This window comes from Janthinobacterium sp. CG_23.3 (assembly GCF_046115965.1).
Taxonomy (GTDB): Bacteria; Pseudomonadota; Gammaproteobacteria; order Burkholderiales; family Burkholderiaceae_D; genus Janthinobacterium.
On the sequence record NZ_JBJXIB010000044.1, the window covers coordinates 1 to 40,605 of the forward strand.

General features: G+C 66.7%; 37 protein-coding genes and 1 pseudogene. 28 read left to right on the forward strand and 10 right to left on the reverse strand.

From position 1 onward, the window contains the following. Positions 1-1,153: cation:proton antiporter (locus ACFDR9_RS12365; RefSeq protein ID WP_409031181.1), on the reverse strand; the 1,153-nt coding region annotated here is incomplete at its 3' end. A gap of 193 nt (positions 1,154-1,346) precedes the next feature. Between ACFDR9_RS12365 and ACFDR9_RS12370 the strand changes: the two genes are divergently transcribed. Together ACFDR9_RS12370 and ACFDR9_RS12375 are read left to right on the forward strand one after the other, a co-directional pair. Beyond that, positions 1,347-1,808: a phosphoribosyltransferase family protein gene (locus ACFDR9_RS12370; RefSeq protein WP_409031182.1), complete on the forward strand. Its 462-nt coding sequence runs from the start codon at positions 1,347-1,349 to the stop codon at positions 1,806-1,808. A gap of 260 nt (positions 1,809-2,068) precedes the next feature. Next, entirely contained in the window at positions 2,069-2,713 is a 645-nt protein-coding gene (locus ACFDR9_RS12375; RefSeq protein ID WP_409031183.1) for a dienelactone hydrolase family protein, read from the forward strand. 118 nt (positions 2,714-2,831) lie between these two features. Here ACFDR9_RS12375 and ACFDR9_RS12380 read toward each other — a convergent pair whose 3' ends face one another. From ACFDR9_RS12380 to ACFDR9_RS12390, 3 genes are all read right to left on the reverse strand, one after another. Continuing rightward, positions 2,832-4,907: a TonB-dependent receptor family protein gene (locus ACFDR9_RS12380; protein WP_409031184.1), complete on the reverse strand. Its 2,076-nt coding sequence runs from the start codon at positions 4,905-4,907 to the stop codon at positions 2,832-2,834. 226 nt (positions 4,908-5,133) lie between these two features. Next, positions 5,134-5,982 carry an S-formylglutathione hydrolase gene (fghA, locus tag ACFDR9_RS12385; protein WP_409031185.1) on the reverse strand — a complete coding sequence of 283 codons (849 nt, stop codon included), beginning with the start codon at positions 5,980-5,982 and terminating at the stop codon, positions 5,134-5,136. A 133-nt stretch (positions 5,983-6,115) separates the two neighbouring features. Further along, positions 6,116-6,973, reverse strand: a complete 858-nt coding sequence (locus ACFDR9_RS12390; protein ID WP_026132788.1) for an NAD-dependent protein deacetylase — start codon at positions 6,971-6,973, stop codon at positions 6,116-6,118. Positions 6,974-7,286: 313 nt separating this feature from the next. Between ACFDR9_RS12390 and ACFDR9_RS12395 the strand changes: the two genes are divergently transcribed. From ACFDR9_RS12395 to ACFDR9_RS12410, 4 genes are all read left to right on the forward strand, one after another. After that, positions 7,287-8,312 (forward strand): choice-of-anchor J domain-containing protein, encoded by a 1,026-nt coding sequence (locus tag ACFDR9_RS12395; protein WP_409031186.1) that lies wholly within the window; start codon positions 7,287-7,289, stop codon positions 8,310-8,312. Further along, positions 8,299-9,735 (forward strand): PA domain-containing protein, encoded by a 1,437-nt coding sequence (locus ACFDR9_RS12400; RefSeq protein WP_409031187.1) that lies wholly within the window; start codon positions 8,299-8,301, stop codon positions 9,733-9,735. The genes ACFDR9_RS12395 and ACFDR9_RS12400 overlap by 14 nt, the downstream gene beginning before the upstream one ends. Positions 9,736-9,967: 232 nt before the next feature. Continuing rightward, positions 9,968-12,007 (forward strand): methyl-accepting chemotaxis protein, encoded by a 2,040-nt coding sequence (locus tag ACFDR9_RS12405; RefSeq protein WP_409031188.1) that lies wholly within the window; start codon positions 9,968-9,970, stop codon positions 12,005-12,007. Positions 12,008-12,074: 67 nt separating this feature from the next. After that, positions 12,075-12,527: a cache domain-containing protein gene (locus ACFDR9_RS12410; RefSeq protein ID WP_409031189.1), complete on the forward strand. Its 453-nt coding sequence runs from the start codon at positions 12,075-12,077 to the stop codon at positions 12,525-12,527. Positions 12,528-12,592: 65 nt separating this feature from the next. On the opposite strand, the gene ACFDR9_RS12415 is transcribed toward ACFDR9_RS12410, so the two are convergent. After that, on the reverse strand, positions 12,593-12,997 hold the full coding sequence (locus ACFDR9_RS12415) for a tautomerase family protein (RefSeq protein ID WP_409031190.1): 405 nt from the start codon (positions 12,995-12,997) through the stop codon (positions 12,593-12,595). A 129-nt stretch (positions 12,998-13,126) separates the two neighbouring features. Here ACFDR9_RS12415 and ACFDR9_RS12420 point away from each other — a divergent pair. After that, a pseudogene (locus ACFDR9_RS12420) lies at positions 13,127-14,037 on the forward strand (LysR substrate-binding domain-containing protein). Between the two features lie 15 nt (positions 14,038-14,052). Here ACFDR9_RS12420 and ACFDR9_RS12425 read toward each other — a convergent pair. Together ACFDR9_RS12425 and ACFDR9_RS12430 are read right to left on the reverse strand one after the other, a co-directional pair. Further along, positions 14,053-15,627, reverse strand: coding sequence for an oleate hydratase (locus ACFDR9_RS12425; RefSeq protein WP_017876294.1), 1,575 nt, complete (start codon positions 15,625-15,627; stop codon positions 14,053-14,055). 268 nt (positions 15,628-15,895) lie between these two features. Then, positions 15,896-16,324, reverse strand: coding sequence for a thioredoxin family protein (locus tag ACFDR9_RS12430; protein WP_017876293.1), 429 nt, complete (start codon positions 16,322-16,324; stop codon positions 15,896-15,898). A 185-nt stretch (positions 16,325-16,509) separates the two neighbouring features. Here ACFDR9_RS12430 and ACFDR9_RS12435 point away from each other — a divergent pair, with 185 nt between their 5' ends. The 6 genes from ACFDR9_RS12435 (at position 16,510) to ACFDR9_RS12460 (ending at position 21,128) form a co-directional block, all read left to right on the forward strand. Then, positions 16,510-17,529 (forward strand): alpha/beta fold hydrolase, encoded by a 1,020-nt coding sequence (locus tag ACFDR9_RS12435; protein ID WP_409031191.1) that lies wholly within the window; start codon positions 16,510-16,512, stop codon positions 17,527-17,529. Positions 17,530-17,660: 131 nt separating this feature from the next. Then, the gene (locus ACFDR9_RS12440; protein ID WP_017876291.1) at positions 17,661-18,002 is read left to right on the forward strand and encodes a hypothetical protein; all 342 of its coding nucleotides are present in this window, start codon (positions 17,661-17,663) and stop codon (positions 18,000-18,002) included. Between the two features lie 115 nt (positions 18,003-18,117). Continuing rightward, positions 18,118-18,840, forward strand: a complete 723-nt coding sequence (gene tsaB / locus ACFDR9_RS12445) for a tRNA (adenosine(37)-N6)-threonylcarbamoyltransferase complex dimerization subunit type 1 TsaB (RefSeq protein ID WP_026132786.1) — start codon at positions 18,118-18,120, stop codon at positions 18,838-18,840. Next, positions 18,837-19,307: a ribosomal protein S18-alanine N-acetyltransferase gene (gene rimI, locus ACFDR9_RS12450; RefSeq protein ID WP_409031192.1), complete on the forward strand. Its 471-nt coding sequence runs from the start codon at positions 18,837-18,839 to the stop codon at positions 19,305-19,307. Before tsaB ends, rimI begins: the two co-directional genes overlap by 4 nt. Next, entirely contained in the window at positions 19,304-20,173 is an 870-nt protein-coding gene (locus ACFDR9_RS12455; RefSeq protein ID WP_409031193.1) for a uracil-DNA glycosylase family protein, read from the forward strand. Before rimI ends, ACFDR9_RS12455 begins: the two co-directional genes overlap by 4 nt. Then, entirely contained in the window at positions 20,157-21,128 is a 972-nt protein-coding gene (locus ACFDR9_RS12460; protein ID WP_409031194.1) for a DUF1853 family protein, read from the forward strand. Before ACFDR9_RS12455 ends, ACFDR9_RS12460 begins: the two co-directional genes overlap by 17 nt. A gap of 80 nt (positions 21,129-21,208) precedes the next feature. Here ACFDR9_RS12460 and lplT read toward each other — a convergent pair whose 3' ends face one another. Continuing rightward, on the reverse strand, positions 21,209-22,471 hold the full coding sequence (gene lplT, locus ACFDR9_RS12465; RefSeq protein ID WP_409031195.1) for a lysophospholipid transporter LplT: 1,263 nt from the start codon (positions 22,469-22,471) through the stop codon (positions 21,209-21,211). A 131-nt stretch (positions 22,472-22,602) separates the two neighbouring features. Between lplT and alr the strand changes: the two genes are divergently transcribed. The 6 genes from alr (at position 22,603) to ACFDR9_RS12495 (ending at position 28,974) form a co-directional block, all read left to right on the forward strand. Further along, positions 22,603-23,700 carry an alanine racemase gene (gene alr / locus ACFDR9_RS12470; RefSeq protein WP_409031196.1) on the forward strand — a complete coding sequence of 366 codons (1,098 nt, stop codon included), beginning with the start codon at positions 22,603-22,605 and terminating at the stop codon, positions 23,698-23,700. Positions 23,701-23,794: 94 nt separating this feature from the next. Further along, complete coding sequence (gene radA, locus ACFDR9_RS12475; protein ID WP_017876283.1) at positions 23,795-25,174, forward strand: DNA repair protein RadA; 1,380 nt, start codon at positions 23,795-23,797, stop codon at positions 25,172-25,174. 149 nt (positions 25,175-25,323) lie between these two features. Then, complete coding sequence (locus tag ACFDR9_RS12480) at positions 25,324-25,770, forward strand: PilZ domain-containing protein (protein ID WP_157406551.1); 447 nt, start codon at positions 25,324-25,326, stop codon at positions 25,768-25,770. A 24-nt stretch (positions 25,771-25,794) separates the two neighbouring features. Continuing rightward, positions 25,795-26,115, forward strand: coding sequence for a PilZ domain-containing protein (locus tag ACFDR9_RS12485; protein WP_157406550.1), 321 nt, complete (start codon positions 25,795-25,797; stop codon positions 26,113-26,115). 192 nt (positions 26,116-26,307) lie between these two features. Further along, positions 26,308-27,687: a flagellar filament capping protein FliD gene (gene fliD, locus ACFDR9_RS12490; protein WP_409031197.1), complete on the forward strand. Its 1,380-nt coding sequence runs from the start codon at positions 26,308-26,310 to the stop codon at positions 27,685-27,687. Between the two features lie 156 nt (positions 27,688-27,843). Beyond that, a complete protein-coding gene (locus tag ACFDR9_RS12495; RefSeq protein ID WP_409031198.1) occupies positions 27,844-28,974 on the forward strand; it encodes a polyamine ABC transporter substrate-binding protein in 1,131 nt (376 codons plus the stop codon). Between the two features lie 337 nt (positions 28,975-29,311). Here ACFDR9_RS12495 and sixA read toward each other — a convergent pair whose 3' ends face one another. Next, entirely contained in the window at positions 29,312-29,770 is a 459-nt protein-coding gene (gene sixA / locus ACFDR9_RS12500; RefSeq protein ID WP_017876278.1) for a phosphohistidine phosphatase SixA, read from the reverse strand. Between the two features lie 18 nt (positions 29,771-29,788). Then, positions 29,789-31,885 carry a polyphosphate kinase 1 gene (ppk1, locus tag ACFDR9_RS12505; protein WP_017876277.1) on the reverse strand — a complete coding sequence of 699 codons (2,097 nt, stop codon included), beginning with the start codon at positions 31,883-31,885 and terminating at the stop codon, positions 29,789-29,791. Between the two features lie 290 nt (positions 31,886-32,175). Here ppk1 and pstS point away from each other — a divergent pair, with 290 nt between their 5' ends. From pstS to ACFDR9_RS12550, 9 genes are all read left to right on the forward strand, one after another. Beyond that, positions 32,176-33,210 carry a phosphate ABC transporter substrate-binding protein PstS gene (gene pstS / locus ACFDR9_RS12510; protein ID WP_409031202.1) on the forward strand — a complete coding sequence of 345 codons (1,035 nt, stop codon included), beginning with the start codon at positions 32,176-32,178 and terminating at the stop codon, positions 33,208-33,210. A gap of 230 nt (positions 33,211-33,440) precedes the next feature. Next, positions 33,441-34,424 carry a phosphate ABC transporter permease subunit PstC gene (gene pstC, locus ACFDR9_RS12515; RefSeq protein WP_017876275.1) on the forward strand — a complete coding sequence of 328 codons (984 nt, stop codon included), beginning with the start codon at positions 33,441-33,443 and terminating at the stop codon, positions 34,422-34,424. Further along, the gene (gene pstA, locus ACFDR9_RS12520) at positions 34,421-35,284 is read left to right on the forward strand and encodes a phosphate ABC transporter permease PstA (RefSeq protein WP_409031199.1); all 864 of its coding nucleotides are present in this window, start codon (positions 34,421-34,423) and stop codon (positions 35,282-35,284) included. The genes pstC and pstA overlap by 4 nt, the downstream gene beginning before the upstream one ends. Positions 35,285-35,320: 36 nt before the next feature. Beyond that, positions 35,321-36,121, forward strand: a complete 801-nt coding sequence (pstB, locus tag ACFDR9_RS12525) for a phosphate ABC transporter ATP-binding protein PstB (protein ID WP_017876273.1) — start codon at positions 35,321-35,323, stop codon at positions 36,119-36,121. Between the two features lie 43 nt (positions 36,122-36,164). Continuing rightward, positions 36,165-36,869, forward strand: a complete 705-nt coding sequence (gene phoU, locus ACFDR9_RS12530) for a phosphate signaling complex protein PhoU (protein ID WP_017876272.1) — start codon at positions 36,165-36,167, stop codon at positions 36,867-36,869. Between the two features lie 3 nt (positions 36,870-36,872). Continuing rightward, positions 36,873-37,562, forward strand: coding sequence for a response regulator (locus tag ACFDR9_RS12535; protein ID WP_026132782.1), 690 nt, complete (start codon positions 36,873-36,875; stop codon positions 37,560-37,562). Positions 37,563-37,568: 6 nt separating this feature from the next. Further along, positions 37,569-38,885, forward strand: a complete 1,317-nt coding sequence (gene phoR, locus ACFDR9_RS12540) for a phosphate regulon sensor histidine kinase PhoR (RefSeq protein ID WP_409031200.1) — start codon at positions 37,569-37,571, stop codon at positions 38,883-38,885. Between the two features lie 199 nt (positions 38,886-39,084). Continuing rightward, a complete protein-coding gene (locus tag ACFDR9_RS12545; protein ID WP_409031201.1) occupies positions 39,085-39,984 on the forward strand; it encodes a patatin-like phospholipase family protein in 900 nt (299 codons plus the stop codon). Positions 39,985-40,057: 73 nt separating this feature from the next. Next, the gene (locus ACFDR9_RS12550) at positions 40,058-40,462 is read left to right on the forward strand and encodes a heme-binding protein (protein WP_026132781.1); all 405 of its coding nucleotides are present in this window, start codon (positions 40,058-40,060) and stop codon (positions 40,460-40,462) included. Positions 40,463-40,605 lie beyond the last annotated feature (143 nt).

Sequence of the window (40,605 nt, forward strand, 5' to 3'; positions counted from 1 at the left end):
GCCTCAGCAGCGGCAGCGTAGGAGGTCCTACCAGCGTCATCCCTTCGCGCACGCCGCCCAGCGACACCACCGCCGGGAGGCGCGGGTGGGGCGGGCGGCCCGCGCCGGCGGCGCCGCCGTGGGTGCGGAACAGCGTGAGCTTCATCGACACGCCGACCCAGAAGAAGCGCAGGAAGGTCAGCGCGACGGTCAGCACGACGACGTACAGCGGCAGCTTCCAGGCGCTGCCGACGCCGACGTCGGCGGCCGCCGCCGGCAGGCTGGCGATGGTGGCCGGCAATTGCGCGCCGAGCATGACGAAGATCACGCCGTTGAGCACCAGTTGCACGGTGTCCCAGACGGCGCCGCGCTGCATGCGCGTGGCCGCCAGCGGCCGGCCGATCAAGTCGGCGTAGTGCATCGACACGCCGGCCGCGGCGGCGGCCAGGATGCCGGAGCCGTGGATGGCCTCGGCGCCCAGGTAAGCGGCGAAGGGGATCAGCAGGCTGATGAGGATTTGCAGGCCCGGCTCCTCGCCGACCTTGCTGACCAGCCAGCGGTTGACAAAGCCGACGCCCCAGGCGATCGCCAGGCCGACCAGGACGCCGCCGCCGGCGGCCTGGACGAAGCTGAGCGCCGCCGTCTGCACCGAGAAGGTGCCGGTCAGCGCAGCGCCGACGGCGAAGCTGAAGCAGACCAGGCCGGAGGCGTCGTTGAGCAGCGATTCGCCCTCGAGGATGTGCATCAGGCGCGGCGGCACCGGGTTGCCGCGGGCGATGGCCGAGACCGCCACCGGGTCGGTCGGCGACAGGATCGCGCCGAGCGCGAAGCCGACCGCCAACGGCACCGCCGGTATCAGCCAGTCGATCAGCACGCCCATGCCGAGCACGGTAAACAGCACCAGGCCGATGGCCAGCAACAGGATCGGCCCGGCGTCGCTGAAGAAGGCGCCCTTGGGAATACGCCAGCCGTCCAGGAACAGCAGCGGTGGAATGAACAGCAGGAAAAAGATCTGCGGGTCGAGCGGCAACTGCATGCCGAACAGCGCGGCCAGGCCGGTGCCGGCGGCGATCTGGATCAGCGGCAGCGGCACGCTGACCCAGCGCAGGCGCGCCGTGAAGCCGCACAGCACGACGGTCAGCACCAGGATCAGGATGATTGTGACGGTATGCATGGGTGGCGGGTCGAAGCGGCTGCCTCTTAACTTTAGGGAAACAAATTATACGGCGCGGCGTGCCCGCCGCGCCAGTGCGGCGCGGCGTTTGCGCTGGCGCAGTGGCGGCGCGCCCGCCGGCGCAACCCGCGCGCCGGCGGGCGGTCAAACCCGTGATGGCGACGGCAAGCGACAAGGAGGGGGGGGCGGCGGCATGGCCAGGGCAAGATTGAAGCGCTTCAAGGACCGCGAGCAGGCCGGTGCCTTGCTGGCGAAGCGGCTGGCGCGCTACGCGGGGCGGGCCGACGCCATCGTGCTGGCGCTGCCGCGCGGCGGCGTGCCGGTGGGCGCGGCGGTGGCCGCCGCGCTGGGCGTCGAAGTCGACATCCTGGTGGTGCGCAAGCTCGGCTTGCCCTTGCGCGAGGAACTGGCGATGGGGGCGGTCGCCAGCGGCGGCCTGCGCGTGCTGCAGGACGACGTGCTGCGCGCCTTCCCCGTGCCGGACGCGCTGATCGAGGCGGCCACGCGGCACGCGCTGCGCGAGATCGTCCGGCGCGAGCTGCGCTACCGGCGCGGCCGGCCGGCGCCGGCCTTGGCCGGGCGTATCGTCATCGTCGTCGACGACGGCGTGGCGACGGGCGCGACCATGCGCGCTGCGGTACAATTGGTACGCTAGGCGCATCCGGCACGGCTGGTCGTTGCGGTGCCGGTGTGCGCGCGGGAGGCGCGGGAGCAATTGGGGGCGCTGGTTGATGAATGCATCTGCCTGAGCGTGCCGCAGCCATTCGGGGCCGTCGGTGCATGGTATGGCAACTTCGAGCAAATCAGCGACGCGGAGGTGGAAACCATGCTGCGGGATTGCTGGCGCGACGCGCCGGCCGACTCCGCGGCGCCGGGGCGGCGCAAGCGCGGCCCTGGGAACTGACGGGGGCGGCGATGGAAGAGCAATTGGTCAGTATCGAGGTGGACGGGGTGCGCTTGGCGGGCGTGCTGGGACTGCCGGTCAAGGCGATGGGCGTGGTGTTGTTCGCGCACGGCACCGGCAGCGGCCGCCTGAGTCCGCGCAACAACGAGGTCGCCTGCGCGCTGCAGCAGGCGGGCATGGCGACGCTGCTGCTCGACCTGCTCAATCCGCAAGAGGAAAAGGACTTCTACACCCGCTTCGACGTCACGCTGCTGACGCAACGGCTGGGCAAGGCGGCCGACTGGCTGGCCGGGCACGACGACGCGCGCGGTTTGCAGCTGGGCCTGTTCGGCGCCAGCACCGGCGCGGCGGCGGCGCTGCAACTGGCGGCCTGGCGCGGCGCCGACATCGCCGCCGTGGTGTCGCGCGGCGGCCGTCCCGACCTGGCCGGGCGGCCGGCGCTGGAGGCGGTGAAGGCGCCGACGCTGCTCATCGTCGGCGGCCTCGACAACGACGTCATCAGCCTGAACCGCATGGCCTTCGGCGCGCTGCACTGCGACAAACAACTCGAAGTGATCAACGGCGCCACCCACCTGTTCGAGGAGCCGGGCGCGCTGCGCGAGGTCGCCGCGCTGGCCACAAGCTGGTTCACGCGGCAATTCGCCGGCAAGGCCTAGGCGCGCCGGCGACGCGTGCAAAACCAGCGACAAAGAGCCGGGTCCGACCCCGGGGCGGGGGGCGGCGGTGGTTTGATTGCGCCGAGCGGCCCGCCCGCGCTCGGCAACCGTCCCCCCCTTAAAACTTGCTCAGCAACTGCACGTACACCATGCGCGGCGCGCCCACCATCTGGCCCTTGTTGGTATCGGTGGTGCGGGTGAAATAACGCTTGTCGTTCACATTGTTCACGCCCAGTTGCCATTCCAGCGCCGGCGTGCCGGCGAACTTGCGGCTGATCTGGGTCTGCCACAGCCGGTAGCCGGGAATGACACCGGTCGAGCCGTCGGCGCTGGCGGCAACGGTGTTCAGCTCGTCGCCGAACTGCCGCGACTGGTGCGTCGTCGACAGCTTGACGGTCCAGCCGCCCAGCGCGTAGCGCAGGCCCAGCGTGTCGGTGTTGCGCGAATAGTAGGGCAGGTCGTTGCCGGCGTTGGCGCCGGCCTCGATGGTGGCCTTGGTGTAGGCGTAGGTGGCGTAGGCGTTCAAGCCGGCCAGCGCGCCGGCCCGGCCGAAGGTGTAGTCGACGCTGGTCTCCAGGCCGCGGTGGTGGGTCTTGCCCAGGTTCAGGTAATACTTCTCGGTGGCCTGGTACTGGAACTGGTTGTCAAAGCGCATGTCGAACACGGTTGCCTCGGCCTTCCAGTCCTTGCGGTTCAGGCGCGCGCCCAGTTCGACGGTCTTGGCCAGCTCCGGGCGCAGCGATTTGCCCGACGGGCTCAGGTTCAGGTGCGCATGCTGGATGCTGCCGAACGAGGTGTTGTAATTGCCGAACAGCGTCACCTGCTTGCTGAGCAGATAGGCCACGTTCAGCACCGGCAGGGCCTTGCTGGCGCCGACTTCCTCGCTGGCGCCGGTCAGCAGATCGACCCGGCCCATCTTGATGTCCTCGACGCGCAGGCCCGGCGTGACGCGCCATTTGCCCAGGTGAATCTGGTCGTCGACATAGGCGGCGTGCGCGTCGGTGCTGTTGTCGGAGCGCCGCGTCACGGTCTCGATATTGGTTTTCAGCACGCGCGTGCTGCTGCTTTCGTCGGCGCGCTCGCGCAGGTAGCGGTAGCCCAGCGTGACGTCGTGGCGCATGCCGCCCAGTTGCAGGCTGTGCGTATAGCGCGGCTCGATGCCGTTAACGTCGTAGTTGCGCGGCTGGGTGGCGACGCTCTTGGCGTCGGCGTCGGCCTTGTCGGCCAGCACGCTGGCGCGCAAGCTCTGGTGGTAGAAGGCGCGCACCTCGAACTCCTGCGTGGCCGACAGGGCGTTGACGTAGCCGACGTCGACGCCGTTGCGGCGCCCGCTCCAGGCGTCGTGGCTGCGCACCGACTGGAACGGATCGGCGGCGTATTGCGCCGTCGTCAGGCCGCCGGGGATGGCCGATGCCGCCTCGTAGTGGCTCAACTTGCCGTAGACCTCGGCGCTGGGGCTCAGTTGGTAGCGCCATTTCAGCGCCAGGTCGTCGACCTGCTCGTCGCTGTGCGGGCGCCAGGCGCTGCCCCGGGTGGCCGAATACAGCAGGGCCAGGCCGAGGCCGGCCTCGTTGCGTCCGCCGACGAAGGCGCTGTACTGGCGGCTGCCGCCGCCTTCGGCGTAGCTGTTGTAGCGTACGCTGGCGTCGGCCGCCAGGGCCTGGTCGGGGATGGCGCGGGTCTTGAAATTGATGACGCCGCCGACGTTTTGCGGGCCGTAGCGCACCGCCGCGCCGCCGCGCACGACGTCGACCGACTCGACGTTGTTCAGGCTGACCGGCGCGAACGACAGGTGCGGCTGGCCGTACGGCGCCACGGCCATCGGCAAGCCGTCGAGCAGCACGGTCGAGCGCGGCGAATAGCGCCCCTCCAGGCCGCGCACGCCGATATTCAGGGAAATCGAGCTGCCGCCACTGGACGAGTTATCAGTTACCTGCACGCCCGGCACGCGCCGCATGACGTCGCCGATATTGCTGGCGCCGGAGTCGGAGATCGCTTCGCGCTCGACCAGGGTACGCGCGCCGGCGAAATTCTTGACCTTGTTTTGCAGGCCGGAACCCAGCCAGTTGCCGTTGATCTGGACCGTTTCCATCGCCGCGTCGGGCGTCGGCGCGGCGCCCTGGGCGGACGCGTTCATCGCGGCCAGCATGGCGCAGGCGGTGGCGGTCAAGGTGTGGCGGGGAAGCTGTTTCATGGGTGGCTCTTTCGGTTGCTGTCGATGCGCTCAATGCGAATCAAATGATAATCATTCTCATTTTAACATTGGGCGTATCTCCAGGGCAAGGCGCGGCCGTGCCGTGGCGGTAACAGCAAGAGTGGAGGGCGTGCTGGCGCAAAGCGACGGTGCCGCGAACGTGAATCAAAACCAGCGGCGCACGCGCGGGCTTGATTTCGGTGTTGGCGGCACGCCAGCTCGGCGTTTAGTTGGCGCCGTTCAAGGACTTGGCGTGGAAGCGCAGGTGCTCGTCGACAAAGGTCGAGATGAAGTAGTAGCCGTGGTCGTAGCCGGCGTGGCGGCGCAGTTGCAGCGGCTGGCCGGCGGCGCGGCAGGCCGCTTCGAAGACGTCCGGGTACAACTGCTCGGCCAGGAATTTGTCGCCCAGCCCCTGGTCGATCAAGATGCCGCCGGGGAAGGGCGCGCGCAAGCCCGCCATCAGCGCGCTGGCGTCGTATTGCGCCCAGTTGGCCTGGTCGGCGCCGAGGTAGCCGTTAAAGGCCTTCTTGCCCCACGGGCACAAGGTCGGCGCGGCAATCGGGGCGAACGCCGACACCGAGCGGAACAGCGTCGGATTGCGCAGCGCCAGCGTTAGCGCGCCGTGACCGCCCATCGAGTGGCCGAAAATGCCGACCTTGCCGGGATCGACCGGCAGTTCGCGCAGCACCAGTTCGCGCAATTCGAGGATGTAGCTGTACATCTTGTAGTGCCGGTCCCACGGCGCCTCGGTGGCGTCGACGTAGAAGCCGGCGCCGACGCCGAAGTCCCAGCTGTCGGCCTCGCCGGGCACGGCCGCGCCGCGCGGGCTGGTGTCGGGCGTGATCAAGATCATGCCCTCGCTGGCGGCGGCCCGTTGCGCGCCGCCCTTGGCCATAAAGGTTTCTTCCGTACAGGTCAGACCGGCCAGGTAGAACAGCGCCGGCAAGCTGGCGCCGGCGGGCGCGCCCGGCAGGTAGACCGAAAAGCGCATCGGCAAGCCGACCGCGCTGGAATCGTGGCGGTAAAAACGCTGCACGCCGCCAAAACAGGCGTGTTCACTGAGCAATTCGAGCATGCTTTCTCCTATCGAATCCGACAGTATAGCCAGAGTGGCGCTGCGGTGGCCGGCGCTGAATTGCGCTTAAGACCCGCGCCCGGCTCGACGCGACGCTGAGCGCGGCGCCTTGCCGCCGGCCAGATAGGCCGGCCTAGGCCGGGGCGAGGCGCTGGACCAGCGCGGGCAGCACCTGCTCGGCCGGCGCCTCGGTCTTGAAAGACAGCAAATGGTCGGCGCGCGTCATGCCCAGATTGATGGCGGCGACGGGCCTCCCGGCGGCGGCCGCCATCCTGCACAGGCGAAAGCTCGAAAACACCATCACCGACGAACCGACCACCAGCAGCGCGTCGGCGCGCGCCAGCGCCTGCTCGGCGGCGGCGCTGCACGCCGGCGCCACGCCGTCGCCGAAAAACACCACGTCCGGCTTCAGCGTGCCGCCGCAACGGGCGCACCGCGGCGCCCGGAAATCGGCCAGGCAGGCCGGCTCCAGATGGGCGTCGCCGTCGGGCGCCGGCAGCGCCACCGCGCCGGCCATGGACGGATTGTCGTTCTCCAGCTGCGCCTGCACCAGGCGGCGCGTGAAGCGCGCGCCGCAATCGAGGCAGAGCACGGCGTGGATACTGCCGTGCAGTTCGACGAGGTCGGCGCTGCCGGCGCGCTGGTGCAAACCGTCGACGTTTTGCGTCACCAGGCCTGCCAGGCGGCCGTCCGCCTGCAGCGCGGCGATGGCGCGATGGCCGGCGTTCGGCGCGGCCGCCGCCAGCGTCGGCCAGCCCGCCATGCTACGCGCCCAATAGCGCCGCCGCACCGCCTCGTCGCGGCGGAATTCCGGCCCCTGCACCGGCGCGTTGCCGCGCCGCGCGCCGCTGCGGTCGCGGTAATCGGGAATGCCGGAAGCCGTGCTGAGACCGGCGCCGGTGAGCACCAGCACCTTTGGATAGCGGGCGAACAAGTCGACCAGTTCGCCGGCGCAAGCTGCCGCCATCTGCGGCGTCATGGCGGCACTCATGGGGCGCCTCCTTCGGGCGCTGGCGCGGCCAGCACGCCGGATGTGGCGGCCAGTGCGCGCATGCCCGGTCCCGGGGCAAGGTCTAAAGTCAGGGGCTGCATAGTGAAGCCATACTACCACCGCGCGGCGCCCGGGGTGGCAGCAAGCAAAGCGCCGCCGCCGCGGCCAAAAAATGAATTCTTTGCTGAATCCTAAATTATCTTAAATACAATTATTAATCATATATCAATATTGAAACCCGCCGACGCCATATTCTGGAATGGCAGTGTGCGCTATGCCCGCTGTTTCCCCACAACCATTTCAAGGCGGACCCATGAAAACGTCCCGTATTCTCTATCCACTTGTTGCGCTGGTCTGCGCGATTTGCGCCCACGCCGCCTCGGCGGCGGTCGTGCTGGCGCAAGGTTTCGACGACGTCGACGCGCTCGACGGCTGGCTGCTGGTGAACCGCAGCGAACCTCCCGGCATGTCCTGGTTCCAGGGCAATCCGGGCGTATTCGCCGCCCAGTCCGGCCCTGCCGATTCCTATATCGGCGCCAATTTCGAGAGCGCGCAAGGCGACAGCGGCGGCGTCGACAACTGGCTGATCACGCCGCTGCTGGCGCTGGCGGGGCCGACGCAACTCTTGTTCTACACGCGCGGCGCGGCAACGCCCGGCTTTCACGACATGCTCGAGGTGCGCTTCGGCCAGGGCGACACGGCGGACCCGGCCACCTTCGCGCAAATCCTCGTCAGCGTGGGGGCGGGCGGCTATCCGGACAGCTGGCAGCGCTTCGTCGTCGGCGTCAACGTCGTCGGCGGCGGCCGGTTCGCCTTCCGCTACACCGGCCCGGCCGCCGCCGCCGACTACATCGGCATCGACAGCGTGGTCATCACCAGCGTGCCGGAACCGGGCGCCTACGCCTTGTTCGGCGCCGGTCTGGCGCTGTTGCTGTGGCGCCGCCAGGGCCGCCGCCGCGCCGCCGCGGCCGCCCTGGCGCTGGCCGCCTTGGGTATAGCGCCGGCGGCCGGCGCCGGCGAGCCGCAGAGCATGGTGGTGGTGCGCGACGCCGCCAGCGGCCGCTTGCGCGCGCCCACCGCCGCCGAGTTCAAGGTCTTGCAGGAGAGCGCGCCGTCGGGTGCGGCGACGCGCAGCCGGACGGACGCGCCGGCGCAGATCGAGTTACGCGCCGACGGCACCCGCCGCGTCCACCTGGGCGACCGCGCCACCGTCTATACCACCAGCGGCCGCGACGCCGCCGACGCCAGCCACCAGCAATGCGCGGCCGCGCCCGAGGCCGGCGCCGCGCTGGACCACGCCACCACCCACGCCGAGGAGCACCGCCATGAAGCCGACTAAACGCGCCGTATTGCAACACGCCATCGCGGCGCTGTCGCTGTGTTGCCTGGCACTGGGCGGCGCCCGGGCCGACGTCGTCATTACCATCGTCAACGCCAACCTGGCGGGGGAGGGCTTCAACGACCCGACCCCGGCCGATCCGGTCGGCGGCAACGCCGGCACCACCCTGGGCGCGCAGCGCCTGATCGCCTTCCGCCACGCCCTCGACATCTGGGGCGCCAAGCTCGACAGCGCCGTGCCGATCCGCGTCATGGGCTCGTTCCAGCCGCTGCCGTGCAACGCCTCGAGCGGCGTGATCGGCAGCGCCGGCGCGTGGGACGTCTACGCCGACTTCCCGGCCGCGCCGAAGAGCAACACCTGGTATCCGGCGGCGCTGGCGAACAAGCTGGCCGGCGTCGACCTGTCGGCCGCGGCCGATCCGCACATCGTGGCGTATTTCAATTCGCGCCTGGGGCTGGCGCCGGATTGCCTGCCGGGCCTGCCGTTCTACCTGGGACTGGACAACCAGCACGCCGACGCGATCGATTTCGTCACCGTGTTGCTGCACGAAATGGGGCACGGCCTCGGCTTCCAGACCTTCACCGACGAGCGGAGCGGGCAGTTCCTCGCTGGCCTGCCGTCGGTGTGGGACCACTACCTGCTGGACAACCGGCTCAACCAGGTGTGGGTGAACATGACGGCGCCGCAGCGCGCCGCGTCCTCCGTCAGCGGGCGCGGCCTGTCGTGGAGCGGCCCGCGTGTCACATCGGCGGCGCCCTCGGTGCTCGGGCCGAAATCGCGCCTGACCATTGGCGGCGTGGCGGCCGGCGCGGCGGCCGGGCAGTACGAGGTCGGCGACGCCTCGTTCGGTGCGCCGCTGGGCGCCACCCCCGTCACCGGCCAGGTGATGCCGGTGCTCGACCAGCGCGACGGCCGCGGCCTGGCCTGCGCGCCGCTTAGTCCGGCAAACGGGGCGGCGCTCAGGCAGAGCGTGGCGCTGGTCGACCGCGGCGGTTGCGCCTTCGTCGACAAGGCGAAGAACCTGCAGGAGGCCGGCGCCGTCGCCATGATCGTGGTCAACAACGTGCCGGGCGATGCGGCCGGGCTGGGTGGTGACGACGACGGCGTGACGATTCCCGCCGTGATGGTGAGCCAGGCCGACGGCAACGCCATCCGCGCCGCGCTGCATCGCCGCTCGCGCAGCGCGTCGGGCGTGCTCGCCAGCCTCGACGTCGACCCGTCCAGGTTGGCCGGCACCGATCTACGCAACCGCATCCTGATGTACACCCCGCCGCTGTTCCAGCCGGGGTCGTCGGTGTCGCACTACACCACGGCGGCCAAGCCGAACCAGTTGATGGAGCCGTTTATCAACGACGACCTGACGCACCAGGTCGAGCCGCCGCGCGACCTGACGCTGCCCTTGCTGCAGGATATAGGCTGGTAGCACGCGGGTAGCGGCGTAACCGGACGGCGGCGCTACCCGCCGCCCGCATTTCCCTTCCGCACTCCGGCCGGCCGCCGGGCCTGATCTGTCGCATAAATCTCAACGCGGTGAATTAGCGCTTTCAAGTTTTTCAGCATAGTAATATAGTGAAAGCATGACGTAGCTCAATGCCCGCGAGCAAGAAACGTCGTGTGCCGCCGCCCGCGGCAGGCTTTCAGAAGGAGTATCCAGAATGTCTCACTCTTCCGTGCTCGATCGCCTGCTGCTATGGCAAAAGTTCGTCATCGTCAGCTTGATCGCCTTGGTGCTGACCGCCATCCCCACCTATATGTACACGCGCGAGGCGGCCAAAACGCTGGACGCCGCCTTGATGGAGAGGGACGGCCTGGCGCCGGTTGCCGCCGTCCTGAAAGTGATACAGCAGACGCAACAGCACCGCGGCCTGTCGGCGCTGGTGCTCGGCGGCGTCGACAGCGCCAAGGAACAGCGCGACGCCAAACAGCAGGCGGCCGACCTGTCCTACGGCGAGGTGGCGCACATCGTCAAGAACTTGAACGACAAGGCCATCAACGCCGCCTGGGAGCCCGCCGCCAGGGATTGGGAAACCCTGCGCGACAACGTCAGCAAGCGCAGCATCACGGTGCCGGCCAGCTACGCCGCGCACACCGCGCTGGTGCCGAAGTTATTGATGGTAAACGACCTGATCGCCGATTACTATGCCTTGAGCCTGGACCCCGACCTGGACAGCTACCAATTGATCCAGTCGATGTATTACCAGTTGCCGTATCTGACCGAGGAACTCGGCAAGATGCGCGCGAAGGGCGCCGGCCTGCTGGCAAAGAAGTCCGCGACGCCGGCCGACAAGTTCGTTCTTTCGGGCATTATCGCCCGCGTACAGGACCGCCTGAGCCAGACCCTCGTGTCGTTCAATAAGGCGGCGGCGGCCAATCCGGCGCTGGGCCACCGGCTCGCCCCCGCCATGCAGGACCTGGTCAACCAGGCCCACGGCGCGATGCAGTTGGCGAGAGAAAAAATCGTCACGCCGGACACGCTCGATTTTTCCGGTTCGGACTATGTGAAGGCGACGACCGACGCCATCAACGCGCAGTTCAGCGCCAACGAGATGGCGAGCAAGGAGTTGAAAGGCTTGCTGGAGGCGAAGATCGCCGATCTGCGCAGCAGCCGTTGGATGATGGCGGCGGCCATGCTGGGGCTGATCGGCCTGGCCGGGCTGATCCAGTATCTGGTCTCGGTGTCGGTTAGCGCGCCGCTGTCGAAGGCGATCGCGGTCGCGCAACTGGTGGCGAAAGGCGACCTGACGTCGCGCTTCGATGTGGTCGGCAGCAACGAGACCGGCCAGTTGCTGCGGGCCTTGAAGGACATGAACGAGAGTTTGCAGAAGCTGGTCGGCGACGTGCGCAAGAATATCGACAACATCGGCGGCGCCTCCCAGGACATCGCCTCCGGCAACGCCGACTTGTCGGCGCGCACCGAGTCGCAGGCCTCCAGCCTGGAGGAAACCGCCTCGTCGATGGAGCAGCTGACCTCGACCGTCAAGCAGAACGCCGACAGCGCCAAGCAGGTCAACTTGCAGGTCATGACCGCTTCGGGCGTGGCCGTCAAGGGCGGCGAAGTGGTGGCGCAGGTGGTGCAGACGATGGCCGACATCAACGGCAGCTCGCGCAAAATCGTCGACATCATCGGCGTCATCGACGCCATCGCCTTCCAGACCAATATCCTGGCCCTGAACGCCGCTGTCGAGGCGGCGCGGGCCGGCGAGCAGGGCCGCGGCTTTGCCGTGGTCGCCTCCGAGGTGCGCAACCTGGCGCAGCGCTCGGCCGTCGCCGCCAAGGAAATCAAGCAATTGATCAACGACAGCGTCGAAAAGGTCGACCTCGGCAACAAGCTTGCCGACCAGGCCGGCAAATCGATGGGCGAGATCGTCGCCAGCATCAGCGGCGTGACCACCATCATGGCCGATATCCTCAGCGCGTCGCAGGAGCAGTCGCTGGGCATTGAGCAGGTCAACGAGGCGGTGATCCAGATGGACCATATGACGCAGCAGAATTCGGCCCTGGTCGAGCAGGCGGCGGCGGCGTCCGAGAGCCTCAACGAGCAGGCGCAGTTGCTGGTGCAGGCGATGAGCATCTTCCGGCTGGGCGAACCCGCGCCGGCGGCCGCCCGGCCGGCGCGCACGCCGCGGCCGCCGCCGGCGCCTGCGCGCGCGGCGCTCGGCCACGCGGCCGCGAAGAAACGCCCGCTGCCCACCTGATCCCGCCGGTTTTGCCGTGTGCTGTTGACCTCTCAACGCCGCTTGTACCATCCAAGGAGACGATGCAATGAATAAATTGATCGCAGGGCTGCTGGCCGCTAGCGTGCTGGCCTTTTCCCCCGCCTTTGCCACCGACGACGCCGCCGCCGCCATCGCGATGGTCGAGAAGGGCGCCGGCTATATGAAAAAAAGCGGCAAGGACGCGCTGATCAAGGCGGTGAACGCGAAAAGCCCCGAGTTCGTCAGCGAACGCTTGTACCTGACAGTGCGCGCGCTGGACGGCACGCAACTGGCCCACCCGGTCAATCCCAAGCTGGTGGGCAAAAACCTGGTGGTGCTGCCCGACGCCGACGGCAAGCTGTTCCGCAAAGAAATCATCGACCAGGCCCAGGCCAAGGGCAGCGGCTGGGTGGATTACCGCTACAACAATCCGACCTCCGGCGAAGTGGAAAAGAAATCCACGTACTTCCTCAAAAGCGGCGACGTGATCCTGGAAGCGGGCATCTACAAGGGCAAATAGCGGCGGGAATGGTCGCGCCGCACGCCGGCGCTACACGCCAACAGGAGCGGCGCCGGGTCCCGGCGTTAGTCCGTTCCCGCCTGCTGCACCAGGCCCATCGCAAAACGGCCTTCGCCGACCGACCAGTCCGAGTAATCGTTCTCGTGCATGAAAATCAGCACGTCCTTGGGCGAGACCTTGGCGCCGCTCTTCAGGTTGCGGGCGATGGCGGCGTACAACTCGCGCTTCATGGCGTCGCTGCGGCCGCGGCGCAGCGTGATCTCGACCACCACCACGCGCTCCGAGCGGGCGATGCCGTTGAAGGTGCGGCTGCACCAGAACTGGTGCGACTGGTACTCGGACAGCATATTGAACAGCTCGTCCTCCGGCATGCCGATGCTCTCGACCAGGGCCCGGTGGATGCCGTCGACGATGGCTTGGCGCTGTTCCTGGCTGGTGTCTTGGTGAACGTTGGTACGAATGAACGGCATGGGCGTTTTCCTCACAATTAAATGAAATCCGGTAACATGGCCGCGGCCACGCCGGAGATGTATTGTGGCAAACCGGAAAGCCCGCCGAAAAGCGATATTTACTCACCACATAAGTGCCGAAAACTCACAATGAAACGCCGCCTGCCACCGTTGAACTCCCTGCGCGCCTTCGAGGCCGCGGCCCGGCTGGGGCGCATGACGGCCGCCGCCGAGGAACTTGCCGTCACGCCCGGCGCCATCAGCCGCCAGGTGCGCCAGCTTGAGCAGGTGCTGGGCGTGAGCCTGTTCGAAGGCTCGAAGAACCAGCCGCTGCTGACGGCCGCCGCCAAGACCCTCCTGCCCGAACTGACGGCGGCGCTGGACCGGATCGAGGCGGCGGTGCGCGCCGTCAGCGACGACGCGGCCGGCACGCTGGACGTGTCGTGTTTCAGCACCTTCACCGTGAAATGGTTGATACCGCGCCTGTACCGTTTCAACGCGCTGCACCCCGACATCGAGATCCGCCTGAGCGCGGCCGAGCGGGCCGGCGACGTCGACCGCGAGCGATACGACCTCGTCATCACCGCCGCCGACGCCGCCAACGGCGACGGTGACGGCGTGCTGGCGCTGTTCGACGAACGCCTCGGCCCGGTGCTGGCGCCGTCGCTGGCGGCCCGGATCGCCTTGCTGGCGCCGGCCGACATCCTCGGCCAGCCGCTGCTGCACACCCGCACGCGCCTGAACGCCTGGCAAATGTGGGGTGAATCGCTGGGCTGCGCGGTGCCCGTCCAGGCCGGCCCGGAATTCGAACACTATTACTTCACGTTGGAGGCGGCCATCGGCGGCCTGGGGATCTGCGTGGCGCCGTGGCACCTCTGGTGATAGACGACATCCGCGCCGGCCGCCTGGTGGCGCCGCTCGGCTTTCAAGCCAGCGGCTACCGTTACGTGGCGAAACGCCGGGCGCAGCCGAACCGCCGGCTGGACCGGTTTTGCGCCTGGCTCGGGGCGCAGGCGCGGGAAACGCCGGCGCCCGGCGACTGCTTGACGCGGTCGCCGTAGCGGGCGCGCCGCGGTTTACTTGAACGCCTTGATGACGGCGTCGAATTTCACCTTCAGCGAGTGGTCGTGCGGGTGGATCGGCGGTACTTCGCGATCGATCTTCAGCAATTCGTACACCGCCATTTGCGCGGCGCGCACCGAGTACTCGACCGTGAAGACGACGTCGTCGGCGATTTCGACGAACTGGCTGACGAAGGCCAGGTTGGTCGAATTGGCCGGCACCGGCAAGGGGCGGTCGCTTTTGGCGCGCGGCATGAACATGCTGGTAATGTAGGGCATGCGGCAAGGGATGCAGTTGGCCTTCGTCATGGTGGTGTCGAAGTCGAAGTTCAGATGGCCGCACAGCTCGCGCAGGATCTCCTCGCCGTTGCACTCGGACATGGGCTTGGCAACGAAGTCGCCGACGCGGTCGGGGTGCAGCGCGTAACCCCAGAACACTTGCACGCCGTCCGGCTGGCCGGCGAAGTGCGGCTGGTGCGCCAACACCACCGACATGAACCAGTTCGAGTCCTTGAACGTCACCAGGCCGCCGGTGCCGGCGCGGTTGCCGGTGAATTTCTCCATCTGGTCGAAGAAGGACGTGTCCTTCAGCGTGACGGTAAACGAGGCCCAGTACGATTCCGGGATGCTGGAGTTGAACGCGGCCGGGTTGCCGAATTCGGGGCGGCCCGCCGCCAGTTTCTCCCACAGGGTCCAGCCGCCGCTGTCGTGCTTGGTGTGGCGCGCCGGCGCGTCGCGCATGCTGCCGTAGGTCGAGGCGTCGGTCATGGAACCGTTCTGGAAGAACACCAGGTCGCCGTCGGCCACGCCGACCACGTCGGTGCCGCCGTGGCGCCGGCAGTGGATGCCGGTGACGCTGACCTTGCCGTCCTCGGTTTTCAGGTCGAAGTCGGTGACGGTGCAGTCCATCACGACCTTGACGCCCTGCGCCTGCAGCCAGCTGATCAGTGGCCGCACCAGCGAGTCGTATTGGTTGTAGACGGTGCGCTTGACGCCGGCCAGGGTTTCGATGCGCGAGAATTCCATCATGAAGCGATGCAGGTAGCGCTTGAATTCAACCGCGCTGTGCCATGGCTGGAAGGCGAACGTGGTGGCCCACATGTACCAGAATTCGGTGGTGAAAAAGGCCGGCGAAAGCCAGTCTGTAATGCAACTGGCGCCCAGCGTGGCCTCGTCGGCGTCGCTCAGCTTGAGTAGCTCAAGCCGGTCCTGCATGCTGAAACCCATGCTGCTGACGTCAACCTTGAAGCGGTTCCTGTCGACCAGCCGGGCCATCGAATGGGGGATGTGTTCCTCGTTGAAGGCGATGGTTTCGTCGAACACGGTGCGGCCGGGATGGCTCAGCGACGGGATCGACTTGAACAGGTCCCAGGTGCACTCGTAGTTGTCGGTGGTGAGCATGCGGCCGCCGCGCAGCGTGTAGCCGTCGTCGGCGTTGCCGTTGCCGTCCAGGCTGCCGCCGGCGGAGGGCGCCGCCTCGAAAATGGTGATGTTGGCGCCGGCGACGCCGCCGTCGCGGATCATGAAGGCCGCCGCAGACAGCGAGCCGATGCCGCCGCCGACCAGATAAGCTTGAATAGGATGCTTCATATTTTTCCAATTCCTTGAAAACGCAATGTCGATGTCGTGCTTATGCGTTACTGAATACTTGCAATTCAGAATGAATTAAAGCTCAGGTTGTATTTCATTCTAGCAAGCGGGGATCGGTGAAAATTGAAGGGATATTCTAATGAACGGGCAAAATCGGCTAATTGCCCCTGTTATGTCGGTAAATTTTGATATGGATCAAAATCGGCCCCGGCGAATTGGATGTCGGCAGGCGAGGCCGGGTGCCGACAACCGCGCCGACATCCGGCCCTCAGGCTTGGGCGGCCCGTAGCAGCGCGCGTAGATTGCATTCGCGCTGCCACTGCCGGCGCTCGGCGCTGGCGCCGGACAACGCGGCCAGCTCGTCGGCGCTGTGCGCAGCCTGCGCCTGTACCAGGCGGTGCGCCAGGCCCGGGTCGGGCAGGACGGTGCCGAAAAACGCCACCTGCTCCTCGCATTGGATCAGCAAGGTCGGGAAGTTTTCGATGTCGAGCTCGCCGACCACCTCGGCCTGGTCTTCGATGTCTATCCACAGGAAAAACTTGTCGGGGTGGCGCGCCGCCAGCTCCTCGAACACCTTGCGGTAGCCGGCGCAGGTGCCGCACCAGGCGGCGCACAGGCAGGCGACAATCCAGCGCTCGCCGGCCAGCGTTGCCAGCACGTCGTCGCGGTTTTCATTATTCAGGGTCAGACTGTGCATGGTATCTATGCCAAATGGCGCCACTGGCGCCGGATGCGCGTATTTTACCTTGCCGCGGTACGTGCGGCCGCGGCGGCGGCGGCCGCGCCGCTATTGTCGGCGCCGGATCAAGTCGCCGTTGCGTCCGGCGGAACTTGCGCCGCCGTCTGGCTGTCCGATGGAAGTGGCGATGAAAAGGAGACGAGATGGACAAATTCATACTGGGTGGCGGGGCGCCGTCGGGCGCCGGCTGGATCGCGCTGGCGGTGATGGGGCTGGCCTATATGGTGGTGCGCGGAAAGACTCGCCAGGTTGAACGGCGCCATCCGGCCGGCGGGAAATTCCTGCTCGTCGACGGCGTCCGCCTGCACTACGTCGAGCAGGGGCAGGGGCCGACCTTGCTGCTGTTACACGGCAACGCGACGATGGCCGAGGATTTCAGCTTGTGCGGCCTGGTCGGACAACTGGCGCGGAATTTCCGCGTGGTGGCGATCGACCGGCCCGGCTACGGCTACAGCGAACGCCCGCGCGGCCGGCTGTGGACCCCGCAGGCGCAGGCGCGGCTGCTGCGCGGCGCCCTGTTGCAACTGGGCGCGGAACCGGCCATTGTGCTAGGGCACTCCTGGGGTACGATGGTGGCGCTGGCGATGGCGCTGGAATTTCCCGCCAGCGTACGCGGCCTGGTGCTGCTGTCGGGCTACTACTACCCCAGCTTGCGGCTCGACGTGCCGTACGCCGCCATCCCGGCGATTCCGCTGCTGGGCGACCTGATGCGCTTTACGCTGTCGCCGTTGCTGGGCCGGCTGCTGTGGCCGGTTTCGATGCGCTTCGCGTTCAGCCCGCGCAAAATCGCCGGCAGCTTCCGCCTGCCGCCCTGGATGTCCTTGCGCCCGCTGTCGATGCGCGCCAGCGCCGAGGAGGCGGCGTTGATGATCCCGGCCGCCGCGGCCTTGCGCAAACGCTATGGCGAGCTGCGCATGCCGGTGACGATCATGGCCGGGGCCAACGACCGCGTCGTCAGCGCGCAAGGCCAGTCGGCGCGCCTGCACGCGCAGCTGCCGCACAGCGAACTGCTACTGTTCCCGGCCGTCGGCCACATGATGCAGCATCTGGTGCAGGACGACATCGCGGCGCAGGTCGGGCAACTGGCCGGCGCGGCCGAGCCCGCGCCGCGCCCGCCGGCGGCCGGCCGCGCGCACGACCGCGCCGGCGCGCCGCTGCACTAAGCGCAACACCGACGCCGCAACGCCGGGGGGGGGGGGACTCCTACAGCGCCACGGCTTGCCGTCCTATGCCGAATCGGCTCCCGCTTGACTAGCATGCGGTGTCAACCGCACACTCAATCTGGAGGCATCCAATGACCGCACCGCAACCCACCACGCAGCAAGGCCGCAACAGCGCGATGGACAAAACCGACGCCGAACGCGAGCGCGGCGATCCCTACGCCAACCAGGGCGGGGGCAAGCTCGGCAGCGGCAACGTCAACAGCGGCCACCCGGCCAACGACGTCATCACCCGCGCCGACTCGGCCAAGACGCGCGCCGACACCGCCCGCAGCACCGAGGTCGTCGGCGCCAACGTCAAAGGCTCCGGCATGCCGACGCGCAGCGGCGCCGGCAAGCTGGCCGACGACCGCCCCGGCCGCAACGATCCGAAAAGCGAGCACGCCTCGTCGTCGCGCAACACGCACGAGGAGTAGGCGCGGTCAGGCCAGCCGGGGCCGCCGTCGCGACCGTCGTGGCGGCGGCCGGGATCGCGTCCCGCCACCGTTGGCGGAAAGCCCCGGCAGGGGATGCGGCGGGTTAAAATACCGCATGTCTACCATTCTTGCCATTGAAACCTCGTCCGAACTCGCCTCTTGCGCATTGCTGCGCGGCGACGTCGTCAGCAGCCGCGATTCCTCCGGCGTGCGTACCCATTCCCAATCGATCCTGCCCATGGTGCAAAGCCTGCTCGAAGAAGCCGGCATCGCGCTGCGCGACTGCGACGCGATCGCCTACGGCTCCGGCCCCGGTTCCTTCACCGGCGTGCGCACCGCCTGCGGCATCGCCCAGGGCCTGGCGTTCGGTGCCGGCTTGCCGGTGGTGCCGGTGGTCACGCTCGACGCCATGGCGCTGGCTTGCCACCAGCAACACCAGGCCGACGCCATCCTGACCGTGCTCGACGCCCGCATGGGCGAGGTCTACTGGGCCGAGTACGCCTACGCCGGCGCCGACGGCTTGCGGGCGGTGGTCGCGCCGACCCTGTCGGCGCCGGCCGAGGTGCAGCCGCAAGGCGAAGCCGTCAGCGCCTGTGGCAACGGCTTGGCCGCGTACGCGCCGGCGTTCCAGGGCCGCGCCTTCGCCGCCGCCGCGCACCGCGACATCATGCCGCACGCGGTGCAGATCGGCCAGTTGGCGCGCGTCGCCTTCGCCGCCGGCGCCTTCGTCGCGCCCGCCGAGGCGCAGCCGCTGTACCTGCGCAATAAAATCGCCTTCACCAGCGCCGAGCGGCTCGACATCAAAAACGCGAAGGCCGCCGCGGAGGCCGCCTTATGACGCCGCAGTGGGACCTGGCCCGGCTCAACTACGAGCCGATGAGCGAGCGCGACATCGACGAGGTGCTGGGGTTGGAGGAATGCGTCTACCCGCACCCCTGGAGCCGTGGCAACTTCGTCGACTCGCTCGCCAGCGGCTACCAGGCCTGGGTGCTGCGCGACCAGCACGGCTACCTGCTGGGCTACTTCCTGCTGATGGCCATCGTCGACGAGGCGCACCTGCTCAACGTCGCCGTCAGCGCCGAGATTCAGGGCCAGGGACTCGGCCGTTTCCTGCTGAACCAGGCGGTCGCCTGCGCGCGCGGCCTGGGCATGGAATCGGTGCTGCTGGAAGTGCGGCCATCCAACACCCGCGCACTGGAGATTTACCGGCGCTACGGCTTTTCCCAAATCGGACGGCGCAAGGCTTACTACCCTGGCGCCAACCAGCAACGCGAGGACGCCATTGTGATGCGGCTCGACATATGAACCAGAGCACGGGCCGCAGCGCGGTTTTCCTCGAAGAGATGGGCGTGGGCGCCTTGTGGCGCCTGCGCCAGCCGGTGGCGGGCTTGCCCGACGCCGAGTTGGCGGCGCCAGCCGGGTCCGAGTCCGACGCCGCGGACGTGGCGGCACCGGCCGTCGCCGCCGTGGCGGCGGCAGCCGCGGTTCCGGCGGCAACGCCGGCGCCGGCCCGGCCCGTCGCCGCCGCGCCGCCGGACGGCTCGACCGCGTGGTTCGACGACGCGCCGGCACCGCCGCCGCCGGTTCCGGTGTCGGACCAGGCTATCGCCGCGATGGACTGGAACGAATTGAAGACGGCCATCGCCAAATGCACGCGCTGCCAGCTAGGCAGCAGCCGCAAGGGCGTGGTGTTCGGCCGCGGCGACCGCAACGCCGACTGGCTGGTCGTCGGCAGCGGCCCGAACCGCGCCGACGAGCGCGACGCGCAAGCGCTCAGCGGCGCCGCCGGCAAACTGCTCGACAACATGCTGCTGGCGATCGGCTTGCAGGCCGACAACAACGTCTACGTCACCAACCTGGTCAAATGCCGTCCGGGCGCCGCCGACGGCGCCGAGCGCGCGCCGACGGCCGAGGAAAACGCCGCCTGCCGGCCCTTCCTCGAGCGCGAACTGGCGTTGACCGGCGGGCGCATCATCCTGACCATCGGCCAGGCCGCGGCCGGCGGCCTGATACGCAGCCCGGCCGCCGCGCGCGGTACCGTGCGCCGGCTCGGCGGTATCCCGGTCGTCGCCACCTACCACCCCGAGGACATGCTGCGCCAGAGCGACACCAAAGCCAAGGCATGGGGCGACCTGTGCCTGGCCAAGCGCACGCATGCCGCCGCCGACTGAGGCGGCGGGCGACGCCTTCCAGGCGCGCTTCGAGCGCCGCTGGGGCCATCTGACGCGGCCGCACGTGCGCGCGCTGGCCTGGCTGCTGGACGCGCCCGACCTGCTCGACCCGGCCAGCGCCCACTGGGGCGGGCGCATCGCCACCCTGGGCGCCACCAGCGCCGCCGACGCCGCCTGGCTGGCGGCGCTGGAGCGCGACCCGGCGACGCTCGACGCCGCGCTCGGCGCCCGCTACTACTCCCGCCTCGGCCTGTACGCCGAAAAACTGCTGGCCTTTTACTTCGCGCAGCGCGGCGTGCTGGTGGCCCACGGCCTGCAAGTGCGCGCCAATAAAAACGACACGGTGGGCGAGTTCGACTTCCTGCTGCGCCTGGACGGCGCGTTGGCGCACTGGGAGTTCGCCACCAAGTTCTACCTGCTCGACGGCGAACCGGATGGCGGCCGCTTCCACCGCCTGATCGGCCCCAACCTGGCCGACAGCCTGGGCCTCAAAATGCGCAAGATCATCGACAAGCAGCTTTCGCTGGCGCAGCATCCGGCGGCCCAAAGCCTGCTGCCGGGGGCGCCCGACAGCGCCCAGGCGCTGGTCAAGGGTTGGTTGTTCTATGCGGGCGGGACGGTGCGGCCGATGGCCGGCATCTCGCCGGCGCACAACCATGGTTTTTGGAGCACGCTGTCGGGTATCGACGGGCTGGCCGGCGAGCGCTTTGTCGTGATGCCGCGGCTGCAATGGCTGGCGCCGTTGAAAGTGGCGGCCGGCGTCGCCGTGCTGGGCCGGGACGCGCTGCGGCAACTGCTGGCGGCGCAATTCGCCGCCACGCCGGGCGCCGTCATGGTGGCGGCGGTGCGAGAGGAAAACGGCTGGGAGGTGGAGTGGCGGCGTGGCTTCATCGTGGCCGACGACTGGGCCCGCCAAGCCGCCGAACGGCGCGACACCGGCAAGCTGCCGCGGTAACAGCCAGCGCGCCGCTTAAACGAGATACACCAAAGGCGACCAGCCGGGGTCGGACCCTTGCTGTAAACGAGGCCGCCAACTTAATGCTTATGCTCGCCGATCAAGGCCAGCGAGTCGTGCTCGCGCTGGCTGGCGGCGTGCTTGCGCATGATCATGTACATGGTGCCGGCGACGAACAGGCCAAACGCGACGATGATAATGTCGAGGTCCAGATGCAGGCGGATCATCACCGAATACACGGCCAGCATCGTCAAGATCGACAGGTTCTCGTTGAAATTTTGCACCGCGATGGAATGGCCGGCGCTCATCAGCACATGGCCGCGGTGCTGCAGCAGCGCGTTCATCGGCACCACGAAAAAGCCCGACAGCGCGCCGATCAGGATCAGCAGCGGGTAGGCCAGGTACACCGAATGCACCTGGGTCATCAGCATGACGATGACGCCCATCGCGATACCCAGCGGTATCACGGTCAACGACTTGCGCAAGGGAATGAAGCGCGCCGACAGCGCGGCGCCCAGCGCGACGCCGATGGCGACCACGCCGACCAGGCTGGTGGCCTTGTCGAAGGGCATGTGCAGCGATTTCTTGGCCCATTCCAGCACGATCAACTGCAAGGTGGCGCCGGCGCCCCAGAACAGCGTCGTCACCGCCAGCGTGATCTGGCCCAGCTTGTCTTTCCACAGGATCGAGTAGCAATTGGCGAAGTCGGTGATCAGCTTGATCGGATTGCGTTCCTGGTGCGGGTACACGCAGCCGGTGTCGGGGATTTTCAAATTGAAGATGGCCGCCAGCACATAGGTGCCGCCGACGATGCACAAAGCCGCCTCGGTCGGCGTGTCGATGCCGGTGTCCAGGCCGGGGAAGTCGAAGCCTAGCAGGGTCGGCGCGACGCGGCTGCTGACCAGCGCGCCGCCCATGACGGTGCCAAGGATGATCGAGGTGACGGTCAGGCCCTCGATCCAGCCGTTGGCGGCGACCAGCTTTTCCGGCGGCAGCAGTTCGGTCAGGATGCCGTACTTGGCCGGCGAATAGATCGCCGCGCCGAAGCCGACCACGGCGTAGGCCAGCAGCGGGTGGATCTGGGCGAAGATCAGGGCGCAGCCGAAAATTTTCACCAGGTTGGCGATGAACATCACGCGGCCCTTGGGCAGCGCGTCGGCGAAGGCGCCGACGAAGGCGGCCAGCAAGACGTAGAACAGCACGAAGGAGAGTTTGAGCAGCGGCGTGATCCACGCGGGCGACTGCGTCGAAATCAGCAAGTCAATGGCGACGAAGAGCAGCGCGTTATCAGCCAGCGAGGAAAAAAACTGCGCCGCCATGATAGTGTAGAAACCACGATTCATTCTTAAGTGCCTGAAATCATATATATGGCTTGCTTTATACCATGAATATCGGGTATTCCCCAAACTTGCACGCGGTGTGGCGGGGCCGGGTCCGGTAGAATACGCCCTTAACCATTACCCAGTAGAACGTTATGCCAAGGCCGATAGTCGCAACGATCCATCTCGATGCCATGCAACATAATTTGGCGCGGGTGCGCGCCTGCGCGCCGCGGGCCAAGGTCTGGGCGGTGGTCAAGGCGAATGCCTACGGCCACGGCCTGGAGCGGGCGCTGCGCGGCTTCGCCGGCGCCGACGGCCTGGCGCTGGTCGAGCCGGACTACGCGCTGCGCCTGCGCCAGCTGGGCTGGGGCGGGCCGATCCTGCTGCTCGAAGGCTTCTTCGATGCGGCCGACCTCGACGCGATGGCCGCGCACGGCATCAGCGGCACGGTCCACTGCGTCGAGCAGATCGCCCTGCTGGAGGCGGCCACGCTGCCGCGGCGCGTCGACCTGCACCTGAAGATGAACACCGGCATGAACCGGCTCGGCTTCACGCCGGCCGCCTTCGCGCAGGCGTATGCGCGCTTGCGCGCGATTGCCGGCGTCGGCGACATCACGCTGATGACGCATTTCGCCAACGCCGACGAGGCGGCCCACCCGGCCTTGCCGATCGGCGAGCAGATCCGCCGCTTCCGCCTCGGCGCGGACGGCCTGGAAGGCCAGCGCAGCCTGGCCAACTCGGCCGGCGTGCTGCGCCAGGCCGAACTCGACGCCGACGTCGCCAGCGACTGGGTCCGGCCCGGCATCATGCTGTACGGCGGCACGCCCGGCGGCCGGCCGGCGGCCGCCTTCGACTTGCGCCCGACGATGACGCTGCGCAGCGCCGTCATCGGCGTGCAGGACATCGGCGCCGGCGACGTGGTTGGCTACGGCAGCCATTACCAGGCCGCCGGCCCGACCCGCGTCGGCGTCGTCGCCTGTGGCTACGCCGACGGCTACCCGCGCCACGCGCCGCACGGCACGCCGGTGCTGGTCGACGGCGTGCGCACCGGCCTGATCGGGCGCGTCTCGATGGACATGATGACGGTCGACCTGAGCCACGTGCCGGGCGCCGGGGTGGGCAGCGCCGTCACGCTGTGGGGCCAGGGCTTGCCGATCGACGAGGTGGCGCAGGCCGCCGGCACCATCGGCTACGAGCTGATGTGTGCGCTGGCGCCGCGCGTGCCGGTGGTAGAGATGCAGCTAAGTTAACGATATTCGAGGGTCGGCTTAGCCAGCCGGGGCGTAACCCGGCTGGCGCCGCCGCCGGCATTTCCAATCACCCTATATAGTAGCGATACTCCCCATGGCAAAAGCAAAAACCAACTACACCTGCAGCGAATGCGGCGGCGTCAGCAACAAATGGACCGGCCAGTGCGGCGCCTGCCAGCAGTGGAACACGATGGTCGAAACGGTTCCCGAAAGCGCCGGCGGCAACAACCGCTATTCCAATCCGCAGCACATGGCGCTGGCGCAGACGGCGCCGGTGCTGTCGCTGTCGGATATCGACGCGATCGACGTGCCGCGCTTCGGCACCGGCATCGAGGAGTTCGACCGCGTGCTCGGCGGCGGCATGGTGGCCGGCGGCGTCGTGCTGATCGGCGGCGACCCGGGCATCGGCAAGTCGACGCTGCTGTTGCAGGCGCTGGCGAACATGTCGCACAGCAAGCGCGTGCTGTACGTCAGCGGCGAGGAGTCCGGCGCCCAGATCGCGCTGCGCGCCAAGCGCCTGGTCATCGACGCCAAGGACTTGAAACTGCAGGCCGAGATCCAGCTGGAGAAAATCCTCGGCACGCTGGCCGACCTGAAGCCCGACGTGGCCGTGATCGACTCGATCCAGACCGTGTATTCGGACGCGCTCAGTTCGGCGCCCGGCTCGGTGGCCCAGGTGCGCGAGTGCGCCGCCCAGCTGACCCGCATGGCCAAGCAGACCGGCGTGACCATCATCCTGGTCGGCCACGTGACCAAGGAGGGCGCGCTGGCGGGGCCGCGCGTGCTCGAGCACATCGTCGACACCGTGCTGTACTTCGAGGGCGACGCCCACTCCAGCTTCCGGCTGGTGCGGGCGATCAAGAACCGCTTCGGCGCCGTCAACGAGCTGGGCGTGTTCGCCATGACGGAAAAGGGCTTGAAGGGCGTTTCGAACCCGTCGGCGCTGTTCCTGTCGCAGCACGACAACCAGGTGCCCGGCTCCTGCGTGATGGTGACGCAGGAGGGTACCCGCCCCTTGCTCGTCGAGATCCAGGCGCTGGTCGACACCAGCCACCTGCCGAACGCGCGCCGGCTCTCGGTCGGGCTGGAGCAAAACCGGCTGGCGATGCTGCTGGCGGTGTTGCACCGCCACGCCGGCATCGCCGCCTTCGACCAGGACGTCTTCATCAACGCCGTCGGCGGCGTCAAGATCACCGAGCCGGCGGCCGACCTGGCGGTGCTGCTGGCGATTAACTCGTCGATGCGCAACAAGCCCTTGCCGCGCGGCCTGGTGGTGTTCGGCGAGGTCGGACTGGCCGGTGAAATCCGCCCGGCGCCGCGCGGCCAGGAGCGCCTGCGCGAAGCCGCCAAGCTGGGTTTTTCGATCGCCATGATCCCCAAGGCCAACCTGCCCAAGCAAGCCATCGAGGGCATGACCATCATCGCCGTCGAGCGCATCGACGAGGCCTTCAACAAGCTGCGCGAGCACGAGTGACGGTGTGGTGCCGACGACACCAATAATTCTTTGACGTAACTAATATTGCCGTATGGCATTATAATAGCGTCCGCTGGCCGGTGCATCTCCGGCGGCCGGACCCGCGTGCGCGGGCTTCGCCGGATACATTTGACGCATCGGACGGACAATTGCTAGTTGATCAAAGAAAGGGGCTGCGCAAGGTGATGCGCGGCAGGGCCATGCTGATGCTCGACGGCGCCGGCCCGGTGCACGCGCGCGCCCAGGACGTCGGCCTGGGCGGTGTTTCACTGGGGCTGGTCGATTCGGTGCAGGTGGGGCAATGCGGCTTGGTGTCGTTTCAAATTTTCTCTGGCGGCAAGCTCGACATTGTGACGACCCGGGTCGAGGTCATGCACTGCGTTTGCGGCAGCGACGGTTTCAAGGCCGGCCTGCAGTTCGGCCGGCTCGACGAGCGGGCCGCCGCCGCCATCGCCAACTACCTGCGGCGCGACTGGCCGCCGTCGGCGCGCAACCGCGAGCGCGACCGGACGCCGCTGCCGTTTGCACATATAATAACCACGGTCCGGCAGCCGCGCTATGGCGGTGTCGTCGCCCGGCCGGCGCCACCCGACTAACGCGTATTGAGCATCGGATATAAATTGTCAGTAGAGCAACGGCAAACGCCGCGTAAGATATTACGTACCAGGGCCATGCTGGTGATGGACGGCGCCGCCGCCGTGGCGGCGCACACGATGGACATCGGCAGCGGCGGCGTCGCCGCCGTGGTCGACGGCAAGTTGGCGCTCGGGCACAAGGGACGCATCATGTTCGAGATGCTGATCGAGGGTAAATTGCACCTGGTCGACAGCCAGGTTTCGGTTACGCACTGCATCCTCAGCCACGAGGGTTTCAAGGTCGGCTTCCAGTTCGCCAACCTCGACATCGCCGTGGCGAACGCGATCAACAAGTACCTGCGCTGACCCGGCGCAAGGCGCAAGGGCCGGTCAGAGCGAGAATATAGCCTCAGCTCGGGGCTTTGTTTTTCCGTTAAAAGTACATAATGTGCAATTGAAGGGAATGCAGGCCAACACGCCAACAGCGTCGACGCCCCGTCTCTTGCGAGGCCGGCGGCAGATCCGCCGCGCCATTGTCTAACCGGACGGGACGCCATCATGTTTAGCTCTGCAATCAACAATACCAATCCATATAACGCCAATGCCGGCGCCACCCAGGGCGGCGTGTCGGCCGACGTCTACGCGCGCGTGGAAAAAGTCATGGCCTCGCAGGGCAAGGGCGTGGCCAAGCTGAACAGCGCGCTGACGCGCGACCAGACCAAGTTGTCGGCGCTGGGCCAGTTGCACACGGCCTTGGCCAAGTTCCAGTCGATCGCCCAGGGCATGGCGGGCGGCGGACTGGCGACCTCGGCCACCTCGTCGGCCAAGGGCGTGCTGGGCGCGCGCACCACCGGCCAGGCCGCCAGCGGCAGTTACGCCGTCGACGTCAAGCAATTGGCGCAGGCGCAGGTGCTGGCCAGCGCCGAGCAGAAGAGCGCCGACGCCGCCATCGGCAGCGGCGCGCCGGCCGTCATCACGGTGGAGTTCGGCAGAACCGACGGCGCCAGCTTCGCGCCCGGCGACGACAAGACCGGCAAGACCATCACGATCAAAAACGGCAACAACACGCTGCAAGGCATCGCGGCGGCGTTCAAGGAGGCCGGCATCGACGCCAAAGTCGTGAAGAGCGGCGACGGCTTCGCCTTGACGCTGAACGGCCAGAGCGGCGCCGCCGGCAGCATGCGCATCAGTGTCAGCGGCGACGCGGCGGTGAAGGACTTGCTGTCGCACAGCCCCGGCGCGGCCAAGGGGATGAGCCAGAGCGTGGCCGCGCAGGACGCGCTGCTGAGCGTCAACGGCACAGAGATCAAGAGCGCCGTCAACACCCTGGGCGCGGCCATCGCCGGCGTCAGGCTGGAGCTGACCGGCATGGGCGCCACCAGCGTGGTGGTGGCGAAGGACCCGGGCCAGATCGCCGGCAACGTCGCTGGCCTGGTCAGCGCGTACAACAGCATGAACGCCAAATTGCAGTCGCTCAAGGGCGGCGAGTTGAAGTCGGACTTGGCGCTGTCGCAGGCCAGCAGCCAGATGGGACAGGTGCTGACGTCCGGCGGCAATGGCGTGCCGACCTCGGTGCTGGCGAAGATCGGCGTGTCGATCGGCAAGAACGGCGAGCTGGTACTCGACGAGAAAAAACTCAACAGCGCCATCGCCGCCGACCCGGACGCGGTCAGCAAGTTGTTCACCGACAACGGCCGGGGCGTCGCCGACCAGTTCGCAGCGAAGATCGGCGCGCTGACCGGCGACAGCGGCATGCTGAAAAAAGAGGTGGCCTCGGTCGGCAGGGAGATCACCACGCTGACCGGCAAGAAGGCCGTGATGACCAAGGCGCTGACGGCGCAGGCGAACGCGCTGGTGCAACTGTATTCGCAGCAGGCGCAGTCCGGCGGCGGCTATGGCGCCGGGCCGTCCCGTTCGCTGTTCGATTTCATGGCGTAGCGCGCGCCGGCGGCATGTTGGGATAGCAGGGACCGGCCTCGATTTTCGGGAAATATTTCTCGGAAATCGAGACCGGTCCCTTTTTTTTCGCGCGCGGGGCGCTATCATGTTGGCCTGCAAGTTTGGGCATCGTGAATTGTTTGGACGGAGACGAGTATGGCGGCAGTGAATTTTCAGGCGCGCGTTGGCGCGCGCATCGGACGCGGCGCGCTCGCCCTGGCCGCCGCGGTGACGCTGGCGCTGCCGGCGCAGGCGCAGGAGGAAAAAGTCCTCAATATCTATAACTGGTCCGATTACATCGGCGACGACACGGTCAAGAATTTTGAAAAGGAAACCGGTATCAAGGTCCGGTACGACGTTTTCGATAATAACGAGATCCTCAACGCCAAGCTGGTGGCCGGCAAGTCGGGCTACGACATCGTGGTGCCGACCGCGCAGTGGGCGCGCCTGCAGATCGACGGCGGTTTGCTGCGCAAGCTGGACAAGAGCAAACTGAGCAACCTGGCCAACCTCGACCCCGCCATCCAAGCCAAGCTGGCCAGGCTCGACCCGAACAACGAACACCTGGTCGACTGGTTGTGGGGTTACACCACGGTTGGCATCAACGTCAACAAGGTCAAGGCCGCGCTGGGCGGCATGGCGTTGCCGGACAACGCCTGGGACTTGATCTTCGATCCGAAGTACGCGTCCAAGCTGAAGTCCTGCGGCGTGTCTATCCTCGATTCGCCGTCCGAGGTGTTGCCGGCGGCGCTGCAGTATAGGGGCAAGCCGGCCTATTCGAAGGTCGCCGCCGATTACCAGGAGGCCGCCAAGGTGTTGCAGGCGATCCGCCCCTACGTCACCTTGTTCAGCTCGTCGGGCTACATCAACGACATGGCCAACGGCGCCGTCTGCGTGGCCCTGGGCTGGTCGGGCGACATCAACATCGCCCGCCAGCGCGCGCTCGACGCCAAGAACGGCAACGTGATCCAGGTGCTGGTGCCGAAGGCGGCCGCGCTGATGTTCGATACGATGGCGATTCCGATCGACGCGCCGCACCCGAACAACGCGCACCTGTTCATTAACTACATCCTGCGCCCGGAAGTGCACGCCAGCCTGAGCAACAAGGTGTTTTACGCCAATCCGAACACGGCCAGCGTCAAGTTCGTGCGCAAGGACATCGCCGAGAACAAGGCGATCTTCCTGTCGGAGCAGGACAAGCAGCGCATGGCCGCGCCGGAGGCGACCACGGCCGAGGTGCGGCGCTCGGTGACGCGGATTTACACCAAGTTCAAGTCCGGCAGGTAAGGCGGGGAGGGTGGCAAGGGTGTCGCCGCGGGCGGGGCGGCGGGACAGGCGCTCGCGACGAAAGGGGTGGCTCGTCGCCGGCGCCGGGGGGGCTTCGTTGGCGGGGCGCTATTCGTGGTAGCGGTCCATCAGCTTACGCCGGCTGTTGCTCATCTCGCCGACCATTTCGACGACAATGAGGCAGATCATTGCTCCAAATATACCCATGATAAACACGCTGAACATGGTGATCTCGACCGCTGTCGGGCGGCGCCTCCGTGTGGTTGATACCTTTAAACTGTAGCAGAAGCGCCCCGCTTTACAAGCGCGCGGCGCAGGGATTCGCGTTCACGGCGCCTTACTTGACGACCAGGTCGTGCGCCATCACCGCCTTCAGGTAGACGCTGGCCGGATCGCCCGGTTCGCGCTGCGAAAACCACCACGCCGCCGCCTTGCGCATTTCCCAGTCTTGCTCCTCGCCGGTCAGCAGCAGGGCCGCCACCTGGCCCAGCGTCGGCTGGTGGCCGACGATCAGCACCGCCTCCTTCGACGCCGGCCAGTTGGCCGCCTTCAGCACGTCTTCGGCCTCGGCGCCGGGCGCCAACTCCGGGTGCAGCTTGAACTTGCGGCCCAGCGCCTCGGCCGTCTGCAGCGTGCGCAGCGCCGGGCTGACCAGGATGCGGCAGCTGTCGGGCAGTTGCGAGGACAGCCAGTCGGCCATGCGCCGCGCCTGCTTCTGGCCCTTCACGGTCAGCGCCCGCTCCAGGTCCGGCACGCCGTCTTCGGCTTCGGCGTGGCGCCATAAGATCAAATCCATGCTGTCCTCCTTGTCAATTCATTCTGCCCCGGCCACGGTGTCGGGCGTGCCCAGCGTGTGCATCAGGTGCTGCTGCGCGCTGAACTCGGCCTGGCGCGCGCGCGGTTTGCGGCGCGTGTACTGGCCGCTGGAATCGAGTTCCCAGGCGTTGCTGTTGTCCTTCAAGTAAGGGTTCAAGCCCTCGGCGATGACGCGCCGCTTCAGCGCCCGGTCCAGTACCGGGAACGCCACCTCGACGCGGCGGAACAGGTTGCGGCTCATCCAGTCGGCGCTGGACAGGTAGACGTCGTGCTCGAGGTCGTTGCGGAAGTAATAGATCCGGCTGTGTTCGAGGAAGCGGCCGATGATCGAGCGCACCCGGATGTTTTCCGACAGCCCCGGCACGCCCGGCTTGAGGGTGCAGGCGCCGCGCACAATCAGGTCGATCTTGACGCCGTCGTTCGAGGCCGCGTACAGCGCGCGGATCACCGACTCGTCGACCAGCGCGTTTATCTTGACGATGATGCGCCCGGGCCGGCCGGCGCGGGCGATCTTCGCCTCGTTGCGGATCGCCTTGATGATTTCGCTTTGCAGGCCGAACGGCGCCAGCCACAGATGGCTCAGGTTGTGCGGCTTGGTCAGGCTGGTCAGGTGGATGAAGACCTCGTTGACTTCGACCGCCAGTTCCTGGCGCGAGGTCAGCAGGCCGAAGTCGGTGTACAGCTTGGTGGTGGTCGGATGGTAGTTGCCGGTGCCGAGGTGGGCATAAAAGCGCAGCGCGCCTTCCTCGCGGCGTATCACCAGCGCCACCTTGGCGTGGGTCTTCAGGCCGACCACGCCGTAGACGACCTGGGCGCCGGCCTGTTCGAGCTTGTCGGCCCAGTTGATGTTGGCTTCCTCGTCGAAGCGCGCCATCAGCTCGACGATCACGGTCACTTCCTTGCCCATGCGCGCGGCCGCGATCAGCGACTCCATCAGGTCCGAGTTCATGCCGGTGCGGTAGATGGTTTGCTTGATGGCGACGACGGCCGGGTCGTGGGCGGCGCTGCGCACGAAGTCGATGACGGTCTGGAACGACTGGAACGGGTGGTGCAACAGGATGTCGTGCTTTTTCAGCGTGGCGAAGATATCGGTCAGCGCGCCTTTTTGCGGCACGCCCGGGAAGAACGGCGCGAAGCGCAGCGCCGGCTGCTGCACGTGGTCGATCAGCTCGGCCAGGCGCACCAGGTTGACCGGGCCGTTGACGCGGTACAGGCGGCTCTGGTCCAGGCTGAACTGGTCGAGCAGGAATTGCGACAGTTCGGGCGGGCAGTTCTTGGCCACCTCGAGGCGCACCGAGGTGCCGAACTGGCGCCCGACCAGCTCGCCCTTGAGGGCCTGGCGCAGGTTCTTGACCTCGTCCTCGTCGACCCACAGGTCGCTGTCGCGGGTGACCCGGAACTGCGAATAGGCGATGACCTCGCGCCCGGCGAACAGGTCGGAGATGTGGGCGTGGATGATCGACGAGAGCAGGCAGAACGACACGCCGCCGCTCGACAGTTCGTCGGGCAGGCGGATCACCCGCGGCAGCACCCGCGGCGCCTTGACGATGGCGATCGCGGTGCCGCGGCCGAAGGCGTCCTTGCCGCTCAGCGAGACGATGAAGTTCAGACTCTTGTTGACCACCTGCGGGAACGGGTGGGCCGGGTCCAGGCCGATCGGCGTCAGCAGCGGGCGCACCTCGCGGTCGAAATAATCCTTGACCCAGGCCCGCTGGGCCTCGTTGCGGTCGTGGTGGCGCAGCAGGTGCACGCCCTTGGCGCGCAACTGCGGCAACACCTCGGTGTTGAGGATCTCGTACTGGTGCTGCACCAGCAGGTGGCATTCGTTGCAGATGCGCGCCAGCGTTGCCAGCAGCGCCGGGTGGCCCGACAGTTCGCCGCCGGCGTGCCCGGCCGCCAGCAGGCTGGCCACGCGCACTTCGAAGAACTCGTCCATGTTGCTGCTCATGATGCACAGGTAGCGCAGCCGCTCCAGCAGCGGAATGCCGCGGTCCTCGGCCTGCGCCATGACGCGCCGGTTAAACGCCAGTTGCGACAATTCGCGGTCGAGCAGGGTGCCCGACTTGTTGATGTCCGCGTGCTGTTCCAGGTTCATATGTGCGTGCAGATCAGGTTTCATGTTCTCTTGTCTTTGCAGATAGTTAATTCTAGTTCTTTTTGGCCTGCCGCGAGTGTAATTGTGAAATATGACAACTTTGTGACATCGACCGGCGCCGCGGCGTCGTATTGTGACAAGGCGATGGTAGCCGCCCGGGCGTGGGCCGGGGCGGGCCGGTCGATGAGCGGATTGTTTCATGTCATAAAGCTGTCATAATTGGCCGGTAGACTGCGCAACATTGACGGCGGCGCGTAGCACCGTTACAACCCAGAGGACTTGATATGCAAATGAAGCAAATGGTGAATTCTTTCGTAGTTGCCGGCTCGGTCGCGATGACGTTCAACGCCATGGCGGCGGATATGACAGGTGCTGGCGCAACGTTTCCCTACCCGATCTACGCCAAATGGGCGGAGTCGTACAAGGCCGCCACCGGCAACGGCCTGAACTACCAGTCGGTCGGCTCCGGCGCGGGTATCAAGCAGATCAAGGCCAAGACCGTCGACTTCGGCGCCTCCGACATGCCGCTGAAGGCGGAAGATTTGGACGCCGAGGGCTTGATGCAGTTCCCGGCCATCATGGGTGGCGTGGTCACCGTGGTCAACCTGGACGGCGTCGCCCCGGGCCAGCTGAAGATGACCGGCCAGGTCGTCGCCGACATCTACCTGGGCAAGATCACCAAGTGGAACGCGCCTGAAATCAGCGCCCTCAACAGCGGCGTCAAGCTGCCCGACGCCGACATCACCGTGGTGCACCGCGCCGACGGCTCCGGCACCTCCTTCCTGTTCACCGACTGGCTGTCGAAGGTGCACCCCGAGTTCAAGGCCAAGATCGGCGCCGGCACCGCCGTCAAGTGGGCCGTCGGCGTCGGCGGCAAGGGCAACGAGGGCGTCGCCGCGAACGTGCAGCGCATCAAGGGCTCGATCGGTTACGTCGAATGGGCCTACGCCAAGAAAAACAAGATGTCGCACACCCAGTTGAAGAACAAGGACGGCCAGTTCCTGCAACCCGACGACGACAACTTCAAGGCCGCCGCCGCCAACGCCGAGTGGACCAAGACGCCGGGCTTCGGCGTGGTGCTGACCGACCAGGCCGGCAAGACCAGCTGGCCCGTCACCGGCGTCTCCTTCATCCTGATGCACAAGACCCAGGCCGACGCGGCAAAGGGCAAGGAAGTGCTGAAGTTCTTCGACTGGGCCTTCAAGAACGGCGCCGCCTCGGCCGTCGAGCTGGACTACGTGCCGCTGCCGGCGTCGGTCGTCAAGCTGGTGCAGGATTCCTGGAAAGCCAACCTGAAAGACGCGTCGGGCAAGTCGGTCTACTAATCGCGCGCATCCCTCCCGCGGTAAGCCGACCGGCGTCGGCGGCGGCTCGGCGTCGGATTACGCGTCGCTAATCCGAGCTACGCAAGCCGAACCGAGCGGCATTATCCCCGGGAGGGAGTTAGCCAGGGCCGCCTGGGCAAGATCAGGCGGTCCCGGCTAGCCCACATTAACGGCATAAACGGCATAAATGGCATACTATGAGCGCAAACCTATCCTCCTCACTCGGTCCGATGACCGAGATCACCATGCCCGACCACAGTACCGCGGCGATGCACTCGGCGATGCGCAAGCAGCGCCTGCAGGATTTCTTCTTCCACAAGGTGACGATGCTGTTCGCCTTGTCGGTGTTGCTCGTGCTCGTCGGCATCATCATCTCGTTGATGATCGGCGCCTGGCCGGCGTTGCATGAATTCGGCCCGGCCTTCCTCACCACCGTCGAATGGGACCCGGTCAACGACCGCTACGGCGCGCTGATCGCCATCGTCGGTACGCTGTCGACCTCGCTCATCGCGCTGTTGATCGCCTTTCCGGTCAGCTTCGGCATCGCCCTGTTCCTCACCGAAATCTGCCCGCCGTGGCTGCGCCGCCCGCTCGGCACCGCCGTCGAACTGCTGGCCGGCGTGCCCAGCATCATTTACGGCATGTGGGGCCTGTTCGTGTTCGCCCCGCTGTTTGCCGACCACGTCCAGCCGCTGTTGAAGGCGACGCTGGGCCAACTACCCGTCGTCGGCCAGCTGTTCAGCGGTCCGATGATGGGCATCGGCATCCTCACCGCCGGGCTGATTCTGGCCGTCATGATCATCCCCTTCATCGCCTCGGTGATGCGCGACGTCTTCGAGATCGTGCCGGCGGTGCTGAAGGAATCGGCCTACGGCCTCGGTTGCACGCGCTGGGAAGTGGTGCGCAAGGTCGTGCTGCCGTACACCAAGACCGGCGTCGTCGGCGGCGTCATGCTGGGCCTCGGCCGCGCGCTCGGCGAAACCATGGCCATCACCTTCGTCATCGGCAACGCCAACAAGCTGTCCTGGTCGATGTTCGCGGCCGGTAACAGCATCGCCTCGACCTTGGCCAACGAATTCGCCGAGGCCGAGTCCAGGCTGCACGTGTCCTCGCTGTACGCGTTGGCGCTGATCCTGTTCGCCATCACCTTTATCGTTTTGTCGGCCGCCAAAATCATGTTGGCCGGAATGTCCCGCAAGGAAGGCGTGAAATGAAGCAAGCCACCGCAATCAACCCGGTCTACCGCCGCCGCCTGTTTGTGCACCGGGTCGGCATCGCCCTGTCGGTGCTGGCCATGTCGGTCGGTCTGATCTTCCTGGTGTGGATCCTGGCTACCTTGCTCGTCAAGGGCTTCGACGGCTTGACGCTGAACCTGCTGACGCAGACCACGCCGGCCCCCGGCAGCGAAGGCGGCGGGCTGATGAACGCCATCGTCGGCAGCCTGATGCTGGTCAGCCTGGCCACCGTCATCAGCACCCCGATCGGCATCCTGGCCGGCATCTACCTGGCCGAGTACGGCGAGGAAAACTGGTTCGCCCAGACCACCCGCTTCGTCACCGACATCATGCTGTCGGCGCCGTCGATCGTCATCGGCCTGTTCGTCTACGCGCTCTACGTCGCCAACGTCCAGCATTTCTCCGGCTGGGCCGGCTCGATCGCGCTGTCGCTGATCGCCGTGCCGGTGGTCGTGCGCACCACCGACAACATGCTGCGCCTGGTGCCCAACAGCCTGCTCGAGGCCGCCTTCGCCCTGGGCGCGCCGCGCTGGAAGGTGGCCACGCTGGTGCGCCTGCGCGCCGTCAAGGCCGGCGTCATCACCGGCGTGCTGCTGGCGCTGGCGCGCATCTCCGGCGAAACCGCGCCGCTGCTGTTTACCGCGCTCAACAACCAGTTCTTCAGCGCCGACATGAACGCGCCGATGGCCAACCTGCCGGTGGTGATCTACCAGTTCGCCATGAGCCCGTACGACAACTGGCGCGCGCTGGCCTGGGGCGGCGCGCTGCTGGTCACCTTCAGCGTGCTGGCCTTGAACATCCTGTCGCGCACCTTGTTCAGCCAGAAAATCCCGAATTAATTTGTTTATCCAGTTATCTATGAAGCGATCGATACCATGAACACGCATATGAGCAACGACGGCGCCATCGAGCTGGCGCCGAAGAAAAAAACCATCGAGATTTCGGGACTGAATTTTTACTACGGCAAGACCCAAAGCCTGCACAACGTCAACCTCGACATCCACGAGAAAAAGGTCACGGCCTTCATCGGCCCGTCCGGCTGCGGCAAGTCGACGCTGCTGCGCACCCTCAACCGCATGTACGACCTGTACCCGGGCCAGCGCGCCGAGGGGCGGATCATGTACCGCGGCCGCAACGTGCTCGACGCCGACCAGGACGTCAACATGCTGCGCGCCAAGGTCGGCATGGTGTTCCAGAAGCCGACGCCGTTTCCGATGTCGGTGTACGACAATATCGCCTTCGGCGTGCGCCTGTACGAGGACATGTCGAAGGGCGAAATGGACGAGCGCGTCGAGTGGGCGCTGAAGAAGGCGGCGCTGTGGGGCGAGGTCAAGGACAAGCTGGGCAAGAGCGGCCTGTCGCTGTCGGGCGGGCAGCAGCAGCGCCTGTGCATCGCCCGCGGCGTCGCCGTCAAGCCGGACGTGCTGCTGCTCGACGAGCCGACGTCGGCGCTCGATCCGATCTCGACGGCGAAGGTCGAGGAGCTGATCAGCGAACTCAAACAGGACTACACCATCGCCATCGTCACGCACAATATGCAGCAGGCCGCGCGTTGTTCCGATTACACTGCGTATATGTACCTCGGTGAGCTGGTCGAGTTCGGTGACACCGACCAGATTTTCATGAATCCGGCGCGCAAAGAGACGCAGGATTACATCACCGGCCGCTTCGGCTGATATGCCGGCGCCGGCATCGACTAATTGAACACGGAGAGACAGCATGACAGGTGAGCATTCATCCAAGCAATACGATAACGAACTCGAAGGCATCCGCTCGAAAGTGCTGTTAATGGGCGGCATCGTCGAGACCCAGTTCCTCGACGCCATGACTTGTTTTCGCATCGGCAACCCGGAGCGCGCCGACCGCGTCATGCGGGAAGACGACACCGTCAACCAGCTCGAAGTCTCGCTCGACGACGCCTGCAGCCATCTGATCGTGCGGCGCCAGCCGGCCGCCAACGACTTGCGCACCATCATGGCGACGATCAAGGTCATCACCGACCTCGAACGCATCGGCGACGAGGCCACCAAGATCGCCCGCGTCGCCAAGGGCCTGCACGCGCGCGGCAACGTCGTCGTCAACCACTATGAAATGGTGCGCGGCATCGCCAACACCGCCAGCGACATGTTGCACGACGCCCTAGACGCGTTCGCCCGCAACGACGGCAAGCAGGCGCTGCAACTGATCGCCCAGGACGCCATCATCGACCACGAGTTCCGTTCGATCATGCGCAACCTGATCACCTTCATGATGGAAGACCCGCGCACCATTTCGGCCGCGCTCGACACCTTGTGGGTGGCCAAGGCGATCGAACGCATCGGCGACCACGCCAAGAACATCGCCGAATACGTGATCTACGTGGTCGAGGGCAGGGACATCCGCCACACCCGTAGCGCAACGGCGCCCGTCGACCTTCCCGAGTGATTCATGGCATCTGATAAAACCACGGTATTGATTGTAGAAGACGAGCCGGCCATCGTTGAACTGGTGACCTATTCGCTGCGCGAAGCCGGCTGGAATTGCTGTTCGGTGCAAAACGTCGCCGACGCCTGGGACTTTATCCAGCACCGCACGCCGCACCTGATCCTGCTCGACTGGATGTTGCCGGACCAGACCGGCCTGCGCCTGCTCTCGCGCATCCGCGCCGACCGCCAGTTCAGCGCCATCCCGGTCATCATGCTGACCGCCAAGAGCATGGAAGAGGACAAATTGGCCGGCCTCAACAGCGGCGCCGACGATTACGTCACCAAGCCGTTCTCGCCGCGCGAGTTGCTGGCGCGCGCCAAGGCGCTGTTGCGCCGCAAGAGTCCCGAGCACGCGCAGGAAACCATGCGCGCCGGCAACGTGGCGCTTGACCCGGTGAGTTGCACCGTCATGATGGACGCGCAGAAAATCGACATCGGCCACGCCGAATACAAGTTGCTGAAGTTCCTGCTGGCGCATCCGGAACGGGTGTTCTCGCGCAGCCAGTTGCTCGACAAGGTCTGGGGCGACCACGCCGTCATCGAGGAACGCACCGTCGACGTCCACGTGCTGCGCCTGCGCAAGGCCCTGAAGGAGGCCGAAAGCTTGATCAAGACCGTGCGCAGCGTCGGCTACATGTTGTCCGAAAAATAGACTCTTATGAATCCGAAATTGTTGTTCTGGGTCCCCGCCGCGCTGCGCATGGCCCTGGTGCTGGCCGGCGTCGGCGTGCTGTGGTTCCTGTTCGGCGTGGTCGTCGCGCTGGTGGTGGCGTTCGCGCTGATGGTGGTGATGGTGTTCGTCCAGCTGTCGTATCTGTACCAGCTCAGCAACTGGCTCGACAATCCGCACAGCGCCAAACTCCCCGACGGTTGGGGTTCGTGGACCAACATCTTTTCGCGCCTGTACCGGCTGCGCCGCGACGACGAAAAAAGCCAGGCCGAGCTGAGCGAATGGCTGGCGCGCTTCCGCCAGGCCATGCACTTGCTGCCGGACGGCGTCGTCATCATGGACGACGTCCTGTTCCTCGAATGGTGCAACCCGGCCGCCGAGCAGCACCTGGGCCTGACCCAGGAGCGCGACAAGGGCATGCGCGTGACCAACCTGATCCGCAGCCCGGAATTCATGGACTACATCATCCTGGGGCGCTACGAGCAGCCGCTGACGTTGACGTTCCGCAACCGCAAGCTGATCGTCCAGATCATCCCGTTTGAAAACCGCCGGCAAATCCTGGTCACCCACGACGTCACCGAAACCGAGCGCATCGAGATGATGCGGCGCGACTTCATCGCCAACGCCTCGCACGAGCTGCGCACGCCGCTGACGGTGATCGTCGGCTTCCTGGAAATCGCCGGCACCGAGCTCGACCTCGACGCCCCGACCCGCGCCGCCCACATCAAGCTGATGACCGAGCAGGCGCACCGGATGCAGAACCTGATCGAGGACATGCTGACCTTGTCGCGGCTGGAGTCGGTCGACTACCCGCTGCGCCCGGAGCGGGTCGACGCCGGCAAGCTGATGGAGCAGGTGCTGCGCGACGCCCGCGCGCTGTCGGCCGGCAAGCACCAATTGACGCTGGAGGCCAGCGGCGCCGACGTGCTGGGCAACTTCGAGGAACTGCACAGCGCTTTTGGCAACCTGGCCTCGAACGCGGTGCGCTACACCCCGGCCGGCGGCGCCATCCACCTGCTGTGGCAGGACAGCCCGGGCGGCCCGCAGTTCATCGTGCGCGACACCGGCATCGGCATCAGCCCGGAGCACATTTCGCGCCTGACCGAGCGCTTCTACCGGGTCGACAAGAGCCGCTCGCGGGAAACCCAGGGCACCGGCCTGGGGCTGGCCATCGTCAAGCACGTGCTGCTGCGCCACGGCGGCACGCTATCGATCAAATCCGAGGCGGGGCAGGGCAGCAGCTTCATCGTCAGCCTGCCGAAGTCGGTGACCACCCCGGCCGCCGCCGAATTGCTGCCGCACTGAGCGCCGGTCGGGTTACGCGTCCCGCCAATCCGACCTCCGACACCGGGCCCCGGCGCCGGAGGGGGGGCAGACCCTCGGGGTCTGACCCCGGACTCGCGCCCTTGGTTTACCCTGCGCGCCCCTTCAGTCCGTCCTCGGCGTGCCCGCCCGGCAAGTGCGCTACAATCTGCCGGCTATGTCGCAGACCTCGCCTATATATATGTCCCCACGTCGTTACTCCCTGATCGCCATCGCGGCCCTGCTGCTGGCCGGCTGCACCACCACCGCTCCCGAGGCGCCGGCGCCGGCCGCCGCGCCGCAACCGCCGCGCAAGATCAAGATCGGCCTGGCGCTGGGCGGCGGCGCCGCGCGCGGCTTCGCCCACATCGGCGTCATCAAGGCGCTCGAATCGCAGGGTATCGTGGCCGACGTCGTGGTCGGCACCAGCGCCGGCGCCGTGGTCGGCGCCCTGTACGCGGCCGGCAACTCCGGCTTCGCGCTGCAAAAGCTCGCCTTCGACATGGACGAGGCCGCCATCTCCGACTGGGCCATGCCGCTGTTCGGCAAGTCTTCCGGCGTGCTCAAAGGCGAAGCCTTGCAAAGCTACGTCAACAAGTCCGTCGGCAACCTGCCGATGGAAAAGCTGAAGATCCCGTTCGGCGTCGTCGCCACCGACCTGAAGAACGGCCAGCCGATCCTCTTCCAGCGCGGCAACACCGGCATGGCGGTGCGGGCCTCGTCGTCGGTGCCGGGGGTGTTCCAGCCGGTCGCCATCAACGGCCGCCACTACGTCGACGGCGGCCTGGTGGCGCCGGTGCCGGTGCGCTTCGCGCGCGACATGGGCGCCGACTTCATCATCGCCGTCAATATCTCGACGCAAACCGACGCGCAGGCGGCGATCAGCTCGATGGAAGTGATCCTGCAAACCTTCAGCATCATGGGCCAGCGCATCAACCAGTTCGAACTGAAGGACGCCGACGTGGTGATCCAGCCCAGCCTGGGGCTGATGAAGGGCAACGACTTCAACGGCCGCAACCAGGCCATCCTGGCCGGCGAGCAAGCCGCTTTCGCGGTGATGGCGCAGCTCAAGCAAAAACTCAAGGCCAAGCGCGAACCATAAAATCAAGCGGCAAGCAGGTGCGCATCGGCGAGCAGTGGCGTACAATTCGTCCTCATTAAAAAAAGGACGCATGATGCAATCGAAACCAATCTTGACACTTGACGACGTTAAAAAAATCGCCGCGGCGGCGGAAGCGGAAGCGCTCGCCAACAAATGGGCGGTCGCCATTTCCATCGTCGACGATGGCGGTCACATGTTGTGGTTTCAGCGCATGGACGGCGCCGCGCCGATTTCCTCGCATATCGCGCCGGCCAAGGCCAAGACCGCGGCGCTGGGCCAGCGCGAATCGCGCGTCTACGAAGAGATGATCAACAACGGCCGCGTCTCGTTCCTGAGCGCGCCTGAAATCGCCGGCATGCTCGAAGGCGGCGTACCCATCGTCGTCGACGGCTACTACGTCGGCGCGGTTGGCGTGTCCGGCGTCAAATCGTCGGAAGACGCGCAAATCGCCAAGGCCGGCATCGCCGCGCTGGGCTGACAGTGGCATAGCCGCGCCCGCTAAGCGCCGCGGCCACTTCGCCGTTCGGGGGGGGGGGGGGGGGGGGGGGGGGGGGGGGGGGGGGGGGGGGGGGGGGGGGGGGGGGGGGGAGGGAGAGAGTCGCGTGTGCGCCTGTCCCTACT

Bases quoted from the DNA above. Each gene is read 5' to 3' on its own strand.
- ACFDR9_RS12370 (WP_409031182.1), top strand. From the start codon at position 1,347: ATGGCCAGGGCAAGATTGAAGCGCTTCAAGGACCGCGAGCAGGCCGGT.
- ACFDR9_RS12375 (WP_409031183.1), top strand. From the start codon at position 2,069: ATGGAAGAGCAATTGGTCAGTATCGAGGTGGACGGGGTGCGCTTGGCG.
- ACFDR9_RS12380 (WP_409031184.1), bottom strand. From the start codon at position 4,907: ATGAAACAGCTTCCCCGCCACACCTTGACCGCCACCGCCTGCGCCATG.
- fghA (WP_409031185.1), bottom strand. From the start codon at position 5,982: ATGCTCGAATTGCTCAGTGAACACGCCTGTTTTGGCGGCGTGCAGCGT.
- ACFDR9_RS12390 (WP_026132788.1), bottom strand. From the start codon at position 6,973: ATGAGTGCCGCCATGACGCCGCAGATGGCGGCAGCTTGCGCCGGCGAA.
- ACFDR9_RS12395 (WP_409031186.1), top strand. From the start codon at position 7,287: ATGAAAACGTCCCGTATTCTCTATCCACTTGTTGCGCTGGTCTGCGCG.
- ACFDR9_RS12400 (WP_409031187.1), top strand. From the start codon at position 8,299: ATGAAGCCGACTAAACGCGCCGTATTGCAACACGCCATCGCGGCGCTG.
- ACFDR9_RS12405 (WP_409031188.1), top strand. From the start codon at position 9,968: ATGTCTCACTCTTCCGTGCTCGATCGCCTGCTGCTATGGCAAAAGTTC.
- ACFDR9_RS12410 (WP_409031189.1), top strand. From the start codon at position 12,075: ATGAATAAATTGATCGCAGGGCTGCTGGCCGCTAGCGTGCTGGCCTTT.
- ACFDR9_RS12415 (WP_409031190.1), bottom strand. From the start codon at position 12,997: ATGCCGTTCATTCGTACCAACGTTCACCAAGACACCAGCCAGGAACAG.
- ACFDR9_RS12425 (WP_017876294.1), bottom strand. From the start codon at position 15,627: ATGAAGCATCCTATTCAAGCTTATCTGGTCGGCGGCGGCATCGGCTCG.
- ACFDR9_RS12430 (WP_017876293.1), bottom strand. From the start codon at position 16,324: ATGCACAGTCTGACCCTGAATAATGAAAACCGCGACGACGTGCTGGCA.
- ACFDR9_RS12435 (WP_409031191.1), top strand. From the start codon at position 16,510: ATGGACAAATTCATACTGGGTGGCGGGGCGCCGTCGGGCGCCGGCTGG.
- ACFDR9_RS12440 (WP_017876291.1), top strand. From the start codon at position 17,661: ATGACCGCACCGCAACCCACCACGCAGCAAGGCCGCAACAGCGCGATG.
- tsaB (WP_026132786.1), top strand. From the start codon at position 18,118: ATGTCTACCATTCTTGCCATTGAAACCTCGTCCGAACTCGCCTCTTGC.
- rimI (WP_409031192.1), top strand. From the start codon at position 18,837: ATGACGCCGCAGTGGGACCTGGCCCGGCTCAACTACGAGCCGATGAGC.
- ACFDR9_RS12455 (WP_409031193.1), top strand. From the start codon at position 19,304: ATGAACCAGAGCACGGGCCGCAGCGCGGTTTTCCTCGAAGAGATGGGC.
- ACFDR9_RS12460 (WP_409031194.1), top strand. From the start codon at position 20,157: ATGCCGCCGCCGACTGAGGCGGCGGGCGACGCCTTCCAGGCGCGCTTC.
- lplT (WP_409031195.1), bottom strand. From the start codon at position 22,471: ATGAATCGTGGTTTCTACACTATCATGGCGGCGCAGTTTTTTTCCTCG.
- alr (WP_409031196.1), top strand. From the start codon at position 22,603: ATGCCAAGGCCGATAGTCGCAACGATCCATCTCGATGCCATGCAACAT.
- radA (WP_017876283.1), top strand. From the start codon at position 23,795: ATGGCAAAAGCAAAAACCAACTACACCTGCAGCGAATGCGGCGGCGTC.
- fliD (WP_409031197.1), top strand. From the start codon at position 26,308: ATGTTTAGCTCTGCAATCAACAATACCAATCCATATAACGCCAATGCC.
- ACFDR9_RS12495 (WP_409031198.1), top strand. From the start codon at position 27,844: ATGGCGGCAGTGAATTTTCAGGCGCGCGTTGGCGCGCGCATCGGACGC.
- sixA (WP_017876278.1), bottom strand. From the start codon at position 29,770: ATGGATTTGATCTTATGGCGCCACGCCGAAGCCGAAGACGGCGTGCCG.
- ppk1 (WP_017876277.1), bottom strand. From the start codon at position 31,885: ATGAACCTGGAACAGCACGCGGACATCAACAAGTCGGGCACCCTGCTC.
- pstS (WP_409031202.1), top strand. From the start codon at position 32,176: ATGAAGCAAATGGTGAATTCTTTCGTAGTTGCCGGCTCGGTCGCGATG.
- pstC (WP_017876275.1), top strand. From the start codon at position 33,441: ATGACCGAGATCACCATGCCCGACCACAGTACCGCGGCGATGCACTCG.
- pstA (WP_409031199.1), top strand. From the start codon at position 34,421: ATGAAGCAAGCCACCGCAATCAACCCGGTCTACCGCCGCCGCCTGTTT.
- pstB (WP_017876273.1), top strand. From the start codon at position 35,321: ATGAACACGCATATGAGCAACGACGGCGCCATCGAGCTGGCGCCGAAG.
- phoU (WP_017876272.1), top strand. From the start codon at position 36,165: ATGACAGGTGAGCATTCATCCAAGCAATACGATAACGAACTCGAAGGC.
- ACFDR9_RS12535 (WP_026132782.1), top strand. From the start codon at position 36,873: ATGGCATCTGATAAAACCACGGTATTGATTGTAGAAGACGAGCCGGCC.
- phoR (WP_409031200.1), top strand. From the start codon at position 37,569: ATGAATCCGAAATTGTTGTTCTGGGTCCCCGCCGCGCTGCGCATGGCC.
- ACFDR9_RS12545 (WP_409031201.1), top strand. From the start codon at position 39,085: ATGTCCCCACGTCGTTACTCCCTGATCGCCATCGCGGCCCTGCTGCTG.
- ACFDR9_RS12550 (WP_026132781.1), top strand. From the start codon at position 40,058: ATGCAATCGAAACCAATCTTGACACTTGACGACGTTAAAAAAATCGCC.